The organism is Flavobacterium sp. RSP46, from assembly GCF_003984825.1.
Classification (GTDB): domain Bacteria; phylum Bacteroidota; class Bacteroidia; order Flavobacteriales; family Flavobacteriaceae; genus Flavobacterium.
In genome coordinates, this window is the sequence record NZ_RYDM01000001.1 from 1 (window position 1) to 57,671 (window position 57,671).

Sequence of the window (57,671 nt, forward strand, 5' to 3'; positions counted from 1 at the left end):
TGAAAAAGTAAGTAGTTTTTAATGCTCAATTTTACCCCAAAATTAGGTGGTCAATTTGAACTGGAATAGGGTGGTCAGTTTACTCCGGAACTGGTGGTCAATTTGCACTGGAATTGGGTGGTCAATTTGACCGGTTTTTCCAGCTTAAAACATATAATCTAATTAAATCATGCTTAAATTGGTTCGATAACACAATATCTAGGGGAGCTTTTTAAAAAGACTTTACAGCAATGTAAGGTCTTTTTTGTTTTAAAGCGGTAGTGAAAACGGGACTTTACGGCGATTCAGTAGAGAATAGAGATTTTTTGACTTCTACCAACTTGCCAACTTATTTTGCAAAAAAAGGCACACTATTCGGTACCCATTAAAAATCTCGAGGTACCCATTTTATATTCTGACTTGTCATGCCAATTGTTTAACTCTAAAAAACGGAAACATGAATCAAGAAAAAACTACAATTCTAATGGTGCCTTTTGCCAAAAACCCACCTCCTTTTTTTAAAGAATCCTATCCTGCCTTTACCATAATATTACGCTAATAGTACATTAATTGTATATCTTTGAATTTCGATCACATGACTTATTATTTACAAATAGGTTCGGGAATAAATAAAGACACTTAATGCTGTTTGAACTTGCGGATTTTAATATCTTTTCTTTCGAATATACATCCAACACCTTTTGTTTATAGTTGCTTCGATTAAGTAAATAGTGTAAAAACGAACTAGAACTGACCTAAAAAAAACCAATACATAACCCTAAATTTAGATTTAATGAAGAAAATTCTTTTCCTCTCTCTCTTTTTTATACTGGCTTGTAAGCCAACTCAAAAAACAGTTATTCCGGCATGGGCCCCTTATGACGAAACCGAAGAACTAGCAAAAAATGCTACCAACGCATCAACAAAAATGCAATACAAATTGATCCAGTCAAAAATTCTGGATAAAAACACTATTTGGGAAAACATAGCACAACAGATAGGTGCTTTTTCGGAGGACGATTATCAAAGACTAAAACCTTTAATCTTAGAACAAAACATTCCCACCATTCAATCCCATATTCAATCTGGCAGCCTTAGCTATGAAACACTGACGCAGTGGTATTTATACAGAATTGTCAAATATGAAAATGATAAAGATAAGATGCTAAATGCAATTGTAGCTATTAACCCTGAAGCAGTTAATGAAGCACGAAAGAGAGATAAAAACAAATCCAATCACGACCATCCAATTTACGGCATACCAATACTTGTAAAAGACAATACAAACGTAAAGGGCATGCCTACCACCGCAGGAACACATTTGTTACGAAACAATACCGCTGCAGATGCATTTATAATTACCCAAATAAAAGATAAAGGTGCTATTGTTTTAGGTAAAACAAACTTAAGCGAATGGGCTAATTTCCTTTTCCTGACTGGTCCTAATGGCTATAGTGCAGTAGGAGGGCAAACGCTTAATCCCTATGGACGGAAAATATTTGACACTGGTGGTTCGAGCTCAGGAAGTGGTGCTGCGGTAGCCGCCAATTATGCAGCGGCAGCAGTGGGAACTGAAACTTCAGGTTCTATTCTTTCTCCTTCGTGGCAAAATTCAATTATTGGTCTAAAACCAACTACTGGTTTATTGAGCCGAACGGGTATTATTCCAATCTCAAGTACATTAGACACGCCTGGGCCAATGACAAAAAATGTTACTGATAGTGGAATCCTTCTTTCGGCTATGAGTGGAGAAGACAATAATGATCCTGCAACCAAGAACAATCCAAAAAACATAAAGTACCTCGATGATCTAAAGTCGGGAACGCTGCAAGGATTACGATTTGGTGCCATTAAAAACTTTTTAGGAGATTCAATTTATAAGCAGAGTATCAATACCATAATTAAGTTAGGTGGTATAGTCGTTGAATATGATCCAGAACCAATGAACTTCGACGGTTTTGGCACCATACTTAGTGCCGACATGAAAGTTGATCTTCCTAATTATTTGAATAAATATGCATCAAATGAACTTACTATCCGCTCTATTGCTGACATTATAGCGTACAATAAAAATGATTCGATACTAAAAATTCCCTACGGACAAGGACGTTTTGAACAAATGCTAGCCGAAAACACTACTGAAGCAGAATTACTGCAAATAAAGGCCAAAATCAAAAAAGAAGGAGTCAATTTTTTTGAAAAACCGATGGTAAAATACCAACTCGACGCTATCTTATCCATAAACAATAATAACGCCGGTCATGCCGCTGCGGCCAACTACCCTTGCCTTACTATTCCTATGGGCTACAAAACAACGGGAGAGCCATGGGGTCTTACATTTATAGCCAGACCGTATCATGAAGACAGCCTTTTAAAAATGGGATTTGCCTTTGAAAAAGCAACAAAAATTCGAAAATTACCGCAAGACTATAAATAGATTTAAAAGATTAAAATTAAAAATACCCGCATCTATTAAATCACTTGTACGTTGGTTACAACTTTAATTTAAAGCAAGAAGATGCAAAACAAAATTGATATTGAAAACCTAATACAGAATCCTCAAATTTCAATGAGATTACTTGAAAACCTATAAAAAGTTAATCATCGAATAAATCACCCGAACTAGCCTCAATAGCTATCGGTAGAACCTTTTTAAAAAAGACTTTACAGCAATGTAAGGTCTTTTTTGTTTTAAATTCACAATGAAATTAAGACATTACCTAGTTCAAAGATAGAAATAGGAAAATTTGTTGATAACCATTTTAACTTGGTTACAAATCTGTGCTTCCATGCAACGCCGTTTAACAACTACAATTACTACTAAATTAATTCTTATATTTGATAAATAACTAGGTATGTGTTTTTCCAATATGCAGTGTTTAAAACTAAAAATGGCAAATCCTTATTGAAGTTTAAAATTTAACAACCACTAACCAATCTATTAAAACCTATGAACCAAACTTATTTTAAAAGAATTAACTTTAGTATCGTTCTTGTCTTTTTTATAACACTTTCCACTAGCTTAGGCTATGCTCAAAAAAAGAATGTAAAAAACAAAACAACTTCAAATTTTGTCTCAGATAGCGTATTTAATGCGCTTAAATGGAGAAATATCGGACCTTTTCGATCGGGAAGATCACTTGCGGTAGCAGGACATGCCAACCATCCTTTGACGTATTATTTTGGTTCAACAGGAGGTGGCGTTTGGAAAACAATTGATGGAGGAAATGAATGGTTTCCTATTTCTGATAGTATTTTTAAATCATCTGCTGTAGGTGCAATTACAGTTGCTCCATCTGATGCGAATGTAGTATATGTAGGAATGGGCGAAGCGGATATGCGATCCAATATCTCTTTTGGTGACGGAATGTATAAATCTGTAAACGGCGGAAAAACTTGGTCAAAATCTGGCCTCGATAAAGCGGATGCAATTGCTAATATTGAAGTACACCCTTCTGATGCTAACATCGTTTTTGTTGCAGCAATGGGAAATCCTTTTAAATCTAATCCGGAACGCGGTGTTTACCGATCAAAAGATGGTGGAAAAACATGGCAATTAGTTCTTTCTAAAGATGAAAAAACAGGCGCTATGTGTGTTCGTATCGATCCTACCAATCCTAGAATTGTTTACGCAACGCTTTGGGAAGGATATCGTAACGGTCATTCTATGTCATCAGGAGGAAAAGGATCTGGAATGTACAAATCTATTGATGGCGGTGATACTTGGAAATCGCTTAACGAAAAACCAGGAATGCCAATTGGAATCCTCGGAAAAATGGGAATCGCTGTGTCTCCAATAAATTCGAATCGCTTGTATGCTTTGATCGAAAATACAAAAGGCGGACTGTATCGATCTGACGATGCAGGCGAGCACTGGGAATTGATTAATGAAGATAAAAATCTTTGGCAAAGACCATGGTATTACATGAATTTACAAACCGATCCTAAAAACGAAAATGGATTAATTGTATTAAATGTAGATGCTTGGAAAACTAGCGATGGCGGTAAAAGCTTTAAAAAAATAAATGTCCGACACGGAGATACGCATGATGTATGGATTAATCCTTTAAACCCAGATAACTTTATCATTGGTGATGATGGTGGTGGAGAAGTTACCTTTAATGGTGGGGAAACCTTCACGGAACTAGATACGCCAACCGCTCAATTTTATCATGTATCAGTAGACAATGAATTTCCGTATAATATCTATGGAGCTCAGCAGGACAATTCTTCCATTCGGATTGCTTCTAGAACTAGTGGCAATAGTATAGGTCCTGAATCTTGGTACGCCGTTGCGGGTGGCGAAGCAGGATACATCGAGGCAGATCCAACGAATGCTGACATTACATACGGTGGCGAGTACGACGGTCAATTGAGTTCTTACAACAAAAAAACAGGCCAAGGAAAAGATATCTCTCCGTATCCAGAATCGAATATTGGGGCTCCTTCAAGTGCTAAAAAATACCGTTTTCAATGGACGTACCCAATTGTTTTTTCGCCTCACAACCCAAAAAGAATGTATGTTACCTCTCAGGTAGTACACGTGACGGAAGATCAAGGTCATTCATTTGAAATTATAAGTCCTGATTTATCTCGAAATGATCCAAAAACTACAGGAGAAACGGGCGGACCAATAACTAAGGATCAAACAGGAGCGGAAGTATACGCTACTATATTCACCCTCTCAGAATCACCGCTAGAAAAAGGGGTAATTTGGACCGGATCTGATGACGGTTTAGTACATATCACTAAAAACAATGGAGCAAAATGGGAGAATATCTCATTACCAACAACAGTATTGCCTGACTTTTCTTTGATTAGTATGATTCACACTTCAGAACACGAAAAAGGAAAAGCATATTTAACAGCCAATAAATACATGTACGGCGATCGTACACCGTATATGTTCAAAACGGTTGATTATGGAAAAAGTTGGACTAAAATAACCAATGGAATTCCATCTGATGAATATTGCAGAGTATTGCGTGAAGATCCTAACAAACCTGGATTACTGTTTGCTGGAACTGAGCGAGGCGTTTATGTTTCTTTCAACGATGGAGATTCTTGGCAAAAACTAAACTTGAATTTACCGGTTACTCCTATCCGAGATTTAAGAATTCAAAAAAGAGAAAAGGATTTAATCGTTGCAACCCACGGCCGATCTTTTTGGGTATTAGATGATATTACACCGCTTTATGAAATAAAAGACAAAACAGCAAAAGGAGACAAACACCTTTTCAAACCGCGTCCTGCTTATAGAATGCAAGGCGGACAAAGCGATGACATGAGTTCAGGAACTAATGCCCCAAATGGAGTAATTGTACGTTACTTTTTCAAAAAGAAACCTTCAACTGAGATAAAATTACAGTTTCTAACACTCAAAGGAGATACGATAAATACCTACTCTTCAACCAAAGACATGAAGGGTGAACCGATGAAAATTTCCAAGGAATTTTATCAAGATCCAAAAAAAGAGCAAGCGGGTTTCATCACCGCAAAAGCAGGTATGAACTCCTTTGTATGGAATATGCGCTATCCTAATGCCACTGCAGTTGACGGAACTAATGTAATGTGGGCAGGGTCAGGTGTAGGTGCAAAAGTAGTACCGGGATCTTATATTGTTCGGTTAATTGAAGACAAAACCATTATTGCAGAGGCAGCTGTTGAAATCAAACTTGATCCTCGAATGACCGCGAGTGATGCTGATTTAAAAGAGCAATTTGACTTGCACCAAAAAGTAAATAAAAAAGTCAATGAAGCTCATCTCGCGATTAACCAATTGCGAAAAATACGCACGCAAATTAATGGATACATAGCTACTGTAAAAGATACTGTGGCAGTCAATCAAATGAAAAAAATGACGAAATCGACTCTGGAAAATTTGGATAAAATTGAGTCATCATTAATGCAGCCAAAAGCTAAAGCACCACAAGATGTGTTAGCTTTCCCAATTCAATTGAACGATAAAATGGCTGGATTAGGATCCAATATTTCGTCATCGGAATCAAAACCAACCCGAAATGCTTATGTTGTTTATGAAGATTTAGCTATGAAAATAGATGCCGAACTCCAGAAAATAAAAGATATCGTGGATAACGATGTCAAGAAATTTAATGCTTTTGTAATGAAACAGCAAATTCCTGCCATTATTTTAGATAAGGAAATAAAATAATTAGATCGTATCAATCTTGTCAAATGGAGCGCAGTCGAGATTTAACTGCTAATCTGTCCCGAGGGGCGAGCCCAAGAGAGGAGCTTTTTAAAAAGACTTTACAGCAATGTAAGGTCTTTTTTGTTTTAAGGCTTTAGTGAAAGCCGGGCTTCATGGTGATTAATGAGAAAAACTATCTTGTTTTGCAAAAACCGTTCTGTTTCAGAAACAGCAGTCATTCTCCTTTTAAAATTTGAGATAAATAGTGATCCTATTCTATTTTTAATTTAGATATTTACATTTAAAATTAATCAGATGATACGAAGACAGTTTATTGGTTCGGCAGCTTTAGTAGGTATTGCAGGTGCTTTTGGATTCACAAAACACTCCAATGAAAAAAATTTAATACACCATGTGTTTTTTTGGTTAAAGAACCCCCAATCGGAAGAAGATAAACAGCAATTGATTTCCGGCTTGAAAACTTTAGCAGCAATTCCAACGGTTCGCCAATTTCATTTGGGTATATTAGCTTCTACGGAAAAACGGGAAGTAGTAGACACTTCTTGGGACGTTTCAGAGCTGTTGTTTTTTGATGATGAAGCGGGTCAAAAAATATATCAGGACCACCCTATTCATCAGGATTTTGTAAAAAACTGTTCCCATCTTTGGGAGAAAGTTTTGGTTTATGATGCAATAGACTTATAGGCCTTGAATCTTGAGATATTAGATCAAATACTTTTACCATAATTAAGAGATTCTAAACAAAAATTAATGAATTCTTATTTTTTTCAGCCATTACAATTTTCTACTTTACCATTTTTGCAATAATCTTTTTTGCTTGATTTGAATTACCCCAGCTTGCGATTTCGTGCAAAACAGGCATTAAGCTTTTCACTTTAGCAAATGAAAATGTAATTCCAGATTTAGATATTGGAAATTATTTGAATAACATTCGTCGGGAAAAATTATTTATTGTTGAGCAAAAACTTGTTGATGGCAAAATTTTTGAAATAGAAAGATCATATTATTTAGCAGAAGTAGAAATTGGAAATAAAGTATCTATAAACAATGAGGTTATTAAAGACGGCTCATATCAAATAAGCAACGAAAAAAAAATATATGAAGTCAAAAACAATACAATAATACAGATTTTTACAGTTAACATTTACAAAACTTCTTCTGAAACAGAAATTACAGTACATCAAAAAAATTACTGGGAGATATCAAAAGATGATAGCGTTTTTATAAACTCTGAAATTGCAGAAAGTCAATCATTAAAACTTACGAAAGGGACAGTTTTATTAGTTCATGATGGTAAAATTAACCAAATAAAATGGAAAACAATTTTTCATAATTTACTGTATTTATTTCTGCATTAAATTCTTACTAAGCTTCAGAGTAAATTGGGCATTTAATCGCAATAATACTTATGTCATGGGGTGATTATGTTTTTAAAGTTTCAATATAAAAACATGAGACAAATATTAAATGCCAACTGTAGAATTTGCAATTTTGAAACTGATTTTAAATATGGTGGCGGTCAGTTTAATTACCATGAAAACCACCCTGTTCCTGCTATAAATAAAGAAACTGGACAATTTGAAACCGTGAACTATTATTTCACTTCCTTAATTGCACTGCTCTCTATCCAGCCTTCGGTTCCATCCGTTAGTTGCACTTTTTTCCATTTTTCGATGACTTCCTTCACATAAACTTTAGTTCCTTCATGCAGCACAAAAATAGATTTACCGCCATTTCTGGGTTCGCTTTTCACATTCGCCATTTCGGCAAAAACAATGGCTGGTTTTTCGGTATCAAAATGACTTTTCTCAATAATAGCTGCGACCAGCGTCATTAGTAAAAGAAAAACAGCCAGAAACATTCCAAAAAAGAAAATCCGTTTAGGAAGTGTTCTTTGTAAAAAATAGTACCCGATAAAAAACAACAAAAAAGCGGCAGCCAATCCTACAGAAACCCATCCCCAGGTATTATAATGATAAATTCCCGTGAAATCACGAACTAATTTTGCAAAACCTACTTTTGGGATTACTTTAATTTCATCAATTGTTCTTTTTTGAGCGAATTTCAGGTTGTTTATACTTCCTTGATCGTTTGGATTGAGCACTAATGCTTTTTCATAATTGTAGATCGAAGGCGCAACCTGATTCAATTTATAATAGGCATTTCCTAAATTAAAATACAATTCCGAAGAGTACTGCTGGGCTTTCAAAACACTTTCATAGGCAGCCACGGCTTCAGTGTACTTTGCCTTTTCATAATACGCATTCCCTTTTTCAAAGCCGTTTTGGGCAAAGAAAAACTGAGTTGAAAGTAAAAGTATGTATAGTATATTTTTCATCATTATCTTTTTTTGCAACGAGGGCACAAAGGCTCAAAGTGTATTTACTCAAAAATTAATTTTAGTACTTTTATTAAGCAATCTGTTTTTCCAACGCAGCGATGATATAAACTGCTTTATCAAAATCCTGTTGTATTGTAACACTGGATGAAGGTGCATAACGAGCCACTTCACAATTTTCAGTAAGCGCAATAAAATCGTTTACAGCTTCTGGTTTTGCATTTCGGGACAACAATAATTCCTGAATATTATTCTTGCTCATTTCAGAGGTTTCAATGTGTAATTTTGCCTTCAGGAAATTATGCATCGCTTTCTCCAGTGCAATGTAAAACAGTTCTTTGTTATTGATTTGTTTCTTGGCCACTGATAAATATTTCTTGGCCAGTCTATTATTCATTCGGATTCTGTTTCCGGAAATATCGCCATCCATAGCTTCCTTTTTCTTTTTGAATAACACAATTATTGGAACCAATAAAAAAGGCAGTACTAACAATCCAATAAACAAATTCGATCCAAAGAAATCCTCTTTATCAATGGTAACCAGATTGGTTTTTGACTTGATCGTTTTAAATTCTTCAACCGCTGCAATTTTATTTTTATTTCCAGCTGTAGCAGAAGAATCTGCCGGAGAAGGGCCATCAAGAATATGGATCATAATCTCTGGAGAACGGAGTGTTTTATACGTACGGGAATCCAAATCAAAATAAGAAAACAGCATTGGTTTTACCGGATAATTTCCTCTGTATTGCGGAATTATAGTATAACTGTCTGACATTTTTCCGCTCATACCGGAAAGTGGTGTACTGATGTCTTCGCTGTGAACGGCATCATACATTTCCAGGGCATTTGGCACAACTGGTTTTGGCAAACTGAACAATTTTAGATTCCCTTTTCCGGTTACGCTGACAACAAGATCCAGACTTTCTCCGTTTTTTAAATCGGTTTTAGACGGTGTGACTTTGAAGTCGAAACTTCCAACCGCTCCGGTAAAATTTTCTGGTTTTCCAGACTCGGGTAGTGGTTTAACGGTAATGGTTTTGGCTCCGGCCGAAACTCTTTGGGTCGTTTCCGTTAGTACCATTCGACCAAACATATCCCTTTGGTTCGTTGGTAACTGTACATCAACTGCTAATGATAAGGGTTCGATCTTAAGTTTTCCTGATTTTTGCGGATATAGCACTACTTTTTTTAGCACGATATAGCGATAATTTTGGCCTTTAAACATCCCCTCTTCGGCAGCAAGCTGTTTTATTTCAATATTTTGACTCCAAAAATCATTGTATTTTGGCTTGGTCAGTTCTCCTAAATTTGAGATGCCAATATTTGCAAAATACAATTTGTACACGACCGTAATGGGTTCGTTGATGTACGGATTTGTTTTAGACACATCGGCAACAAGATATAAGTTTTCATCCGCAGACACTTGTGAATCGTTTGGATCTCTGGGTTGTTGCGTAGCCTCAGTAACATTGATTTTTACTGGTGCTGTCTTATAAATTTGACCATTAAACTCTATGGCTGCCTGCTTGATAACCAAGGTTCCTTTTTGATTTGGCAAAAGAATATATGAATAGACTTTCTCAAAAGAACTTCTCCCGTTTACCCAGGACTGACTTACTTGCTGGCTGGGCCCGGCAACAATTCTAAATCCTTCAAATGAAGGCTTCACAAAATTATCCCCATCTACATTCATCATAAAATCAATACGCAACCTCTCATTTAAGCCCAACGTACTTTTGCTGACTTTGGCCTCAAACTGAACCTGAGCATTAAGGGAGCTGCACACCAATAAAACGATTGCTGCTATATATTTTTTCATTTTCAAACTGTCTAATTGAATTACCAATCCTTCTCTGTTTTAACTGGTTTTCCTTTTACTTTCTGGGCATTCACCTTATCCTGAACCTTCTTTTCTTCTCTATTTACAGCATCTAGTAAATTTTCCAGACGTTGTTTGGAGATACCCCCAGGTGCTGGTTTTGGCTCCCCATTTTCATTGGGTTTTGGCTCATTTTTATCTTTGTCCTGATCGCCTTTATCGTCTTTTTTATCGTCCTCTTTTTTGTCTTTCTTCTCGTCCTTTTTATCGTCTTTCTTGTCTTTATCTTTCTTGTCGTCTTTTTTCTTGTCATCCTTTGGCGGATTGTCTTTCAGCATTTTTTTGGCCAAAGCAAAATTATAACGGGTTTCCTCATCGGTTGGGTCATTTCGCAAGGCGTTTTTATACGCTTCTACCGCCTGAGTATAATCCTTTTCATTCATGAATACGTTTCCCAAATTATGCAGGGCTCTGTGTTTTTGAGGTCTCGTTTTTGAATTTTTAAATGCTTTGGCGTACGCAAATTTGGCTTCTCCAGACTGCTTTTGCTTGTAAATACTATTTCCAAGATTGAAGGACGCAGCGGTACTATTAGGGAATTTTGAATCCGAAATTCTGTAATTAGCCTCTGCCTCTGCGAATTTGTTTTCCGCATATTCTGCATTTGCTTTAGGCAAAATTCGGTCTTTTTGTTGTGCGTACAAACCGGCCGTTCCGCAGAAAGCAATCATTAAAAAAGCAATTATGATAATTTTAAATCTTTTCATTTATTGTATCTATAAATCCAGAAGGCTAAGAACCTTTAGGAAATAATTATTTATTTTCGTTAAATAAATTCAATTTCTTAACCCAGTTTGTTTTTCTCTCCAACAGAAAGACATCTACAAATAACAGCAAGAAGGCAAACCCCAAAAACCATTGAAATTGCGATTGAAAATCCGCCATTTCCGTCGCTTCAAATTCGGTTTTTTGAATATTATTCAATGCATTTTTTACATATTCAAGCACTTCTTTGGTATTATTTCCGTTTACATAACCCCCTTTTGTGGCTTTAGCAATCGCTGTCAGACTTTCTGGAACCAACTTCGTTATAACCACTTGGTTGTTATTGTCTTTCTTGAAACCTTCAATAATTCCATTTCTTTTCAATGGGATTGTACCTCCTTTTTCAGTTCCAACACCAATTGTAATAATTTTAATTCCCAACTTATTGGCTTCTTCAGCCGCTTCTTCAGCACCTTCATTATGGTCTTCACCATCCGAAATCATGATCAATAACTTACTCGTTTTTTTATCATCAAAATAGGTTGACGATAATTTGATTGCCTCGTTGAACGATGTTCCTACGGAGGAAACCATATCAGTATTCATGCTTTGCAAAAACATTTTTGCAACGCTGTAATCCGTAGTGATGGGCAATACCGGAAAAGCACTTCCGGCATACGCCACAATACCTATTCTATCGCTTCCTAGCTGGTTGATGATTTGTGAGACAATTTGCTTGCTTTTGTCCAATCGATTGGGCGCAACATCTTCGGCCAGCATACTTTTAGAAACATCCATTGCAAAAACAATGTCAATCCCTTCCCGTTTTACGGTTTCCATCTTGGTGCCAATCTTTGGGTTTACCAAAGCAAAAATCAGCCCAAGAAAAGCTAAAATCAGCACGACTATTTTTAATACTGGCTTAAAAACGGAACTTTCCGGACTTAATTTTTTTACCATTTCTAAATCTCCAAACTCGCGCTGTTTCTTTCTTTTCCAATATAAATTGGCCAGAAAAACCAACACTAAAAGAGGCAGTATAAAAAGAAGGTATAAATATTTTTTTTCGTCTAATTCCATTTTTAATTTTAGATTTATGAATTTTGATCTTAGATTTTTACCCTAAATCAAAATTCTAAACTTGGTCATTCTAATTCCAATATTCTAGTTCGTGCTCCCTTCCCTTCGGGGAGGGCTGGGGTGGGGATTTTATATAAAGCTTTTAAAAACTGTATTCCTTAGTCCTACTTCCAGCAACAACAAAAAACCGGCAAACCATATAAAAGGCCTGAATTTTTCATCGTAATCATAGAATTTTAATTCTTCTATTTCTGTAGTTTCCAGTTTATTGATGGAGGCATAAATTTCGGCCAGCTTGCTATTGCTGGTGGCTCTAAAATATTTTCCGTCCGTTTTTCTGGCAATACTTTTCATTAATTGTTCGTCGATTTCCACTTTCATCATTTGGAATAAAAACGTTCCATTAGGTGCTATTTTATAGGGAAACATGGCCATTCCGTTAGTTCCAATTCCTACTGTGTATACTTTTATTCCATATTGCTTGGCGATGTCTGAGGCTGTTTCCGGCTCAATGAATCCAGCATTATTCACACCATCTGTCAAAAGAATAATGACTTTACTTTTGGCTTTACTGTCTTTTAATCGGTTTACGGCAGTGGCTAATCCCATCCCGATTCCGGTTCCGTCCTGCAAAACAGTATCGTATTTTATACTGCTAATCGCATTCAGGATTACTGCTTTATCGCTGGTCACCGGTGTTTTTGTGTACGCTTCCGAGGCATACACCACTAATCCTATTCTGTCATTTGGTCGTTCTTCAACAAAATCAGCTGCGACTCTTTTCAATGCTTCCATTCGGTTTGGTTTCAAATCTTTGGCCAGCATACTTCCAGAAACATCTATTGCCATAACAATATCAATTCCTTTAGTTGTTTTTGTTCTACTGCTTACATCCACCGTTCTTGGCCTGGCCATGGCAACAATTAAAGAACACAATGCTAAAACCCGTAATACATTCAACAGTGGCTTTAACTTTGTCAAATACGACTCTGCGCCTTTAAATCCTGCTATAGAACTAATTTTTAATGTTGCGATCTGTTCGTTTTTTGTCCAAAGCAACCAGGCAATCACAACTGGAATCAGTAGAAACAGCCAAAAAAATTCTGGGTTCAAAAAAGTTATTTTATCCATTATTTACTTGCTTGTTTTAATTCGACCGAGTTCAAAACTCGTTCTGAGATTTCATTGCCATAGGTATCTCCTTCTTCATGAAAAAGTAAAATTTGTTGTAATCCACCTTCCTGACTGAACAATACTGCTTCATAGTACATTTTTACACCTGTCGCATCACCGCCATCAACTTGGGAAAAAGTGCCGTAGGCTTTAATACCTTTGACCCCTTCTTTGGTTTCAAATTCTTCTTGTTTAACAATCATATTTTGAGCTCCTTGGGATTCTAATGATTGCAATATCCCGTCCATCGATTTAGCCAAATCAATTTGCGTTTCTGCTTTGAATTTTAACGTAGAAACCATCACATAAAAACGATCTAAAACACTACCATACACAAACGATTGCATCTCTTTGATCAATGCCATTCCATTTTTAGGAAGCGTTTTTGTCAGATCTATTCTCTTGAGTACTTTTGGTGTTTCTATGATAATTCCTGGATTTCCATATTCACTTTTTACCCATTCGCCTTCTAACAATTCTTTTGTAGGATGACCAATGATATTGTCTTTCACATAACTAAACCCTTTGGTAACAATAAAAAAAATGGTGGTCGCCGCCAATAAAAAAAGTACAATAGCGCTGGCCGTAAGAATCCGTTTATTTCTTTGTTTGCGCAACTGAATTTGAATTTGTTTTTGTCTTTGTGCTTCATTCAACAGTGTCTCTTCTGCTTCTGGAACTTCCAGCGGAATGGAGCTGTCCAGGGTTAAAATTGCTTTTTGAATTTTATTTCGGTCTTCGGTTATTTCAAAATCCAATGGTTTCGATTTGGCAAATTTCACTAAATCGGCTTGTTTCAAAACACGCTCCAGATTTTCGATAATTTCCTTCGAAAGCGTCATTTTCTTTTTGACAGAAGCCGCTCTAAGTCCAAGAATCAGCTCTGATGTAGTACTTTCCATGGCTGGAATTTCTATGGCTTCTTCAATATAATTTCGGGCAATATCAGTCAATTCGCTGTAATAGGCTTTGACTTCTCCTTTTTGCCAAAGTTCTTTTTTCTCCAAAGAATCCAGCAAACTAGTCGCTCTTTCTATAGGCGTTTTATAAATTTCTTTGTGTAGTTTTTTCTCTTGTCGTTTTTTAATAAACCAATAAATACACGCTCCTATACCACCAATCAAAGCAACAATCAGCAGGTATTTCCACCAATCTCCAATTGAATTATCCGCAGGAGCAATGTCCTTGATGTCGTACATTTTTTGTTTCAAAGTATCCACTTGAACGTTCGCTACCTCAACCAAAAGCGAATCCGTAAAAAACGGTTTGCTGTTGATAAAAATCTTAATACTTGGAACCACATATCTGCCAGAATCAAATTGGGTCAACCCGTATTTCTTGATTAATTCATAACGGCCATCCATTTTGACCGTATCAATAGGATACGACTGAATCACCTCTAAAGCGCCAAGGTTTTTTAAGTTTGGAAAAATGACCTTAGACGAAGTATCAACAGTAGTTTTTATAGATAATTTAAATTCGGCACCAATTTTATTTTTAATTGTATCAATACTTGTGACTACTTGCTTTTGTTGTGCAAAAACAGCCGTAGAAAGCAGCAATAGTAGGTATAATTGTTTTTTCATCTTTTATTATTGAACCCTTATCTCGATTTAAAATAACTCAGCAATTTAGTCACATAACTTTCATCAACTCTTGTGTTTACCACACCTGAACCTGATTTACTGAATGTTTCTTTAAAATAGGTTACTTTATTATGGTACTGTTTTTCATAATTCATTCGCACTGCTTTCGAGCTGGTATTTATCAATTCAATTGCTCCGGTTTCGGCATCAAGCATAGAAACCATCCCTAAATTTGGCATTTTTTCTTCCCGAATGTCGTACACTCGAATCCCAGTTATATCGTGTTTTTTAGAGGCTATTTTTAATGTATGTTCATACTCTTCCGACATGAAATCAGAAATTACAAACACAATAGCTTTCTTTTTCTGGGTTCCCGATAAAAATTTTAAGGCTTGGTCAAGATCTGTTTTACGGCTTTTAGGCTGAAATTCGATCAATTCCCTGATGATGCGCAATACATGCGATCTTCCCTTTTTTGGCGGAATATACAATTCGATTGCGTCAGAAAACAAAATTAAACCTATTTTATCATTGTTTTGTGTGGCTGAAAAAGCCATTGTTGCCGCAATCTCCGTAACAATATCTTTCTTGAATTGATTTTTCGAACCAAAACTTTCTGATCCTGATATATCCACCATCAACATCATGGTCAATTCCCGTTCTTCCTCAAACACTTTTACGTGCGCTTCATTATATCGCGCCGTAACATTCCAATCAATAGCACGAATATCATCTCCAAACTGGTATTGACGCACCTCGCTGAACGTCATTCCGCGCCCTTTAAAAGATGTGTGGTATTCCCCCGAAAAGATGTGATCGCTCAATCTTCGGGTTTTGATTTCTATTTTTCGTACTTTTTTTAAGAGGTCTTTTGTATCCATTTCTTTGGTAATTAGTGAGAAGTGAGTGGTGAGTAGCAACCAAAAAAGGCTAATTACTATTCACTTTTTACTATTCACTTTTATGGTACTTCTATTTCGTTTACAATTTTGTTAATAATATCAACCGAAGTAATGTTTTCGGCTTCTGCTTCGTAGGTAACACCAATTCTGTGACGCAATACATCATGCACTACCGCCCGAACATCTTCTGGAATTACATAACCGCGACGTTTGATAAAAGCGTAACATTTTGCAGCATTTGCTAAATTGATGCTTCCTCGAGGAGATGCTCCAAAACTGATTAACGGTTTCAAATCAGCCAATTTGTATTTCTCCGGGTACCGTGTGGCAAAAACGATATCCAGAATGTATTTCTCTATTTTTTCATCCATGTATACTTCCCGAACGGCTTCCTGTGCGCGCAAGATTTGCTCTACTGAAACTACTGGATTAACTTTTTCATAACTCCCTTTCAGGTTCTGGCGAACAATCAAACGTTCGTCTTCCATTTTTGGGTAATCAATAACCGTTTTCAACATAAAACGATCCACCTGGGCTTCAGGCAATTGGTACGTTCCTTCTTGTTCAATAGGATTTTGAGTAGCCAAAACCAAGAATGGACGGTCTAGTTTGAAAGTAGTGTCTCCAATAGTTACTTGCTTTTCCTGCATGGCTTCCAGTAAGGCGGATTGTACTTTGGCAGGTGCACGATTTATCTCATCCGCAAGGACGAAATTAGCAAAAATTGGTCCTTTTTTTATCGAAAACTCATTTTGTTTAATATTGTAAATCATTGTTCCCACAACATCCGCAGGCAATAAATCCGGCGTAAATTGTATTCTGCTGAAAGAACCATGTACGGCTTGTGAAAGCGTATTGATCGCTAATGTTTTTGCTAATCCGGGAACTCCTTCTAATAAAATATGACCCTGACCCAAAAGTCCAATCAACAAACGCTCCACCATGTGCTTTTGACCTACAATAACCTTGTTCATTTCCATTGTGAGAAGGTCTATAAAAGCACTCTCTCTTTCAATTTTTTCATTGATTGCTCTGATGTCTAAAGCCGCTGTATTTTCTTCCATTTTATTATTTTTAAAACCTTGAATTTAATGTCGTCGTTTTGAAGGTGCAAATTGAATTTTTTTTTAGAAGTAAGATGTTAAAAAATGGTTAAAACTTCGACAAAAGACTTAATTTTAAGGCCGAATTATGATACAATTTTTATATTTTTAAGAACTTTGAAAAATATATTTCGAATTTGAAGATTTACGCATTTTAATAAAAAATAAAAAACATGAATAAAACTAAATTATCACCCATTGTAGCAGGCGTCATGAACTGGGGGATTTGGGATAAAAATCTCAATACCAAAGAAATGGAAAACATGATTAATGTGTGTTTAGAAAATAAAATCACCACTTTTGACCATGCTGATATCTACGGAGATTACACCACCGAGTCTGATTTTGGAAAAGCATTCGCAGCCAGCAGTATTGACCGGGAAAAAATGCAATTGATATCCAAATGCGGGATCCAAATGGTGACCGAAAACCGGAACAATACGATCAAACATTATGAATATTCAAAAGAGTACATCATCTGGTCCGTTGAAAACTCCTTAAAAAACCTGCATACCGATTATTTAGACGTGCTTTTACTACACAGACCCAGTCCTTTGATGCAGCCGGATGAAATTGCCGAAGCCGTTTTGAAGCTAAAATCAGAAGGGAAGATCATCGATTTTGGAGTTTCTAATTTCACTTCTACACAAACCGAATTAATTGGTCAAAAAACAGAAGTCTTGTACAATCAAGTCCAATTTTCGGCCACTAATTTCGAACCTATGGTGGATGGAAGTTTTGATTATATGCAGGCCAATAACATTCGGCCTATGTCTTGGAATCCACTTGGATCTGTTTTCAGAAAAGATATTCCGCAAACCCATCGCTTAAAAAAATTATTGGCGACCTTAGTTTCAAAATACCATTTGGGCTCCGACTCGATTTTGCTGTCCTGGATTTTAAAACACCCTGCTCAAGTAATTCCTATTGCCGGAACGGTAAATGTAGCCCGAATCCAATCCTTGATGAAAGCTGTTGAGTTAGAATTAGACAAAGAAGATTGGTTTGCAATTTGGGCAGCAAGTATGGGAACAAATGTAGCCTAGAATCCCTATTCAACTCAACAACTTTAGAATCAAAAAAGAAAAAAATTTCATGACTAAAACAGCCTTAGTGACCGGAGCCACCAGCGGAATTGGTAAAGCAACAGCACAAATATTAGCTAAAAATAACTATCAGATTATTCTTTGCGGACGTCGTGAGGACCGATTGACTGAACTCAAAAAGGAGCTTTCAGCATTTACCAAAGTGCATACGTTGTCTTTTGACGTTCGAGATAAAAAAGCGGTTTTCGAAAGCATCAATTCTATTCCGGAAGTCTTTGCTACAATTGATGTTTTGATTAATAATGCCGGAAATGCACATGGTTTAGACCCCATTCAAAAAGGAGATTTAGACGACTGGGATGCCATGATTGATATCAATGTAAAAGGACTTTTGTATGTCTCAAAAGCCATAATCCCACAAATGATCGAACGAAAATCAGGTCATATTATCAACATTGGGTCCATAGCCGGAAAAGAAGTATATCCAAACGGAAACGTCTATTGTGCTTCCAAACATGCTGTTGATGCCTTAAACCAAGCTATGCGAATGGACTTGAATCCTTATGGAATCCGGGTGGGAGCCATTCATCCCGGTGCCGTGGAAACAGAATTCAGTGAAGTGCGTTTCAAAGGCGATACAGACAGAGCCGCCAATGTATACAAAGGTTTTGAGCCATTACATCCTGAAGACATTGCTGACATTATTCACTTTGTAGTTTCCAGACCGTACCATGTAAATATTGCCGATTTGATGGTGTTGCCAACCGCACAAGCCGCTGCTACTATTTTAAAAAGGAATTGATTATCCCCATTATTTATTATAAAACACTACAATACATCGAGTTATCATTATATTTATAAAAGGGAATAAACAAAAAATGCAACAGGTAAAAATGCAACCGCTAATTCGCAGATTTTCTAATTAATTTTAAAATCTGCGAATTAGCGGTAGTTTATTAAAATATTCTGATAGAAAAGGATCAAAATAGGATCAACAAATATGTCTTTACAACACTGAAAAAAAAAATACATAATAAACAGTACCAATGATCAACAAACGCATTCTTATTAAAAACCTGCTTGCTCACAATGATGAAAGTAGTTTTTATGACAAAAAGCGCCAGTTAAATTTGCATACACGGGAAGGAAAAGCCAAGTTTCTCAAACACATTTGCGCGCTGTCCAATTCAAACCCTATGAATAACTCCTATATTGTAGTGGGGGTTGAAGACCAAGACAATACTATTGTGGGGGATGATTTTTTTGATGACAGTCGGATTCAGAATTTAGTGAATGCCTATCTGGAGAATCCACCCAAAATTCAATATGAAAATATACCTTTTCCAAATCTACCAAAGGACAAGGTTATCGGACTGGTAACAATCAAGCCAAAAAGCAACACCTCCTATTTCAAAAAAGGAATTCACACGATTCCTGCCAACAGTATTTTTATCCGAAGAGGCAGCAACACGACACCGGTTGAAGGCGAAATTGAAAAGAATTATCAGAATACGGAAACCGTAATTGGCATTGAAAACAACTCCCGAAACAGCATTGAATACACACTTGATGGCGTGATTGATTTTATGAATTTACGTCACAAAGACATGTCGCCAAAGTATAAAGTATTCAAGGAGTTATTTGTGATTTGCTGGGCAGGAATTGCAAAAAAATCCCGTGATAAAACGTATTTATCCCGCGTGGATATTGAATTGATCAACGAACAAATCAAGCTGTTTTATTCGGCTCAGGATGTGGTCGAAATCACTTTTGACGAAGATACTTTTACCATTATTGAGTATGTTCCTTTGGGTCTGAATGATAAAACGAGTTATTATCCTTTAGAAAAACAAACGATTCATTTTCACGACAATGGCTATTATAAAATTGAGAGAGAGATGCTTTTTCAACCACCGGAATTCAACAAGAAAATGCTGTTCCATATTTATAATGCCAATATTACTTTGCTGAACAAACTCCAAAAAGGACTTTCATTAAGCAAACGAGAAGAAAAAGATTTAGAGAATTTACCCTCAACATTTATGATTTGCTACCTCAACGGTTTTGAAGAAGCCAAACAAAAGCTAATAGATGCCAAAGTACTGTTGAAACCTTTCAACCACGTGTATTTATCGTTCAAGGAAGCGTTGCGAATTTTGAGAAAGATGAAATATGATGTGCAGTAATTTTTTGTTGATTTATTTATTTTTAAAATGTCCTGAAAAGTAAAATAAGCCCGTAAAGCAGTGATATTTCAAGTTTTACTTTAAAATGAGATTTGAGGAATTTAGCCCTGTTATTTGCTATAAAAATCAGAATTTTTAAAAAAGAGCTCCTTTAACTTTAGTTAAAAAAATAAGTTAAAAAGTAGTACTTCACCACTCTTTTACTTAATTTTATACCTTGAAAGACAGCTCGTATTTCTTGCTGTTTTTAGACTAATAAATGAACAACCCGTACATGAGAACACTTGTTATAGGCGATATCCACGGTGGTTTGCGAGCATTACACCAAATTATGGAAAGAGCCAACGTTACTAAAAACGACACCCTGATTTTTCTGGGAGATTACGTCGATGGCTGGAGTCAATCTCCTCAGGTACTTGATTTTATCATTGATTTAAAAACCAAACAAAACTGCATTTGCATCCGCGGAAACCATGATGATTTATTGCTGGAATGGCTCGGCGAAAGCAAAGACAATCTGCTTTGGCACAAACATGGTGGAGAAGCAACTGTTTTAGCCTACGAAACGGTTGGCTTAGAAACCAAGAAAAAACACATTGAATTCCTGAAATCATTAGAAAATTTTCATCTGGACGAGCAACAACGGCTTTTTGTCCATGCCGGTTTTACGAATATGAATGGTGTTGACTTTGAATATTTTCCCGGGCTTTTCTATTGGGACAGAACCTTATGGGAAACGGCCTTGGCATTAGACACGACAATGAAAACCGACCATGCGTTTTACCCAAAACGCTTTACTTTATATAATGAAATCTATATTGGTCACACGCCTGTCACCCGAATAGGTGAAACGACTCCCGTTCAAAAGGCAAATGTTTGGAATGTGGATACCGGAGCAGCCTTCAAAGGACCATTGACTATTATGGATGTTGACACCAAGGAGTTTTGGCAAAGTGAACCTTTGAACCAATTGTATTTTGACGAAAAAGGAAGAAATTAGATATCCTATTTTTTTAAACCTGTGTTTAAAAGTGATCTATTACTGCCACATTAACACTTGCACAAGCTTTAAAAAACAAAAAAAAATCGTCTAAGTCAAATATATTTGTCTGGGCACTTTGGATTTTATTATTGCTGTAGAAAAGGGTTTGTTTTTTTCGATGTGTATGACGGGTTAGATTACATCACAAAGATTATTGTGCGTGTTTTTAATAAGTTTACAAGGAATTTGTAATACTAAAAAAGGCAATTTGAAATATTCAAATTGCCTTTTTTAGTTAATTCTATTTTGGGGTTACAAATCAAATTTTATTCCTTGTGCCAATGGCAATTGGGTTCCGTAATTGATAGTATTAGTTTGTCTTCTCATGTAGGCTTTCCATGCATCAGAACCCGATTCACGTCCGCCGCCAGTTTCTTTTTCCCCTCCAAAAGCACCACCAATTTCAGCTCCTGAAGTACCAATATTTACGTTGGCAATTCCACAATCGGAACCCGATTGAGAAAGGAACAATTCCATTTCTCTCATGCTGTTTGTAAAAATCGAAGAAGAAAGTCCTTGTGGAACTCCGTTTTGCAACGCAATCGCTTCTTCAATCGTGCTGTATTTCATTACATATAAAATAGGAGCAAAAGTTTCTGTTTGCACAATGTTAAAATGGTTTTCAGCTTCAATGATACATGGTCTTACATAACAACCACTTTCATATCCTTCGCCTTCAACCAAACCACCTTCAACAATAATTTTTCCACCTTCTTTTTTAGCGCTTTCAATCGCATTCAAATATTCCTGAACAGCACCTTTATCGATCAGCGGTCCTACGTGATTATTCTCATCCAATGGATTTCCTATTTGCAATTGTCCGTACGCATTTTTCAACACGCTGATCGTTTTGTCATATACACTTTCGTGAATGATTAAACGTCTGGTTGAGGTACAACGCTGTCCTGCTGTTCCTACCGCTCCAAAAACCGCTCCGACTAATACCATACTGATATCCGCGTGTTCCGAAACGATAATAGCATTGTTCCCTCCTAATTCAAGGATAGTATTTCCAAAACGTTCGGCAACAGTTTTTGATACGTGACGACCTATTCTAGTTGAACCTGTAAAAGAAACCAGCGAAATTCTCTTATCATTATTGATTAAGTCTCCGGATTCATTTCCTGTTACTAAACAACTAACGCCTTCAGGAACGTTATTCCTTTTTAACACTGTTTTAATGATGTTCTGACAAGCAATTCCACATAAAGGTACTTTTGAACTTGGCTTCCAGATGGCAACATCACCGCAAACCCAAGCAATCATAGCGTTCCAACTCCAAACTGCTACCGGAAAGTTAAACGCTGAAATGATTCCAACCGTTCCTATTGGATGGTATTGCTCATACATCCGGTGCAAAGGTCTTTCAGAGTGCATGGTTAATCCGTACAATTGACGGGATAATCCCACCGCAAAATCACAGATATCAATCATTTCCTGTACTTCGCCATATCCTTCTTGAAGACTTTTTCCCATTTCATAAGAAACTAGTTTTCCTAAAGGCTCTTTGAATTTTCTTAATTCATCTCCCATCTGGCGAACGATATCCCCTCTTTTAGGAGCCGGAACCATACGCCATTCTAAAAATGCTTCCGAAGCTTTTTGCATTGCTTTTTCATAGTCTTCCTTAGAAGACGTTTTTACTTTTCCAATTAAAGTCCCATCTGCTGGTGAATAACTTTCGATGATTTTTCCATTGGCAAAATTAGCTGCTCCTGTTGATGTTCCTTCATTTACCTCCTCAATCCCTAATTGCTTTAGGGCGTCTTTGATTCCGAATTGATCTGCTATTGTTATCATTGTAACTTTTTTATTAAAAATTGTTATATTATTTACAAATATATTGATTTAACGTCAAATACTAAACATTGCTACTTTTATTTTGTTCTTTGGATCCAAAATCTGTTTTTTATAAAACAAACCCTTTTATAGATCTCAGAATTCTATCCAAATGATCTTCTTTTGAGGTTCCTTGTTATCGGTAGGCAAAATAAAATCGGATACACACTATAGTTTTAATCCCCTATAGTTGTAAATCTATTCTATTTTATCTTAAAAACAGAACAATTACTTATCTTAACTTTTATTTCCTGCGACGTTCCGTGAATATATTTGCAAGGGATAGTGGGAAATAGCTCCAAATAAAAATTGGATTGCTTATTTTTGTGCTCAATAAAATAGAATCATGATACAGAATCCAAAAAGATATACAATTACAGCGGCATTACCTTATACGAACGGCCCAATTCACATTGGCCATTTGGCGGGTGTCTACGTACCTTCGGACATATATTCCAGATATTTAAGATTGCAGGGAAGAGACGTTTTGTTTGTTTGCGGAAGTGACGAGCACGGCGTGGCGATTTCGATGAAAGCTAAAAAAGAAGGTATTACACCACAGGAAGTAATCGATAAATATGACGGAATTATACGTAAATCATTCTCTGATTTTGGAATTTCATTTGATAATTATTCCAGAACTTCGGCTAAAATCCATCATGATACGGCTTCGGAATTTTTTAAAAAGCTGTATGATAAAGGTGATTTTATTGAGGAAGTGACCGAGCAATTGTATGATGCAAAAGCGGATCAATTTTTGGCAGACCGTTTTGTGGTGGGAACGTGTCCAAAATGTGGCAACGAAGAAGCCTACGGCGATCAATGCGAAAAATGTGGCTCTACGTTGAATGCTACGGATTTGATTAATCCAAAATCGACCATTACAGGCGAAACGCCAATTATGAAAGCAACGAAACACTGGTTTTTGCCTTTGGATCGTTATGAAGATTTCCTGAAAGAATGGATTCTTGTTGGACATAAAAACGACTGGAAACCGAATGTTTACGGACAAGTAAAATCATGGATTGACGGTGGTTTAGAGCCTCGTGCAGTAACTCGTGACTTGGACTGGGGAATTGACGTTCCTGTTGAAGGTGCCGAAGGAAAAAAATTATACGTGTGGTTTGATGCGCCTATTGGCTACATTTCTTCTACAAAAGAATGGGCTTTGCGCGAAGGAAAAGATTGGGAACCATACTGGAAAGATAAAGACACGAAACTAGTTCATTTTATAGGGAAAGACAATATTGTTTTCCATTGCATTATTTTCCCAGCGATGTTGAAAGCCGAAGGAAGCTATATTTTGCCGGACAATGTGCCTGCAAATGAGTTCTTAAATTTGGAAGGAAATAAATTATCGACTTCAAAAAACTGGGCGGTTTGGCTGCACGAATATTTGGAAGAATTCCCGAATCAGCAAGACGTGTTGCGTTATGCGTTGACCTCAAATGCACCGGAAACAAAAGACAATGATTTTACCTGGAAAGATTTTCAGGCGAGAAACAATAATGAATTGGTGGCGATTTACGGAAATTTCATTAATCGCGTGGTAGTTTTAACCAATAAATATTACAACGGAATTATACCTACTCCAAATGAACTTTCGGAAGTGGACGAAGCTACTTTGACGGAATTGAAAGCGTATCCAGCGGTGATTTCAAGTTCTCTGGAGCGTTACAGATTCCGGGAAGCGTTGAGCGAGTTGATGAATGTGGCTCGTTTAGGAAATAAATATTTAGCCGACGAAGAACCCTGGAAAGTAATCAAAGACAATCCGGAGCGCGTGCAGACACAAATGTACGTTGCGTTGCAAATTGCGGCTGCGTTGAGTTCACTTTGCGAACCCTTCTTGCCGTTTACAGCTACAAAATTATCAAGAATTCTAAAAATAAAAAGTCCTTTGAATTGGAATACTGTTGCTCAAAACTCTGATTTGATTCCAGCTGGTCACCAAATTGGAGAAGCGGAATTATTGTTTGCCAAAATTGAAGACGAGGAAATACAGAAACAAATTGACAAATTAGAGGCGACTAAAACGGCTAACAAAGCAGAGAATAAAGTAGCCGAACCACAGAAAGAAACAATTCAATTTGAGGATTTTGCCAAAATGGATATCCGTACGGGAACAATCTTGGAAGCAGAAAAAATGCCAAAAGCGAACAAGCTTTTGATTTTGAAAATAGATACTGGAATTGACGTGCGCACCATTGTTTCAGGAATTGCGGAGAGTTTTAAGCCCGAAGATATAATAGGGAAAAAAGTTACTGTTTTAGTGAATTTGGCTCCAAGAAACCTTCGTGGCGTAGAAAGTCAGGGCATGATATTGATGACCACTAATGCCGAAGGGAAACTGGTTTTTGTAAATCCGGATACCGATGGCGTTGCCAATGGAGAGACTATAAATTAAGAAAAAACAACCGCAAATTTGCTAATTAATATGTAATCTTAAATATATTAAGTAATAACCATGGTATAATGTCGTATTTTAAAATCAGGATGAAATTATGTAACAATCTGATTTTAAGCTGTTTTACTTAAAGTTAATTCTTTTGACTTTACGACTTTTAAACTTTCGACTTACTTAATTAGCGAATTCGCGGTAAATAAAAAAATATGAGCTTAAAAGTAATTGCCTTCGATGCCGATGATACCTTATGGATCAACGAAACCTATTTTGATGAAACGGAGAAAAAATTCTGCGGTTTGATGGAAGATTATTTATCGCATCAGGGAATTTCTAAAGAACTTTTCAAGGTCGAAATTGACAATCTGAAATTATACGGCTACGGAATCAAAGGCTATATTCTTTCGATGATTGAAGCCGCGATGAATATTTCGAATAATACCATTCCTATTGAAATAATCGAAAAAATTATTCAATATGGAAAAGAATTGCTGGAGAAACCTATCGTTTTATTGGATGGTGTTCAAGAAACTTTAGACGCATTGAACGGAAAATACAAATTGGTTGTAGCTACCAAAGGCGATTTATTAGACCAACGCCGAAAATTGCACAATTCTGGTTTGGGACATTATTTTCACCATATAGAAGTGATGTCAGACAAACAGGAAAAAGATTATTCCGATCTCATCAAACGATTGGAAATACAACCTTCGGAATTTTTTATGATTGGCAATTCCTTAAAATCAGATATACTTCCGGTTTTAGCCATAGGCGGACATGCCGTTCACATTCCGTTTCATACCACTTGGGCACATGAAAAAATTGACCATAAAATAGAACACGAAAATTTCATTGCTTTCAAAAAAATAACAGACGTTTTAAAACGATTGGAATTACGATAAATCCACCAATCCAATTGGCTCAAATTAGAGTATGCGAGTGCATTTGTCGGATCTGTTCTGGCTTAAATTTAGCCCCTCTAAACCTCTTTTTTAAGTAAAAAAGATACAAATTCAGCATATAAATACCTATTTTGAGGCATCAAAAATGCTTTAAAACATTTAAAAAACGCCCATTTTAGTACATTGTTTATTACAATTGGAACGAATCCTTATATAATTTACTCTTTACCGGCTATCCTCCATTTTTGTACTGTAGGTTTGTAAAAACTTTAAATTTTTATATGATGAAAAAAATCATACTTACGTTAGTTTTTGCTTCAGCGATTACAACTTTAAGCGCTCAAACAGAACCTCAGAAAAATACTGAAAACGATTACAACAAATGGTCTGTTGAATTAGCAGGTGGTGTTAATAAAACACAAAGACCAATGACTGCTGGTTATTTCACCTCTACACCTAGTCCTTTTGTTGCTGATCTTGGAGTTCGATATATGTTCAACAACAAATTTGGTTTAAAGGCTGACATTGGATACAACAGCTTCCAAGGCAAAAACAATTCAATTGATTTTGACACTAAATATTACAGAGCAGATATTCAAGCCGTCGCTAATTTAGGAAGAATCATGAATTTTGAAACATGGACAAACACTCTCGGTTTATTGGGTCATGCAGGTTTTGGTTTAGCACAATTAGAAGACCAAAATTCGGCGTTGAAAGACAGAATGGGTAACTTTATGGCCGGTGTTACAGGTCAAATTAAACTATCAAACAGAATTGCTCTAACGGGAGATTTCACAACTATTCTTAATGCTGCGCAAGATGCCGCTTTTGATGGTGCAAGTACTCGTGATGCCAGAGGTTTCTCAGGAATTCTTTTTAATGGTACAGTAGGTTTAACAGTTTACTTAGGTAAAAACGAAAAACATGCGGACTGGGTTATCGATCACGAAGGTAAATTTGATGCAATTGATACAAGATTTATGGCTATCGAAAATAAAATGCTGGATACGGATGGAGATGGCGTAGCTAATTATTTAGATCAAGAAGAAAATACTCCTGCAGGAGCAATGGTGGATACTAAAGGAAGATCAATTGACAAAAACAACAACAATGTTCCTGATGCTACAGAAGCTTACGTCCTAGAGAATTATGCTAGCAAAACCCCCGATAGTAACGTTGTATATGATAACGAACTAATCAAAAGTTTAATTAATGGTGGTTATGTTGCTGTTTATTTTAACTTTGATCAATCAAGACCAACTGACGTATCTACAGAAGCTACTAGTTTTATTTTAACATACTTGAGAGACAATCCTTCTGCTTCAGTAGACATTATTGGTCATGCTGATGAATTAGGAGGATCTGCTTACAATGATAAATTATCTACAGCAAGAGCTAACCATGTTAAAACTACATTGGTAAAAGCTAACATTGATGCATCAAGATTGAATGTTGTTGCAAACGGTGAAGATACCTCTGTAGATAAAAATTCAGTAAATGCAAGAAAATTAGTTAGAAGAGTTACGTTCTCCGTAAAATAAGCTTCATACTTACTTATAAAAAAGCCCTAAAGGAAAATTTCTTTAGGGCTTTTTTTAGAACTACACCTTATCTAACTGTTCCATTTTAGAATAGAGAATCAACTAACTCCTAACTATTCACAAAGAATAGCTGTACTTTTGAACTTTAAATAAAATCCCTTCATTTTGAGAACCCTTTTAGATATAGAAAATTGGCCCAGAAAAGAACATTTTCATTTTTTTAGACAATTTGAAGAACCTTTTTTTGGAGCCACAGTCAAAATTGATTGTACGAAAGCTTATGCAGCTGCAAAATCACTAAATTCTTCTTTTTTTAATTATTATTTACACCAAACATTAGTAGCGGTAAATACCATTGAATCTTTTAAGTATCGAGTTTCAGAGGACCAAATATATATTTGTAACCAAATTAATGCTTCAGCTACAATTGGTCGGGAGGACGGCACTTTCGGATTTTCTTTAATCGAATACAATGCTGATTTTACTGTTTTCAAAACGACCTCCGCTACAGAGATTGCCCGCATTCAAACCACAACAGGACTTTTTACCCGAACCTTTGAGGAGGATAACGTGATCCATTTTTCAGCAATTCCGTGGCTGGATTTTTCCTCTTTATCCCATGCTAGAAGTTTTTCCTTTCCGGACAGCTGTCCAAAAATATCTTTTGGCAAAATGAAAGTCTCCCCTAGTGGCAAAAGAACCATGCCCTTGTCTGTTCATGTACATCATGGATTAATGGACGGTTTTCATCTGGGACAATTTGTGGATTGTTTTCAGGAATTGATGAATCAGTAGTGACTTATTTTTTTTAACTTTACTAAAAACTAAAATTATGCTATCTAAAAATATTGAAATTGCCCTAAACAAACAGATTCGCATTGAAGCAGAATCCTCGCAAACCTACCTTTCTATGGCGTGTTGGGCTGAAGTGAGCGGACTGGAAGGAATTGCTCAATTCATGTTTGCCCAATCTGACGAAGAGCGCCTGCACATGCTCAAATTAATCAAGTATGTAAATGAACGTGGTAGCCATGCAAAAATAACGGACTTAAAAGCCCCAAAAACTACTTATGAAACCTTCAAAGATATGTTTGAGGAACTTTATAAACATGAAATTTTTGTTTCGGATTCGATAAATGAGTTGGTACACATCACTTTCTCTGAAAAAGATTATGCCACACATAACTTTCTGCAATGGTATGTTGCCGAGCAAATTGAGGAAGAAGCGACCGCAAAATCTATTTTGGACAAAATCAACTTAATAGGAGATGACAAAGGCGGTTTATACTTATTTGACAGAGACTTACAACAAGTGGCGCTTGTCAAACCTGCTATTTAAATGTTAAAATTTATTTAGAACAGATAAAAATAACATACATTTGCCTTAGTTTTTAATTCTTTATAAAAATTGGAAAAGAAAAAAAAGGAAAAGAAAAAAAATCAAAAAGAAATCCTTAAAACCATTAAGATTGCAGAAAACTGCAAATCTAAATGTTGCAAAAAATTCAAAAAAGGGGAAGACAATCGCTGTAAGCGGTGTCCGTTGTTTGATTTATTAAAAAAAGTATCCTGATTCAAAACATAAATGCCCTCTGATACAGAGGGCATTATTTTATTGCTTAGTCTTGAAAAACCTATTTCCCTAAAAGCAAAACATCATCAACGACAACTTCAGTGATGTAACGTTTTTCTCCATTTTTATCGTCATAACTTCTATGGGTTAATTTTCCTTCAATGGCAATTTCTTTTCCTTTGGTAACATATTTCTCTATGATTTCAGCCGTTTTTCCCCAAGCAACGAGTTTGTGCCATTGGGTTTCTTCTACTTTTTCTCCTTTGTCGTTTTTGTAGCTTTCATTTGTAGCTAAGGAAAAATTAGCTAGTTTTTTTCCTCCGTCAAATGATTTGATTTCCGGATCATTTCCTACATGTCCAATTAACTGTACTTTGTTTCTTAATGTGCTCATGGCGTATACTATTTAAATGTTAGTGTATGTTTGTTGAATTGGTCTTTCAAATCAACAGGGCAAAGATGCGATCATTGCTAAAAGGTAATCGGTTGTTAACTATTTACTTTCGGTTGTAACTATTTGTAACCGTTTGTAATTGGTAAATTTTAGCTATATTTGATAAAATCATTATTTCATGCAAGCCAAAATAAACAAAGTAGAGTTACGAAATCTAGCGATTGAAGACTATAAAGAGCTCAAAAAATCAATGGTAGAATCGTATCCGGAAATGGTTGGTTCCTATTGGAGAGAACATCATATTGAAAAATTATTGAGCATTTTTCCGGAAGGCCAACTCGTAATCTTAGTAGACGGCAAAGTTGTAGGCTCTGCATTATCGCTAATTGTGGATGAAAGCTTAGTAGACAAAAACCATAATTATTCTGATATAACAGGAAAATATACCTTTTCGACCCACAATCCACAAGGGGATGTCTTGTATGGAATAGATGTGTTTATTCATCCAAGCTACAGAGGACTCCGCTTGGGAAGACGTTTGTATGACGCCCGTAAAGAACTATGTGAACAATTGAATTTGAAAGCAATTGTTTTTGCCGGCAGGATTCCAAATTATGGGCAACACGCCAAAACCCTCACTCCTAAAAATTATATCGAAAAAGTAAAAAGAAAAGAGCTACACGACCCTGTGCTTTCTTTTCAGCTGAGCAATGATTTTCACGTAATCCGGGTCATGAAAAACTATCTGGAAGGCGATACCGATTCTAAAGAATTTGCCGTTTTACTAGAATGGAATAATATTTATTACGACGAAAGCCCTAAATTAATAAACCTCAAGAAAAGTGTCATCCGCCTGGGACTCGTTCAGTGGCAGATGCGCCAACTGAACAATCTGGAAGCTTTATTTGAACAATGTGAATTTTTTGTTGATGTCGTTTCCGGGTATGGCAGTGATTTTGCACTATTTCCAGAACTCTTTACCGCTCCGTTGATGGCGGATTACAATCATTTGTCCGAGGCAGAAGCCATACGGGAATTAGCCAAACATTCAGAGCCTGTTCGCAAACGCTTTCAGGAGCTAGCCATTTCGTACAACATCAACATTATTACAGGAAGTATGCCTCATTTAGAAAACGGCACGCTTTACAATGTGGGTTTTTTATGCAAGAGAGACGGAACTTCAGAAATGTATGCCAAAATTCATGTTACTCCAAACGAAGTACAGCACTGGGGGATGACCGGAGGATCACAAATTAAGACCTTTGATACCGATTGTGGTAAAATAGGCATCATGATTTGTTATGATGTTGAATTTCCGGAGCTCTCCAGATTAATGGCAGATGAAGGCATGAATATTTTATTTGTCCCGTTCTTGACAGATACTCAAAACGCCTATACCAGAGTCAAACATTGCGCACAAGCCAGAGCGATTGAAAACGAATGTTATGTAGCCATAGCAGGATGTGTAGGAAATCTTCCAAAGGTAAACAACATGGATATTCAATATGCGCAATCAGCAGTATTTACACCTTCTGATTTTGCTTTTCCAAGTAATGGAATCAAAGCCGAAGCAACCCCAAATACCGAGATGACACTCATTGTAGACGTAGATTTAGATTTACTGAAAGAGCTTCACGAGCACGGTAGCGTACGCATTCTAAAAGACCGTAGAACTGATTTATACGATATCAAAAAAATAAATCCATGACAAAAACCTGCTTAGAATGTGAAGAGAAAATTGTAGGCCGTGAAGATAAAAAGTTTTGCAGTGACGGATGTCGCAACGCCTACAACAATAAAATGAACAAAGACAGCACTAATTTTATGCGCAACATCAACAATAAGTTGCGTAAAAATTACCGCATTCTAATTGAACTTAATCCCGATGGAAAATCAAAAACCACCCGCGCAAAATTATTAAGCAAAGGTTTTGATTTTGAATTTTTTACTAATATTCTGCGAACCAAAACAGGGAATACTTACTATTTCCTGTACGATCAGGGGTATTTAGTTTTAGACAATGAGTATTACATGCTAGTCAAAAAAGACATTTAACACCGCATCCAAATCCACTTACTTACCATGAAAAAAGATTATTTCTCCATTTTTGCCGGTTTGTTTATTTCAGTAACCCTAGCGTTAATCTACTTTACGATGATGCCGCAATGGACTTCCAATGATCAAGGGTCCCTTACTGAGTTTTCGACCCAAAGGGCTTTGAATCACATCAAATCCATTTCAAAAAAACCTCATTATGTAGGATCTGACAATCATGATGTGGTCGCAAATTACCTCCTGAAAGAGCTAAAAAAGTTAGGACTGCAGACTTCTGTTCAAACCGGCTATACGCTAAGTGACTGGGGAAATCTTGTACAATCAAAAAACATCTTGGCTCGTATCAAAGGTTCTAATAGTTCCAAAGCCTTGTTGTTGCTTTCACACTATGACAGCGCACCCCATTCCTACTCGCCTGGAGCTAGTGATGCGGGTTCCGGTGTAGCTACAATTCTGGAAAGTGTTCGGGCTTTTTTATACAATAAAACCCCGCATAAAAACGATATTATTATTCTGTTTTCGGATGCAGAAGAGTTAGGACTTAATGGTGCTGCACTTTTTGTAACCCAACATCAATGGGCAAAACAAGTGGGACTGGTACTCAACTTTGAAGCCCGTGGTTCTTCCGGCCCCAGCTACATGCTGATGGAAACTAACAATGGAAATGCAGGATTAGTAAAAGAGTTTGCTGCTGCAAAAGCGACTTTTCCAGTATCTAATTCCTTGATGTACAGTATTTATAAAATGTTACCCAACGACACTGATTTGACCGTTTTTAGGGAACAAGGCGATATTCAGGGCTATAACTTTGCATTTATTGACGACCATTTTAACTACCATACCGCTCAGGATGACATCCAGCATTTAAACAAAAATACGCTGGCTCATCAGGGTTCTTATTTGATACCGTTGTTAAATTATTTTTCCAGTACGGATTTAAATGCGATACAATCCAGTGAAGAGTATGTCTATTTTACCATTCCATACACTTTTATAAGCTATCCTTTCAGTTGGGTTTTGCCTATGGTTCTACTCGCTTTAGCGTTGTTTCTTTCGCTATTATTTATAGGAAGAGCCAAACGCCTTATATCAGCCCGAGAAATTGTAAAAGGATTCATTCCGCTGTTTGGTTCCCTGACGGCAACGGGAATAATTACCTTTTTTGGATGGAAAGGATTGCTGCTCGTCTATCCTCAATACACGGATTTGCTGAACGGATTTACCTATAACGGACATGCTTACATAGCTGCTTTCGTACTGCTGGCTTTAGCAATAAGCATGGTCTTTTATCATTTATTTTCATGTCGTAAAGTCAACATCAATCATTATGTAGCGCCATTATTTATTTGGATTGTGATTAATGCCATCATAGCTTTTATGTTACCGGGAGCTGGATTCTTGATTATTCCGGTGTACTTTGGTCTATTCCTTTTTGGGGTTTTCATTGTGACTCAAAAATCAAGCGAAACATTAAATCTTATTTTTAGCATTCCTGCTTTGATCATTATAGCTCCTTTTATCCAAATGTTTCCTATCGGTTTGGGACTAAAGGTATTGTTTGGAAGTGCCCTTCTTACCGTATTGCTATTCGGATTATTGCTGCCTATTTTTGGGGCTTTCGCCAAAAAGGGAATCTGGTCTATACTCCTGCTTTTGCTTTCCATTGGCTTTTTTGCGAAAGCGCATTTAGAGTCGGGATACAAACCCGGAAAAGCGAAGTCAAATAGTTTATTATACCTCTATAATGCGGACACAGATCAAGCCAATTGGGCCACGTATGACACTAATCTCGATTCCTGGACCACAGGCTATTTGGGTGTAAACCCGAAAAAGGCAACCAATTTGAACGAAATTCCGTTGTTTAGCAAATACAATTCTGGTTTTACCTATGCTGCCAAAGCACCTAAAAAAGCGATTCCGAAACCAACTATCGCATTTCTGGAAGACCGAATTATAGGAAATCAAAGACATGTCAAAATAAAAATTTCCCCGAACAGAAACGTTAATCGCTATGACATTTTTGCCAATGAAAAAATGATACTTCATAATTTAAAAGCGAATGGCGTGACTACACTAGGTCGGAAAAATTCAATTTACCAGCGAAAAGGAAAGAAGATATTGAGTTATTATGTGGTAGGAAACGCCCCTTTAGAATTGCAGTTTAGTTTTAATGCTGCAACTGCGTTCAACATGGAACTGTTAGAAAGTTCTTTTGACCTACTTTCCAATCCTTTATTTGAAATCACGAAAAGAGAAAACTGGATGATGCCAACCCCTTTTGTTTTGAACGATGCGGTTGTCATTAGGCAAAAAATAAAAGCGAGTCCGGTTGTTGAGAATACTTTGAATACTACTGTAACAAATCCTGTTGTAAAAGATAGTTTAGCAGTAGTGAAAGACAGTTTGAAAAAATTATGATGGAATTTCTTTAAGGTCACATTTTATGACCTTGAAGAAATTTAAATTTATGAGAATGCACGGCCACCAATTGTAACCGCATATAAATTTAAAAATTACGATTGATTACAAAAAACGAAAATGACAAAAATTAGTGTTCTGGGTTGCGGATGGCTGGGTTTGCCTTTGGCGAAAGCCTTCCTTTCAAAAGGATTTTCCGTGAAGGGCTCGACGACTTCTACAGCGAAATTAGACGTATTGAAAAATGCCGGAATCGCTCCTTTCTTAATTGCGCTTTCAGAAAATAAAACCAAAGGAAACCTTTCTGATTTTCTGGAAAATTCTAAAATTTTAATCATTGATGTCCCACCAAAACTTCGTGGTTTAGCGCAAGAAAACTTTGTTGCCAAGATTAGAAATATGATTCCATCTATCGAAAAATCTTCTGTTGAAAACGTACTTTTCATCAGTTCGACATCTGTTTATAATGATGAAGCTATTTTTGTTACTGAAGAAACTATCCCAAAACCGGATACGGAAAGCGGCAAACAATTACTGGAAACAGAACAGCTTTTGCTAAACAACAGTCATTTTAAAACGACGGTATTGCGTTTTGGCGGATTAATTGGCCAGGACCGCCATCCTGTAAAATTCTTGGCCGGCAGAGAAAATCTTGACAACCCTAATGCAACCATTAACTTAATTCATCAAGACGATTGTATTGGAATCATTGAAAAAATTATTGAAACGGATTCATGGAATGAAACCTTCAATGCAGTGGCTCCATTTCATCCTTCTCGAGAACAGTACTACACCCAAAAAGCGAAGGATCTGGATTTAGCTTTGCCAAAATTTAATTCTGAAGAAAATTCAACTGGAAAAATAATTTTGAGTGCTCGCATAGAAACGGTTTTAAAGTATACTTTTACGAAACCAAATTTGTAATGTGAGAACTAAAATTAAGAATGCCGTTTCGTCCAAAATAGACACTATTGGACTGCCAATTTTGGCTTTGTGTTGGGTCAGTTTTTTTTGGGGAACTACCTGGATTGCTTCTAAAGAGGGCGTGAAACACATGCCCGCCTTACAACTTGTCGCCATCAGACAATTTTTAGGAGGATTCCTGTATATTTCCTATTTTTTATTTAAAAAGGCGCCTTGGCCAAAGGGAAAACAATGGAAAACGATCATCATTCTAAGCATTCTTAATTTTGTTTTAAGCAACGGATTAAGCACTTGGGGCGTCAAGTATATCAGTAGTGGTCTAGGCGCAATTATTGGCGCTTGTGTCCCTTTATGGATTGTGATCATTACTTTTTTTAGAGGCGAACGATTATCCAGAGTATCAGTTGTGGGTTTGATTATCAGTTTCAGTGGGGTTTGTGTGATTTTTTACGACCACCTGAGTGATTTTTTGATTCCTAGTTTCAGATTTGGAATAATCATTTCCATAATTTCTACTTTAACTTGGGCTTTTGGCACCTTGTACACGAAGAAAAAAGCAGCCACTTTTAATCCGTATTTTAGTTTGGGACTGCAAATGTTTATTTCTAGTATTTTAGTTTTCGCCTACACTGGCGCAACTGGAATTTCCGTCAAATTAAGTGAAATTCCTGCTGCTTCCTGGTGGTCTATCGCTTATTTAGTTGTTTTTGGTTCCATACTTACTTTCATTGCCTTTATTTATGCTCTTCAAAATCTTCCTGCGGAGATCAGTAGTGTGTATTCCTATATCAACCCAATTATTGCCGTGATTTTAGGCGCAATAATCTTTGGGGAAACCCTCAATACTGCCATAGCCGTAGGAGGTGGCGTCACCTTATTTGGCTTGTATCTGGTGAATTATTCGCTGAGAAGAACCCGAAAAAACAGTATCAAAACAGAATAAAAAAAGTCCAATTTGCTTGAGCAAATTGGACTTTTTTATACTACAAGATAATTTTTATACCTGTATTTTTTTCTGGACTGAAGCTACGTCTCTGTGTCATTCGACTAAGGAGAAATCACATCAGGATCATACTCTGGTGAATAATTTCTACCAGATTTTCACTCTCTTTTCTGGAGCAATGTACATTCCATCATTTTCTTTAATATCAAAGGCTTGATAAAACGTATCAATATTTTGCAAAGGCACATACGCACGGTACATTCCTGGAGAATGCGGATCTGTTTTTACTTGATTTTTCAAGGCTTCATCACGCATTTTTGAACGCCATATCGTTGACCAGGAAATAAAGAAACGTTGTTCCGGAGTATATCCATCGATTAATCCCGGGTTTCCGTTTGCTTTCAGGTACAATTGCAAACCATCATAAGCGGCATTTACGCCTCCTAAATCTCCAATGTTTTCACCAAGCGTGAATTTACCATCTACAAAAGTTCCTGGAATAGGTTGCAAAGCGCTGTATTGAGCTGCAAGCGCTCCTGTTAAAGCAGAGAATTGTTTCAAATCTTCAGCGGTCCACCAATCTACTAAGTTTCCGTCAGCATTGTAACGCGATCCCGAATCATCAAACCCATGTGAAATTTCATGCCCGATAACGGCTCCAATTCCACCATAATTTACGGCTTCATCTGCTTGATAATTGTAAAAAGGCGGTTGCAAAATAGCTGCTGGAAATACAATTTCATTATTTGAGGGGTTGAAATAGGCGTTCACAGTTTGTGGAGACATGCCCCATTTTTCTTTATCGACTGGCTTGTTCAATTCAGCTATGTTTTCTTCAAAACGCCATTTTGCCAAGTTTTTAACATTATCAAAATACGTTCCGCCTTCTTTTGGACTTTTAATGGTCAAGGCTGAATAATCTTTCCATTTGTCTGGATATCCAATTTTTATTCTTGATTTATGCAGTTTAGCAAGTGCACTTACCTTAGTTTCTGTAGACATCCAAGGCAAATTATTGATTCGGTTTTCGAAAGCAAGAAATATATTTTTGATCATTTTTTCCGCTTTGGCTTTGGCTTCAGCCGGAAACATTTTCTCTACATATAATTTTCCTAACGCTTCTCCAACCGTTCCGTTGATGGTTTGAAGTGCTCTTTCGTCACGTGGTCTTTGACTTACAGCGCCCGTCAGGGTTTTTCCGTAAAACTCCCAGTTTGCGTCTTCAATAGTAGTTGACAATTGACTTGATGCTCTGTTTAATAAAGTCCAACGCATGTATGCTTTCCAGTCTTCTACTTTATTTTCTTTGAAAATTGTTTCTAAAGCAGTCATATATTTAGGCTGAAACACTATCAAGGAATCCACTTTAGGCAATCCTATTTTTGTGAAATAATTATCCCAGTTGATTGAAGGCGTCAGTTTTTGTAAATCTTTAACCGTCATTGGGTTGTATGATTTACGACGGTCTCTTCTTTCTACTCTATCCAATCTTGGTTTAGACATGGCGATTTCAAGTGCCAGGATTTTTTCGGCATTCGCTTTAGCAACTACCGGAGTATCACCAAGGTACTGTAACATTTTAGCAACGTGAAGCACGTATTTAGCTCGTTTTTCTTTAGAGTCGGCATCTTCAGAAACATAATAATCTCTGTCTGGCAAACCTACGCTACCCAATCCTACATTAATTACATTTCTATTGCTGTTCTTTGCATCAGTGCCTACACTGGCTCCCACAAATCCAATACCGCCAATTGGCTCCATTTCAATTAATAATGCCTCTAGGTCTTTCGCATTTTTAACTGCGTTTATTTTTGTCAAATACGGCTTTAAAGGCGCTATCCCAAGCTTATTTCTTCCTATGGTATCTAATATCGACTGGTATAAATTAACGGCTTTCCCTTGATCAGTATTTGATTTATAACTCGGATTCTTAGTGGCTTCCTTCAAGATTGCCAAAGCATCGGCATCTGTTTTTTGACGCAATTCATCAAAACTTCCCCAACGGGTTCTATCAGCTGGAATTTCTGTATTATCCAACCATGTTCCATTCACATAGCGAAAAAAATCATTGTTGGGTTGTACATTCTTGTCCATGTGGTTCACATTGATTCCTGGCTCTTTCGCCACGGCTGTGTTCTGGGCTTGACTTACCGTAAAACCCATGATTGCAGGAATCACAAAAAGCAACTGCTTATTGATGTTCTTTTTCATTTTTAATATATATTTAGTTAGTTTTACAAAGCTATCAATAAAACTTTTAACTTCTTGTTAAATTTTATCCCAATAAGATTGTGTTAATTTGAATTAAAAACAAATTTCGTTTTCGTATTTTTGTATTAAAATAACATTATGTTACGAATTTTAAAAAAATACCGAATCTTTTTAGGGGTCTTCCTGGTTTTTTCTGCAGTCGTTTTATCCTTATTTTATTCGGCCTTAAAGCCAAAAAAAACACTTCCTATTTTTAATCCTTCTGATGTAAATCCGGAATTAGTAGACAGTACGATTCAGTATAAAAGTAAATACCATACCATTGCTGATTTTTCGTTTGTCAACCAAAACGGAAAAACCATCACCCAAAAAGACTATGAAGGAAAAATATATGTGGCTGATTTTTTCTTTACCACTTGCGGCTCCATTTGTCCAAAAATGACCACCAATTTATCGGATATCCAGAAAGTTTTTGCCAATGACCCCAAGGTGAAGTTATTGTCGCATACTGTTTTTCCGGAGACGGACAGCGTTCCGGTTTTGAAGGCTTACGCCAAAAAATATAAGGTAGATGCTTCAAAATGGAATTTAGTCACCGGCGATAAAAAAGAAATTTATGAGATGGCCAGAAAATCGTATTTGGCCGTTAAACTGGGAGAACCAAGCGAATTATACGACATGGTACACACGGAAAATTTTGTATTGGTAGATACTAAAAAAAGAGTACGTGGGTTTTATGACGGCACTAACAAAGAAGACATGAAACGATTAATCGACGACATTCGTTTTTTGAGTGCCGAATAAGATTAATTGACCTTTAATTTCTTCGCCTTTTCTGATAAATCCCATCCCAATCCATGCATTTTTTTTGTCTTAATTAAGGTTTAAATGTGATATTTATCATTTTTATTTGTATTAAAATGTGTATTTTTGCAATCTTAATTCAATCTAAATAAGATTTGCAAACAACGATAAATTCTCTCAAAAAAGGCGAAAAGGCCATTATAAAAGACTTTGACATTGATACAGTTCCATTAAAATTATTGGAAATGGGTTGCTTACCGGGCAATCTGGTAGAATTACTTCAAATTGCTCCTTTTGGCGATCCTTTATATTTAAACATCAATGGTTCACACGTTGCTATCCGATTGGAAACTGCCCGTGAGATTGAAGTTGAAATACTAAAAACCAATTTATAATGACCAATCAAAATATCAATGTTGCTTTAATTGGAAATCCTAACACCGGAAAAACCTCTGTTTTTAATCAATTGACGGGTTTGAATCAACAAGTAGGGAATTACCCTGGAATTACCGTTGAAAAAAAGATGGGTTTTTGCAAATTACCCAATAACATCAAGGCTAATATCTTGGATTTACCGGGAACCTACAGCCTAAATGCCAGTTCGATTGATGAAAACGTTGTCATTGAATTATTACTGAATAAAAACGATAAATTATACCCTGATGTAGCCCTTGTAGTTACGGATGTGGAGAATCTAAAACGAAATTTATTACTTTTTACCCAAATAAAAGACCTTGAAATTCCAACCATATTAGTCATCAACATGGCCGATAGAATGAAATTCAAAGGAATTACGCTGGATATTCCGTATCTTGAAGCGCACTTAAAAACAAAAATTGCGCTGATCAGTTCGAGAAAAGGTTTTGGAATTGATGAACTAAAAAAATTGATAGTCAACTACAAATCCCTTTCGAATGAACCCTGCTTGAATGCCTCAAGCATTGATCCGGAATATTTTAATACTTTAAGAAAAACATTTCCCAACCAGCTCTTGTATAAATTATGGCTGGTCATTACTCAAGACGTCAATTTCCTGAATTTAGACCGAAATGAAATCCGAAATTCATTTACTAAATCGCATTCGGATCTAAAGCGTTTGCAACAAAAAGAAACCATAAAACGCTACCAATTCATCAATGACGTCTTGAAAACAGGATTAAAAGTCGATGAGACAATTGCTAAAGATTTTCGCAGCAAACTGGATCGCGTCCTGACTCACAAGATTTGGGGTTATGTGATTTTCTTCATGATTTTGTTTGTTATTTTTCAATCTATTTTCGAATGGTCTAAAATTCCAATGGATTTCATTGACGGTACCTTTGCTACAATAAGCGCTCTTGCTGCCGAGCAATTACCGGCCGGCGTTTTAACCAATCTAATTTCGCAGGGAATAATTCCTGGAATTGGAGGTATTTTGATCTTCATCCCTCAAATTGCTTTCCTATTTATGTTTATTTCAATTCTTGAAGAAAGCGGTTACATGAGCCGAGTTGTTTTCCTGATGGATAAAATTATGCGTAAATTTGGATTATCAGGGAAAAGTGTAGTCCCACTTATTTCCGGTACGGCCTGTGCGATTCCGGCAATTATGGCAACCCGAAACATTGAAAACTGGAAAGAACGATTGATCACCATCCTGGTCACCCCATTCACGACCTGCTCCGCCAGATTACCTGTTTATGCCATAATCATTGCTCTGGTAATTCCGGATACTCGTGTTTTGGGTTTTCTGAACATGCAAGGAATGACCTTGATGCTGTTGTATCTTTTGGGTTTTGGAACGGCTATTTTTTCAGCGTACATTTTGAATAAAATCCTTAAAATAAAAGGAAAAACATACTTTGTGGTAGAAATGCCCAATTATAAATTACCGCTTTTCAAAAACGTAGGTATTAATGTGATCGAAAAAACAAAAGCCTTTGTTTTTGGTGCCGGAAAAATCATACTGGCTATTTCTATAGTTTTATGGTTCTTAGCTTCGTACGGACCAGGAGAAAAATTCAATGATGCAGAAACCATTGTCACTGAAAACACCAAAAATAATCCGTTGCCTGAAGCTGAATTTGAGAATGCAGTGGCCTCCCAAAAACTGGAAAACTCTTATATCGGAATCATGGGAAAAGCCATTGAACCTGCTATTTCTCCTCTGGGTTACGACTGGAAAATAGGAATTGCCATCATCAGTTCCTTTGCCGCCAGGGAGGTTTTTGTGGGAACATTAGCCACTATTTACAGTGTGGGTGGTAGCGATAATGAAGTCACTATTAAAAATAAAATGGCTGCCGAGATTAATCCGGTTACCGGAGAAAAGGTTTTTAATTTTGCTTCCGGAATATCACTATTACTTTTTTATGCTTTTGCTTTGCAATGCGCCAGTACACTCGCCGTTACTAAAAAAGAAACCAATTCCTGGAAATGGCCGGCAGGACAATTGATCTTTATGTCCGGATTTGCGTATGTTGTTGCTTTAATTGCATACCAAATTTTAAAGTAATCACACACAACAATGGTTTTAAAATCACTCGTATGAGTGTGAGTGAAAAAAGCTAAAATTTAAAAAAATTAAAATGCAGATCTTAGCCTTTTACCGTGCGATTTGATTACTTATTAAATAACTCCAAGTTGGATAAACAATTTGCGAATTAGCAGCAAAAGAAATTAAGAAGATCAAGCAAAATAAGATAAAGCACTTGGTTATACATGCTTTTAAGACTCATAAATTTAATTCCTTTATGAGAACTAAGTAATAGGAACGATATATTGTCACATATTATAATGTCAAACCTTCAATAAAGACTGAGGTTGAGTTAAAAACAAATACGACATTATTTTAATCTCATTACTTATATGTCAACAAAAGTTAAAATGTCAAATTTTTATTATTTTTAATTTGTCTAAATAAGATTTAGGTTCTACATTTGCAGTGTAGAATTAATCTAAATAAAAATGAAGAATATTATAATTATCGGCTCGCTATTAATTACGTCCGTTTTGTTTGCACAAGAAAAGGAACTTACAAAAACTCAAAAAGATAGTATTGAAAGTTTAAACGAAGTTATTATTACCACCGATGCGATCATTGGAAGTAAATTTAAAGCCAAAAATAAAGCCGGATCAACATATTTTATCTCTCCAAAAGAATTAAAAACCTTTAATTATGATGATGTTTCCAGGATTCTAAGAACCGTTCCCGGCATCAATATTCAGGAAGAAGAAGGGTTTGGACTCCGCCCAAATATTGGTATGAGAGGAACCAGCCCAGATCGTTCGAGTAAAATTACACTAATGGAGGATGGCGTTCTAATAGCACCTGCTCCTTATGCCGCTCCTGCCGCGTATTATTTCCCAACAGTAAACAGAATGCAGTCTTTCGAAATTGTAAAAGGAGGAAGTCAAATACAATACGGTCCTTATACTACCGGCGGCGCCATCAATATGGTTTCTACTCAAATCCCAAATCGTTTCAAAGCCCGAGTTGTAGCCAGCATTGGTAGTTTCAATACCAAAAAAACATACGTAAATATTGGAGATGAACGCAAAAATTTTGGTTACGTTTTAGAATACAACAACCGAAATTCAGACGGATTTAAAAAAATAGACAACAGTTCTAAAAACACCGGTTTTCAGGGAAATGATTATGTTGCTAAATTTAGAATTAATACGGATCTCGATGCCAAAATCTTTCAATCCTTAACCGCTAAAGTCCAGTTTGGCGAAGATTTTGCCAATGAAACTTACCTTGGTTTGACCGAAGACGATTACAACAAGAGTCCTTACAGAAGGTATGCCGGATCAAATGAAGATTATCTTGATACGGAGCACAAACAAATCATGTTGACCCATTTTATTCAACCGTCTAAAAATTTCAACATCACCACAAAAGCGTACAAAAATGATTTTTCAAGAAATTGGTATAAACTTGATGCCTTAAAACTTGGAACTACAAAAGTAGGAATCAATTCTATATTAATTGATCCAATAAAGTATAATGCGGAATATTTAGCTTTAACAGGAGCTAATAACACTGCTGATAATGCTTTATTAGTTAAAGCCAACAATAGGATGTACGAGGCCAAAGGAATCCAATCAGTAGCCAATTATAATTTTGCAACAGGAGCGCTGAAACACGATTTTGATTTTGGATTTCGCTACCACGAAGATTATGAAGATCGCTTTCAATGGGTTGACGGATACGCCATACAAAATGGAGTGATGAATAGAACCTCAAACGGAACTCCAGGCACAGATGCAAATAGGATTACCTACGCCGAAGCAATTGCCGCTCATGTGCTTTATACGATTACCTATGACAAATTTACGTTCTCGCCAGGAGTCCGATATGAAAATATCAATTTAGAATCGATTAATTACGGGAGCAACGATATTACAAGAACCGGTACAAATATCGTAAATGCAAATAACCGTTCTGATGTTTGGATACCGGGAATGGGAATTCTGTATAAAATAAATGAAGATTACAATGTGTTTACGAGTGTTCACAAAGGGTTTTCTCCTCCGGGCGCTAAAGTTGGAGAAGATGCCGAAAACAGTATCAACTCAGAACTGGGTTTTCGCTTTCAAAAAAATGCCTTTTACGGAGAATTGATTGGCTATTACAATGATTTTTCTAATTTACAAGGTTCGGATAACATGTCCGGTGGCGGAACTGGAACTGGAGATTTATTCAATGCAGGTGCTGCAATCGTAAAGGGAATTGAATTTTTGGCCACGTATGAAATCCTGAAAAATTCAGAAAAAGGATATAAACTACCGCTTAGCTTTTCCTATACTCTGACGGATACGAAATTAAATAGTAACTTTAACAGCCCAATATGGGGAAATGTAACACGTGGAGATGAGATTCCGTACATCGCCAAAAATCAATTTGCTCTGACTGCCGCTTTCGAAACAGAAAAATTCAATTTGGCCATCAGTGGAAAATATGTAGATGCGTTTAGAACATTGGCAGGAACGGGAACTATTCCGTCCCAAAACAAAGTAAACAATAATTTTATTGTAGATTTCTCAGCAAGATACCACCTTAGTCAAAAAGTGAGCCTGATGTCGAATATCATTAATTTAATGAATGAAAAGTATGCCGTTTCAAGAGTTCCAGCAGGATTAAGACCTGGAATGCCTTTTAACATCAATTTTGGAATTATGGCACAGTTGTAAAAAACTTTCTCATTAGTTTAACTCAAAAAAGCAACCTCTTTTGGTTGCTTTTTCTTATTTTTACAATATGGATATTCAAGAAATTTTAGCTTTTTTTGCCCTTGGAATAGCACTTGCTTTTTTGATTAAAAAATTCTTCCTCAAAAAGAAAAAATCAGATAAAAATTGTGGCAGTGGTGGTGATTGCGGCTGCCATTAAAATTTTATTTCGTATTTAAACGTTAAAAAAGAGCCCATGTAAAATGTTTGGTAGTAGTCTGAACTATCTTAAAAAACAATAAGTCTGTGCTTTCTTTAAAATATAAAAAAAGTACGATACTTTAATAGAATGAATTTTTAGACTCAATATCAACTGTTTACGTTTGTATGTTTTAGAAAATGTTTTCAAATTTGAACTTGTATCTAATTTGACTTTGAACATGATTTTAGTTTTATCCCTACAAAAATTGAAATTATGGTACTATTATGAATTAGTAATCCGTATGCGATTAGACCATCATAATTTTAACAAAAATCTGATATATAAGTTATATATATTTAATCCCAATGAAAATATTTTTCATTTTGTTATAGTGATATGCAGTCATTCAGTAGTGATATAAAAAGTTATTTTAAATACCCAATTTTTACATAGTATTCACTCGGGTTGATTTTGACACCTTCTTTTGGATACGGAAGAACACTATAGTTTTTTATGTTTTTTTGCTTTTTAGGCAAATATTTAGAAAACCACTCTTTATTTTCTTTTTCGTTTTTCATCGAAAAAACCAATATCTTGTTTTCAATTAATTTTGAATCTTTGTAAACAGAAACGACTCCCGAAACTTCCCCTTCCCAAATACAAGTAACCCCTTCCGGACAACGGGAATCAGAAGAAATCGATTTTAGAACCAACTGAAAACCTTTTTGATTGTGGCATATTTTCTGATGTATTGTACTGTATTTGACCTTTTGGGATTTTGGGATTTGCGCCAAAACTGCACTGCTCATAATCATACAAAGGAATACTACTGACTTTTTCATAAACGCGGTTTAAAAGATAAAGCTACGCTTCTTTTTAATAACAAATGGCAAAAATTAAAAAACCTATCCCAAAGCCACATCCAGAACCATCATCACTATAAATCCGCCAACAAACCCCAGTGTGGCAATATCGGTATTTTTATCCTGTTGCGTTTCCGGTATCACTTCTTCCACAACTACAAAAATCATTGCGCCTGCGGCAAAAGCCAAAGCGTACGGTAAAATTGGGGTAAAAAATGTGACAGCAAAAGCGCCTAAAACAGCAGCGACAGGTTCTACCAAAGCTGATGATTGTCCGTACATAAAGCTTTTTCTTCTACTCATTCCCATACGCCGCAACGGCATGGCCACGGCAATACCTTCGGGGAAATTCTGAATTCCAATACCAATGGCCAAGGTAACAGCTCCCGCAATGGAAGCCTCCGGAATCCCGGCAGCCACTCCCCCAAAAAGAACCCCTACGGCCAATCCTTCAGGTATATTGTGCAGTGTAATTGCCGAAACCAGTAATGTAGTACGCTGCCAAGGCGATTTAATTCCCTCCGTAACTTTAAAATTAATGTGAAGATGTGGCAATACTTTATCAATCCCAAAAATGAACAAGGCACCAAGAAAAAAACCAAAAGCTGCGGGAATCACTTTTTGAAAACCTTCGCCGCCGGTCATTTCTATAGCTGGAGCCAATAAACTCCAAAAACTTGCAGCAACCATTACGCCCCCGGTAAATCCGAGCATTCCGTCCAGTACCGTCCGGTTCATGGTTTTAAACAAAAAAACAAACGAGGCTCCTAAAGCCGTAAGAAACCAAGTGAATAAACTCGCATACAAAGCGGCTAATATTGGGTCGATACTCGTAAAATAATCTACTACAGATTGAAACATAATTATTTGATGTATATATTACTGGCTATTTTATTTGAAACCGTTATTTCTTTTGTTCCAACCCGAATTCTCAAAGAGGAATCAAAACTTTCCTTTTCGATAATTTCAATTTGGGAACCCAAAGCGATTTCTTGTTTGTCTAAATATTTTAAAAAATCAGAAGATGTATCTTTGACACCCACACAAATCCCGATTTGGTTTTTCTCGAATTCAGAAAGCAGTTGTTTGTCTACTTTTATAATTCTTCCGTTAGCATCCGGAATCGGATCTCCATGTGGATCTTCAGTGGGATTTCCCAGAAAATCATCTAACTTATTGATGAGTTTTTCAGATTTGATGTGTTCCAATTGTTCCGCAAGATCATGCACTTCATCCCATGAAAAATCTAATTTTTCAACTAAAAAAGTTTCCCAAAGCCGGTGCTTTCGAACAATCATTTTAGCGGCTAATTGTCCCTGATCAGTAAGGGAAACACCTTGGTATTTGATGTAGTTGACTAACTCTTTTTCGGCGAGTTTCTTGAGCATATCGGTAACGGATGACGCCTTGATTTCTATTTTTTCGGCAATCGCATTGGTGCTGATATCCACCTCTGAAACAGCCGTAAGGTGGTAAATGGTCTTGAGATAATTTTCTTCTGAAAAGGTCATGCTATGTTTTTTGAATACTCTTTTTAAATTTTAATACAAATCAATTTATTGATTTCTTCTTGAAGACTTCTCACTAAACCAATTAAGTTATTGACACAAATGTAATTAAAAAATTGGTTTTGCAAAATATAATTTTTAGTTTTGCCTAAATTTAATTTAAGCATTGTGAAAAAATTATGTTCATTATTAGTTTTCCTTATGTTTCACTTTGGCTACAGCCAAGAAAAAACAAATCTTTCTGGATTTATTTCATCAGAAAAAAAAGGGGTTTCGGAGGCTCGAGTTTTTTTAATTGGAACAAAATACGCCACCCAAACGGATAGTTTAGGAAATTACAGTATAGCGAATATTGCTGAAGGGAATTACAAAATACAAATTGTTGCAGAAGGTTTTCAAACTTTAAAAAAGAATATAACGGTCAAAATTAATGAAAACACTATTCTGGATTTGGAACTTTCAAATAATGAAAACCAACTTAACGAAGTTGTGGTTTCCGGAACTTTAAAACCCGTAAAAAGACTGGAAAGTCCCGTTCCTGTCGAGGTTTATTCCCCAATATTTTTCAAGAAAAATCCAACGGCCAGTATTTATGAAGCCTTACAAAATGTAAATGGCGTACGACCGCAACTCAATTGTGGCGTTTGCAATACGGGCGATATTCATATTAATGGGCTTGAAGGTCCGTATACTTTGGTTCTAATTGACGGAATGCCCATCGTGAGCAGTTTATCGACGGTGTACGGATTATCTGGAATTCCGAATTCACTGGTGGAACGAATCGAAATCGTAAAAGGTCCCGCTTCGTCTTTATACGGTAGTGAGGCGGTTGGAGGTTTGATTAATATTATTACCAAAAATCCAACAAACGCTCCCCTATTCTCCGCAGATGTGTTTTCTACTTCTTGGTTGGAAACCAACCTTGATTTAGGAGTAAAACTCAATGTTGGACAGAAAGCTACGGCACTTCTAGGTTTAAATTATTTTAGCTACAATCAAAAAATAGACAACGATGGCGACAATTTTACTGATGTGACACTTTCTGACCGAATTTCCCTTTTTCAAAAATGGACTTTCAACAGAAAAGAAAACCGTTTGTTCACCATCGCGGCACGTGGCGTTTATGAAGACCGTTTTGGCGGCGATGTGCGTTGGGAGAAAAAACACCGTGGCGGAGACGAGATTTACGGCGAAAGCATTTATACCAAACGAGCCGAATTAATAGGAAGTTACCAATTGCCTTTTCAGGAAAAACTGATGCTATCCTTTTCAGGAAATGTGCATTTTCAAGACAGTCGCTACGGGACAACCAGTTATATTGCCAATCAAAAAATTGGTTTTCTACAATTGACTTGGGATAAAAAAATAGGAAAAAATGATTTGCTTACCGGAATTGCCACGCGGTATAATTATTACGATGACAATACACCGGCAACATTAAAACAGGGAAATAACAATCCCGAGAAAACCTGGCTGCCGGGAATTTTTGTTCAGGACGAAATCACATTTACCGAAAAACACAAGATACTCTTGGGACTGCGTTACGATTACAACTCCTTTCACGGAAGTATCTTGACGCCAAGAATTGCCTATAAATGGAAATTGAACGATAATAATATTATTCGACTGAACGCCGGAACAGGTTTTAGAGTGGTAAATTTATTTACCGAAGATCATGCTGCCTTGACTGGCGCTCGTGAAATTGTAATCGTAAATAATTTGAAGCCGGAACAATCCATCAATGCTAATTTGAATTATATTAAGAAAATAAATTTTGATAACGGAACCTTTATTGGCATTGAAACTTCCCTTTTTCATACCAGATTTAGCAATAAAATTGTTTCGGATTATGTTACTGATCCCAACCAAATCATCTACGACAACATTAATGGTTATGCGATAAGTCAAGGAATCAGTATGAATGTCGATTTCAATTTTCCTAATGGATTAAAAATTATCACCGGCGCTTCTTTGTTAGACAACAAAAACGTTCAAAATGGCCTAAAAGAAACACCTTTTCTAACCGAAAAATTTACAGCAACTTGGAGTGTTTCCTATAAAATTCAAGCTATCGATTTAAATATTGATTACACCGGAAATCTATACAGCCCCATGCAACTGCCTCTTTTAAGCACTTTAGATCCTCGTGCTCCAGAATCGCCTTGGTACAGTTTACAAAACATTCAATTCACGTATTCTGGTTTACAAAACTTTGAATTTTATGCCGGAATTAAAAACCTGTTGAACTTTTTGCCTAAACAAAATAATCCGTTTTTAATTGCAAGAACAAATGATCCATTTGATAAAAATGTAACGTACGACTCGAACGGACAAGTATTAACAACGCCTGAAAACCCGTATGGGTTGACATTTGACACGACGTACGTATATGGACCCAATCAAGGAATCAGAAGTTTTTTCGGACTTCGATATACCTTAAGATAATGAAAAAGATTTTTTATTCACTGTTGTTATTATGCTGCGGGATTCCCGCTGGATTCGCGCAGTTGCACTCCGTTTCATTCGAACAAATAGACAGTTTGCAAACGATCGAAAAGAGAAATACGATTGTTTTTACTCAAACCGATTGGTGCTCGTTTTGCCATGTGATGAAAAACACCACTTTTAAAAACGAGGAAATCATCAAGGAGCTTAACGCTGCTTTTTATTTCATTGATTTTAACGCAGAAGAAAAACGAACGATAATTTTGAACAAAACCACTTTTCAATTTAAACCCACGGGAAATACTTCAGGAACACATGAACTGGCCATCGCATTAGGAACAATAAATAAGCAATTGAACTTTCCTGTTTTATGTGTTTTGAATAGTGAAAACGAGATTATTTTTCAGCACAGCGGCTACTTAAAACCAAAAGAATTAAAGCTGATTTTAGAGAAACTAAAAGAATAAAATTGTCTATTTTTGGAGAAATGTCAAATTCCCAAATGAAACACTACGATTATATTTTTACCGGCGCAGGATTATCGGCTTTGATGACCGTGTATAAAATGGTCCAATCTGGTAAATTCCGAGATAAAAGTATTTTGTTATTGGATGAAAATACCAAAAAAACAAACGACAGAACCTGGTGTTTTTGGAAAACTAACGATTCACTTTGGGAACAATCTATTTCAAAGAAATGGGATTCGGCATTGTTTGCCAATTCAGATTTTCGACGAGATTTAGACTTGAAACCCTACCGCTACAATATGGTGAAAGGGTTGGATTTCTATAATCAGGTATTTGATTTGCTTTCAAAACAAGAAAACATCACGTTCATCAACCAGAAAGTTTTGGAAATCGAAGAATCCGAAACCATAATTATGGTACAAACCGAAAGCGAATCCTTTTCCTGCTCCAAGTTGTTCAACAGCATTTACAACAACAAAAAAGCAGAAAACCAGACAAAATATCCTGTTTTACAACAGCATTTTATAGGTTGGTTTATCAAAAGTGAGCAAGCTGTATTCAATCCCGAACAAGCTACTTTCATGGATTTTTCGGTGGAGCAAAAAGGAAATACCCGTTTTATGTATGTGTTACCTACTTCCAAAACTGAAGCTTTGCTGGAATACACGTTGTTTTCGCACAAACATTTAAAAACCGAGGAATACGAAAACGAAATCCAGAAATATATCGAAAAACTTGGGATTACAAACTATGAAATCGTCGAAAAAGAGCAAGGCAGCATTCCCATGACGTGTTATCCTTTTTGGAAAGAAAATACGAAAAACGCAATCAACATAGGAACTGCCGGTGGTTGGACGAAAGCTAGTACGGGCTATACTTTCAAAAATTCGGATAAAAAATCAACAGAATTGGTTGCCTTTCTACAAAGGGAAACCGACTTTACTAAGTTTCATAAAAGCACTAAATTCTGGTTTTACGATTTACTTCTGTTAGACATCTTAGACCGAAAAAATGAATTGGGTTCTTCTATCTTTTCTTCGATGTTCAAAAAAGGAAATCCAACTTTGATTTTTAAATTTCTGGATGAGGAAACTTCTTTTATTGAGGACATTACTGTTATCCTAAAATGCCCAAAAATGCTATTTATAAAAGCTATTTTTCATGTGGCTTCAAGAGCAATGAAATAGAAATCAAACTATAACAAAACTTTATAATTCAACTTCTATACTTGATTGTAAACTTTGTAACTTTGCAACTTGAAATTAGTATTTATTTAAAATAAAAAAGATATGTATCCAGAAGAAATGGTAAAACCAATGCAAGAGGAATTAACCGCTGCAGGTTTTCAAGATTTACATAGTGCAGAAGCAGTAGAGAACGCAATGAAATTAGAAGGAACAACACTTGTAGTTGTAAATTCGGTTTGTGGTTGTGCTGCCAGAAACGCACGTCCGGGAGCAAAAATGAGTTTGGATGGCGCTAAAAAACCAGACCATTTAATCACTGTTTTTGCAGGAGTTGACAAAGATGCAGTTGATGCCGCAAGACAACACATGTTTCCTTTTCCTCCATCATCGCCAAGTATGGCTTTGTTCAAAAACGGAGAATTAGTGCACATGTTAGAGCGTCACCACATTGAAGGTCGCCCAGCAGAACTAATTGCTGAAAACTTGAAAGACGCTTTCAACGAATATTGCTAAAAGTTCTATTATACAATACATTAACCCTTTCAGAGTTCTAAACCCTGGGAGGGTTTTTTATTTATAAACAACGTAAACTTTGTATAATTTTTTTATTTGGAGCTTTTTCCAGCTATTAGTTACAATCTTTTTTTCCGCTAAAAAGCGGATAAAAAAGGATTTTTACTACTATCTGGGCTAGAAAAATTTAGGATAAAAAAAGATGTGTATCTTTGATAAGATTAAATAGTTAGGCCAATGTTAATCAATAATATTAAAAAACAACAAAAAATAAATTATGAAATATTACAGACAGCTATTCTTAATTTTCACTATTCTCTTACTTTTGACAAATAATGCATTTTCTCAAACAAGAAAAATAGTTAAAATTGACTCTCTAATGAAATGGTCAAACCAAATTGGAGTTTTTAATGGAAATGTACTTGTTTCAAAAAATAATAAAATATTATACAACGCTTCATTCGGATTTACTGATGCAACAAAAACCAATAAATTAACTACCAATTATAGATTCAATATTGGCTCTATCACAAAAGAATTTAGTGCAGTTGCTTTACTGCAGTTACAACAACAAGGCAAATTAAAATTGACCGATAAGATTTCTAAATTCATTCCGGAATTACAAAAATGGGCAAATGAAGTTTCAATTATAGATTTATTGCAATATACAAGTGGGATACCTAATGTCAAATGGGCGGGGATTAAAAATGATAAAGATATTTTTGATGGTTTAAAATTAATCAACTCACTTGACTTTAAACCAGGAACAAATTACGATTATAACAACAATAATATTTTTTTAAGACACTTTATTGTTGAACGATTAACTGGAATGTCTTATAAAACTTATGTAGAAAAATTCATCTTCAAACCTTGTAAAATGAATTTTTCTATTATGACACCTTTTGAAAATGTAGAAAACATAGCTAAAGGATTTAATAATAATTTAGTTTCGGACAAAACCGACTTACCAATAACCGGTGGTATTTACTTAACAACCTTTGATTTACTGAAATGGGCAAATTGTCTTCATTCAAAAAAAATAATCAATAAAAAATCACTTTACGAAATAGGTCAACAATTTGATTTGCATGAAACTCAATCCGCTTTGGGACAAGCAAAATTTAAAGGCGGAAATTTAATTGAGCATTTACATGATGGAAGATCTGGAAATTATGAAGCAATTTTAGTTTCTGATATTGATGAGAAATTTACAATAATTCTATTAAACAACAATTTTAACGGAAAAGTTTCTGAAATATCAGATGCGATTACAGCAATATTAAAAGACCAAAGATAAAGCCTTCCAAAAAATTAATTAAAAAACAATCGATTCCCCTCTTCCGCACCATTCCTTTTATCCGGTTCGAAACAACAAATACGACTTTAAAAAACTAAAAATTCTATTTACAACAATTACCCTAGCCCAGATTATAGCGGCATCCTCTTGATGTAGCGATAGCGAAAACAAGAGATATAGCGAAAAGCTGGAAATAGCTCCTAAAAAATTAAACCATTAAGCGTTCAGGTAAATTAAGCATGCCTTGTTATTGATTATGAACCTTAGTCCCTTCAAAACTTTGCCTCTCTGAACCTTTTTACATACTTTTGCAAAAAATATATTTCTCAACTTTAAACTGTTTATAGCATGCAACTGTATAACACATTAAGCGCAGAGGAAAGAGCCATCATGATTGATGATGCCGGAAAACAACGTCTTACGCTGTCTTTCTATGCTTATGCGCAAATCTCAAATCCAACACAATTTCGTAACGAATTATTTCTGGCGTGGAACTCACTTGAAGTTTTGGGTCGGATTTATGTAGCCAGTGAGGGAATCAACGCCCAATTATCATTGCCTGCCGATAATTTTTATGCATTCAAAGATTCCATCGAGGTCTATGATTTCATGAAAGGAATCCGATTAAATATTGCCGTAGAACAAGACGATCACTCGTTTTTGAAACTGACTGTAAAAGTACGTGATAAGATTGTGGCTGATGGTTTGGTTGATGAAACTTTTGATGTAACGAATATTGGAATTCACCTAAAAGCCAAAGAATTCAATGAACTTCTAGAAGATCCAAACACGATTGTAGTCGATATGCGAAATCATTACGAAAGTGAAATTGGACATTTCACCAAAGCTATCAAACCAGATGTGGATACTTTTCGGGAATCATTACCCATTATCGAAGAGCAGCTTACGGAACACAAACAAGACAAAAAACTATTGATGTATTGCACCGGAGGAATTCGCTGCGAAAAAGCCAGTGCTTATTTCAAACACAAAGGTTTTGAAAACGTGTACCAACTGGAAGGCGGAATTATTGAATACACACGTCAGGTAAAAGCCGAAGGTTTAGAAAGTAAATTTATTGGTAAAAACTTCGTATTTGATCATCGCTTGGGCGAAAGAATCACAGACGATATTGTTTCGCAATGCCATCAATGTGGCGCACCTTGTGATGTACATACGAATTGCGTGAACGAAGGTTGTCATTTACTTTTTATTCAATGTGACTCGTGCAAGGAAAAAATGGAAGGTTGCTGTTCTACGGAATGTGTAACTGTGATTCATTTGCCGGAAGAAGAACAAAAAGCCATCCGCAGAGGAATTAAAAACGGAAATAAGATTTTCAAAAAAGGGAAATCAGACGTTTTGACTTTCAAAAATAATCAAGATCCATTAGCAGGAGTTCCGAATCTTAGTGAATTGGCTGAGTCAAAAATTGCTCGCAGAGTAGCTACCGTTCTCAAAAAAGAAATAAAGATCAAAAAACAATACATTGGAAAAGGAACTCACTTTTATCCAAAACCAAGTATTGGTCAGTTTCTAATTGAAGAAAACGAAATCAAAATTGGTGATACGATTCTGATTAAAGGCCTTACAACAGGCGAGCAAAAACTGGTAATCGAAGAAATGCTGGTGAACGATTTTGCACAAGAAAAAGCAGTTTCTGGAGACACTTGTACTTTTAAATTGCCATTCCGGATTCGATTGTCAGATAAATTATATAAAGTTGTAGATTAGTGGAAATTTAAAACTAATTGTATGCCACATTCTTTTAATAAATTATGGATTCATGCTGTTTGGGCAACCAAAAACAGAGGTGAATTAATTGACTTTTCAATAGAGAAACAAGTATACGACTATATCAGACAAGAATTAATTGAATTGGGATGTCCCGTACGAATCATTAATGGAATGCCAGATCATATTCACGCCTTATTTTTATTAAATCCACAAAAATCAATTGCAGACGTAATAAAACAAATTAAAGGGAGCTCGTCACATTATATAAATGGAGAAAATTTAATGATTGAAAAATTTGTTTGGCAAACAGGTTATGCCGCTTATTCCGTTAGTGAATCTCAATTAGAATCCGTTTATAATTACATAAAGAATCAAAAGCAACATCATTTAAAGAAAAATTCTCAAGATGAATTTGACGAATTTATAAAATTACATGGGTTAAGCCAAATTTGAAACCGTGGCTATCTTCAAAACACACACAACCATTAAACTATAGCCAACCGTTTCAACGGTTGGAGAAATTCATGAGACAATCTTTGAAAAATAATGTGTTATTCTTTACGTTGCCAACGGTTGAAACCGTGGGCTATATTCTAAACACACACAACCATTAAACTATAACCAACCGTTTCAACGGTTGGAGAAATTCATGAGAAAACCTTTGAAAAATATTGTATTGTTCTTTACGTTGCTAACGGTTGAAACCGTGGGCTATGNNNAACGGTTGGAGAAATTCATGAGAAAACCTTTGAAAAATATTGTATTGTTCTTTACGTTGCTAACGGTTGAAACCGTGGGCTATGTTCTAAACACACACAACCATTAAAATATAGCCAACCGTTTCAACGGTTGGAGAAATTCATGAGAAAACCTTTGAAAAATATTGTATTGTTCTTTACGTTGCTAACGGTTGAAACCGTGGGCTATATTCTAAACACACACAGCCATTAAACTATAGCCAAACGTTTCAACGGTTGGAGACATTCATGAGAAAATCTTTGAAAAATATTGTATTGTTCTTTACGTTGCTAACGGTTGAAACCGTGGGCTATCTTCAAAACACACACAACCATTAAACTATAGCCAACCGTTTCAACGGTTGGAGACATTCATGAGAAAACCTTTGAAAAATAATGTATTGTTCTTTACGTTGCCAACGGTTGAAACCGTGGGCTATATTCTAAAAACACACAACCATTAAACTATAGCCAACCGTTTCAACGGTTGGAGAAATTCATGGAGCAATCTTTGAAATCAAAATAGATATAAAACACATCATATCTTTATAAGAAGGGATTCAAAACTAACCCATTACAAACTAATTTGTAATGGGTTTTTTTATTGAAAATTTATGAGGCATTCGTGCTTTTATGCGTTGTGACGTAAAATTAAAAAATACTATCTTTACACATTAAACGTTTTAAAAACATAAGTTGTGCTCGTCGCAACACTATATATAAAATTATGGCATGTACAAGTTGTTCAACTTCTGATGGTGGATCACCTAAAGGTTGTAAAAATAATGGGACTTGCGGCACCGACAGCTGCAATAAATTGACGGTTTTTGATTGGCTTTCTAATATGAGTCTGCCTAATGGTGACGCCCCTTTTGACTGTGTGGAAGTACGCTTCAAAAACGGCAGAAAAGAATTTTACCGCAATACAGAGAAATTAACGTTAAGCATGGGCGATATCGTGGCTACTGTTGCTTCTCCAGGACACGACATAGGAATTGTTACTTTGACAGGAGAATTAGTTAAAATTCAAATGAAGAAAAAAGGAGCCAATCACCTGGGCAACGAAATTCCGAAAATTTATAGAAAAGCATCCCAAAAAGATATTGATATTTGGTCTGCGGCACGGGAAAAAGAAGAGCCAATGAAGGTGCGCGCACGGGAACTGGCGATTGCGCAAAAACTGGAAATGAAGATTTCAGATATTGAATTTCAAGGGGACGGATCAAAAGCTACGTTTTATTACACAGCAAATGACCGAATTGATTTTCGAGCATTAATTAAAGATTTTGCTAAAGAATTCAGTACCCGAATAGAAATGAAACAAGTAGGTTTCCGTCAGGAAGCAGCTCGTTTAGGCGGAATAGGTTCTTGCGGAAGAGAATTGTGTTGTTCGACTTGGTTGACGGATTTTAGAAGTGTAAATACCTCAGCGGCACGGTACCAACAACTATCTTTGAATCCACAAAAACTAGCCGGACAATGCGGAAAATTGAAATGCTGTTTGAATTATGAACTGGATACGTACATGGATGCTTTGAAAGACTTCCCGGATTTTGAAACAAAATTGGTAACGGAAAAAGGAGATGCCATTTGCCAGAAACAAGATATTTTCAAAGGATTAATGTGGTTTGCCTACACCAATAATTTTGCAAATTGGCACGTATTGAAAATTGATCAAGTCCGAGAAATCATCGCTGAAAACAAACTGAAAAATAAAGTTTCTTCGCTAGAAGATTTTGCAATAGAAATCATTGCAGAACCAGAGAAAAACTTCAATAATGCAATGGGACAAGAAAGTTTAACTCGTTTTGATCAACCCAAAACGAAGAAAAAACCAAATAAAAAACGAAAACCGGGCGGTGAAAATGCAATTGTAGCAAACAGCAACAAACCTGCAAACAATACCCGTCAAACTCCAAATGACAAAAAGCCTGTAGAGCCAAGAAAACCTATAATTATTACTAAAAATGTGGATAAAAAATAGCGCTTTACTTCTTTTGGTAGTAATTCTATTCTGGTCGTGTGATAAAAAAAGGGTTTTTGATGACTATCAATCTGTGGGTAGTGCGTGGCATAAAGACAGCATTGTAACGTTCCATTTACCAGAACTAGATTCCACAAAACGCTATAATTTGTTTGTGAATTTGAGAGCGAATAATGCGTATCAATACAACAATTTGTTCTTAATTGTAGCTTTAGAACTACCTAATGGTTTTACAAAAGTAGACACGCTCGAATACCAAATGGCTGATCCGGAGGGATTACTATTAGGGAATGGATTTTCAGACATAAAAGAAAGCAAACTTTTTTATAAGGAAAATGTACGGTTTCGATCCAAATACACCGTTCATATTAAGCA

Annotated in this window: 46 protein-coding genes (1 of these 46 running past the window's edge); 32 read left to right on the forward strand and 14 right to left on the reverse strand. The window is 36.1% G+C overall.

What is annotated here, in order from left to right:
- The first annotated feature begins 772 nt into the window (after positions 1-772).
- From EKM01_RS00005 to EKM01_RS00020, 4 genes are all read left to right on the forward strand, one after another.
- Positions 773-2,416 carry an amidase family protein gene (locus EKM01_RS00005; protein WP_126766053.1) on the forward strand — a complete coding sequence of 548 codons (1,644 nt, stop codon included), beginning with the start codon at positions 773-775 and terminating at the stop codon, positions 2,414-2,416.
- 513 nt (positions 2,417-2,929) lie between these two features.
- Positions 2,930-6,151: a glycosyl hydrolase gene (locus tag EKM01_RS00010; protein WP_126766058.1), complete on the forward strand. Its 3,222-nt coding sequence runs from the start codon at positions 2,930-2,932 to the stop codon at positions 6,149-6,151.
- Positions 6,152-6,445: 294 nt separating this feature from the next.
- Positions 6,446-6,835: a Dabb family protein gene (locus EKM01_RS00015; RefSeq protein WP_126561412.1), complete on the forward strand. Its 390-nt coding sequence runs from the start codon at positions 6,446-6,448 to the stop codon at positions 6,833-6,835.
- Positions 6,836-7,071: 236 nt separating this feature from the next.
- Positions 7,072-7,509 carry a hypothetical protein gene (locus EKM01_RS00020; protein ID WP_126457674.1) on the forward strand — a complete coding sequence of 146 codons (438 nt, stop codon included), beginning with the start codon at positions 7,072-7,074 and terminating at the stop codon, positions 7,507-7,509.
- Between the two features lie 236 nt (positions 7,510-7,745).
- On the opposite strand, the gene EKM01_RS00025 is transcribed toward EKM01_RS00020, so the two are convergent.
- From EKM01_RS00025 to EKM01_RS00060, 8 genes are all read right to left on the reverse strand, one after another.
- Entirely contained in the window at positions 7,746-8,489 is a 744-nt protein-coding gene (locus tag EKM01_RS00025; RefSeq protein WP_126766063.1) for a tetratricopeptide repeat protein, read from the reverse strand.
- A gap of 73 nt (positions 8,490-8,562) precedes the next feature.
- Positions 8,563-10,308 (reverse strand): BatD family protein, encoded by a 1,746-nt coding sequence (locus EKM01_RS00030; protein ID WP_126452129.1) that lies wholly within the window; start codon positions 10,306-10,308, stop codon positions 8,563-8,565.
- Positions 10,309-10,328: 20 nt separating this feature from the next.
- Entirely contained in the window at positions 10,329-11,075 is a 747-nt protein-coding gene (locus EKM01_RS00035) for a tetratricopeptide repeat protein (protein WP_126457677.1), read from the reverse strand.
- A 46-nt stretch (positions 11,076-11,121) separates the two neighbouring features.
- Positions 11,122-12,153 carry a VWA domain-containing protein gene (locus EKM01_RS00040; protein ID WP_126457678.1) on the reverse strand — a complete coding sequence of 344 codons (1,032 nt, stop codon included), beginning with the start codon at positions 12,151-12,153 and terminating at the stop codon, positions 11,122-11,124.
- A 129-nt stretch (positions 12,154-12,282) separates the two neighbouring features.
- Positions 12,283-13,284, reverse strand: coding sequence for a VWA domain-containing protein (locus EKM01_RS00045; protein ID WP_126766066.1), 1,002 nt, complete (start codon positions 13,282-13,284; stop codon positions 12,283-12,285).
- Positions 13,284-14,912: a hypothetical protein gene (locus tag EKM01_RS00050; protein WP_126766070.1), complete on the reverse strand. Its 1,629-nt coding sequence runs from the start codon at positions 14,910-14,912 to the stop codon at positions 13,284-13,286. Before EKM01_RS00050 ends, EKM01_RS00045 begins: the two co-directional genes overlap by 1 nt.
- Positions 14,913-14,929: 17 nt before the next feature.
- Complete coding sequence (locus EKM01_RS00055) at positions 14,930-15,793, reverse strand: DUF58 domain-containing protein (protein ID WP_126766074.1); 864 nt, start codon at positions 15,791-15,793, stop codon at positions 14,930-14,932.
- An 80-nt stretch (positions 15,794-15,873) separates the two neighbouring features.
- Entirely contained in the window at positions 15,874-16,878 is a 1,005-nt protein-coding gene (locus EKM01_RS00060) for a MoxR family ATPase (RefSeq protein WP_126452140.1), read from the reverse strand.
- Positions 16,879-17,090: 212 nt separating this feature from the next.
- On the opposite strand from EKM01_RS00060, the gene EKM01_RS00065 reads away from it, so the two are divergent.
- The 4 genes from EKM01_RS00065 (at position 17,091) to EKM01_RS00080 (ending at position 21,149) form a co-directional block, all read left to right on the forward strand.
- Positions 17,091-17,963: an aldo/keto reductase family oxidoreductase gene (locus EKM01_RS00065; RefSeq protein ID WP_126452142.1), complete on the forward strand. Its 873-nt coding sequence runs from the start codon at positions 17,091-17,093 to the stop codon at positions 17,961-17,963.
- Positions 17,964-18,012: 49 nt separating this feature from the next.
- On the forward strand, positions 18,013-18,765 hold the full coding sequence (locus tag EKM01_RS00070; protein WP_126457682.1) for an SDR family NAD(P)-dependent oxidoreductase: 753 nt from the start codon (positions 18,013-18,015) through the stop codon (positions 18,763-18,765).
- Between the two features lie 244 nt (positions 18,766-19,009).
- On the forward strand, positions 19,010-20,149 hold the full coding sequence (locus EKM01_RS00075) for an ATP-binding protein (protein ID WP_126457683.1): 1,140 nt from the start codon (positions 19,010-19,012) through the stop codon (positions 20,147-20,149).
- A gap of 274 nt (positions 20,150-20,423) precedes the next feature.
- Positions 20,424-21,149, forward strand: coding sequence for a metallophosphoesterase family protein (locus EKM01_RS00080; RefSeq protein WP_126457684.1), 726 nt, complete (start codon positions 20,424-20,426; stop codon positions 21,147-21,149).
- 294 nt (positions 21,150-21,443) lie between these two features.
- Here the strand turns inward: EKM01_RS00080 and EKM01_RS00085 are convergent, their stop codons facing one another.
- Positions 21,444-22,991, reverse strand: coding sequence for an aldehyde dehydrogenase family protein (locus EKM01_RS00085; protein ID WP_126452148.1), 1,548 nt, complete (start codon positions 22,989-22,991; stop codon positions 21,444-21,446).
- Positions 22,992-23,376: 385 nt separating this feature from the next.
- On the opposite strand from EKM01_RS00085, the gene metG reads away from it, so the two are divergent.
- From metG to EKM01_RS00110, 5 genes are all read left to right on the forward strand, one after another.
- Entirely contained in the window at positions 23,377-25,437 is a 2,061-nt protein-coding gene (gene metG / locus EKM01_RS00090; RefSeq protein ID WP_126766079.1) for a methionine--tRNA ligase, read from the forward strand.
- Positions 25,438-25,643: 206 nt separating this feature from the next.
- Complete coding sequence (locus EKM01_RS00095) at positions 25,644-26,336, forward strand: HAD family hydrolase (protein ID WP_126457686.1); 693 nt, start codon at positions 25,644-25,646, stop codon at positions 26,334-26,336.
- A gap of 284 nt (positions 26,337-26,620) precedes the next feature.
- Entirely contained in the window at positions 26,621-27,877 is a 1,257-nt protein-coding gene (locus EKM01_RS00100) for an OmpA family protein (protein ID WP_126766083.1), read from the forward strand.
- A gap of 165 nt (positions 27,878-28,042) precedes the next feature.
- Positions 28,043-28,672: a chloramphenicol acetyltransferase gene (locus EKM01_RS00105; protein ID WP_126766087.1), complete on the forward strand. Its 630-nt coding sequence runs from the start codon at positions 28,043-28,045 to the stop codon at positions 28,670-28,672.
- A gap of 37 nt (positions 28,673-28,709) precedes the next feature.
- Positions 28,710-29,216 (forward strand): ferritin, encoded by a 507-nt coding sequence (locus tag EKM01_RS00110; RefSeq protein ID WP_126457689.1) that lies wholly within the window; start codon positions 28,710-28,712, stop codon positions 29,214-29,216.
- A gap of 295 nt (positions 29,217-29,511) precedes the next feature.
- On the opposite strand, the gene EKM01_RS00115 is transcribed toward EKM01_RS00110, so the two are convergent.
- Positions 29,512-29,844, reverse strand: coding sequence for a single-stranded DNA-binding protein (locus tag EKM01_RS00115; RefSeq protein ID WP_126452160.1), 333 nt, complete (start codon positions 29,842-29,844; stop codon positions 29,512-29,514).
- Positions 29,845-30,022: 178 nt separating this feature from the next.
- Between EKM01_RS00115 and EKM01_RS00120 the strand changes: the two genes are divergently transcribed.
- From EKM01_RS00120 to EKM01_RS00140, 5 genes are all read left to right on the forward strand, one after another.
- Positions 30,023-31,552: a bifunctional GNAT family N-acetyltransferase/carbon-nitrogen hydrolase family protein gene (locus tag EKM01_RS00120; protein WP_126452162.1), complete on the forward strand. Its 1,530-nt coding sequence runs from the start codon at positions 30,023-30,025 to the stop codon at positions 31,550-31,552.
- Positions 31,549-31,899 carry a hypothetical protein gene (locus EKM01_RS00125; RefSeq protein ID WP_126452170.1) on the forward strand — a complete coding sequence of 117 codons (351 nt, stop codon included), beginning with the start codon at positions 31,549-31,551 and terminating at the stop codon, positions 31,897-31,899. The genes EKM01_RS00120 and EKM01_RS00125 overlap by 4 nt, the downstream gene beginning before the upstream one ends.
- 99 nt (positions 31,900-31,998) lie before the next feature.
- Positions 31,999-34,317, forward strand: a complete 2,319-nt coding sequence (locus EKM01_RS00130; RefSeq protein ID WP_126767031.1) for a M28 family peptidase — start codon at positions 31,999-32,001, stop codon at positions 34,315-34,317.
- A gap of 120 nt (positions 34,318-34,437) precedes the next feature.
- Complete coding sequence (locus EKM01_RS00135; protein WP_126766091.1) at positions 34,438-35,241, forward strand: SDR family NAD(P)-dependent oxidoreductase; 804 nt, start codon at positions 34,438-34,440, stop codon at positions 35,239-35,241.
- A 1-nt stretch (position 35,242) separates the two neighbouring features.
- Positions 35,243-36,184, forward strand: a complete 942-nt coding sequence (locus EKM01_RS00140; RefSeq protein ID WP_233579252.1) for a DMT family transporter — start codon at positions 35,243-35,245, stop codon at positions 36,182-36,184.
- A 147-nt stretch (positions 36,185-36,331) separates the two neighbouring features.
- Here the strand turns inward: EKM01_RS00140 and EKM01_RS00145 are convergent, their stop codons facing one another.
- Positions 36,332-38,395 (reverse strand): M13 family metallopeptidase, encoded by a 2,064-nt coding sequence (locus EKM01_RS00145; RefSeq protein ID WP_126766095.1) that lies wholly within the window; start codon positions 38,393-38,395, stop codon positions 36,332-36,334.
- Positions 38,396-38,533: 138 nt separating this feature from the next.
- Between EKM01_RS00145 and EKM01_RS00150 the strand changes: the two genes are divergently transcribed.
- The 5 genes from EKM01_RS00150 (at position 38,534) to EKM01_RS00170 (ending at position 44,573) form a co-directional block, all read left to right on the forward strand.
- On the forward strand, positions 38,534-39,199 hold the full coding sequence (locus EKM01_RS00150; RefSeq protein WP_126552763.1) for an SCO family protein: 666 nt from the start codon (positions 38,534-38,536) through the stop codon (positions 39,197-39,199).
- A gap of 155 nt (positions 39,200-39,354) precedes the next feature.
- The gene (locus tag EKM01_RS00155; protein ID WP_126457695.1) at positions 39,355-39,594 is read left to right on the forward strand and encodes a FeoA family protein; all 240 of its coding nucleotides are present in this window, start codon (positions 39,355-39,357) and stop codon (positions 39,592-39,594) included.
- Positions 39,594-41,693 carry a ferrous iron transport protein B gene (gene feoB / locus EKM01_RS00160; RefSeq protein WP_126457696.1) on the forward strand — a complete coding sequence of 700 codons (2,100 nt, stop codon included), beginning with the start codon at positions 39,594-39,596 and terminating at the stop codon, positions 41,691-41,693. Before EKM01_RS00155 ends, feoB begins: the two co-directional genes overlap by 1 nt.
- Positions 41,694-42,145: 452 nt before the next feature.
- Entirely contained in the window at positions 42,146-44,374 is a 2,229-nt protein-coding gene (locus EKM01_RS00165; protein WP_126766099.1) for a TonB-dependent receptor domain-containing protein, read from the forward strand.
- A 67-nt stretch (positions 44,375-44,441) separates the two neighbouring features.
- Positions 44,442-44,573 carry a FeoB-associated Cys-rich membrane protein gene (locus tag EKM01_RS00170; protein ID WP_126457698.1) on the forward strand — a complete coding sequence of 44 codons (132 nt, stop codon included), beginning with the start codon at positions 44,442-44,444 and terminating at the stop codon, positions 44,571-44,573.
- A gap of 407 nt (positions 44,574-44,980) precedes the next feature.
- Here the strand turns inward: EKM01_RS00170 and EKM01_RS00175 are convergent, their stop codons facing one another.
- From EKM01_RS00175 to EKM01_RS00185, 3 genes are all read right to left on the reverse strand, one after another.
- The gene (locus EKM01_RS00175; protein ID WP_126766103.1) at positions 44,981-45,397 is read right to left on the reverse strand and encodes a hypothetical protein; all 417 of its coding nucleotides are present in this window, start codon (positions 45,395-45,397) and stop codon (positions 44,981-44,983) included.
- Positions 45,398-45,460: 63 nt separating this feature from the next.
- Positions 45,461-46,279: a ZIP family metal transporter gene (locus tag EKM01_RS00180; protein WP_126457700.1), complete on the reverse strand. Its 819-nt coding sequence runs from the start codon at positions 46,277-46,279 to the stop codon at positions 45,461-45,463.
- A gap of 2 nt (positions 46,280-46,281) precedes the next feature.
- Entirely contained in the window at positions 46,282-46,929 is a 648-nt protein-coding gene (locus EKM01_RS00185) for a metal-dependent transcriptional regulator (protein WP_126457701.1), read from the reverse strand.
- A 198-nt stretch (positions 46,930-47,127) separates the two neighbouring features.
- Here EKM01_RS00185 and EKM01_RS00190 point away from each other — a divergent pair, with 198 nt between their 5' ends.
- The 9 genes from EKM01_RS00190 to EKM01_RS00230 all read left to right on the forward strand — a co-directional run.
- Positions 47,128-49,371, forward strand: a complete 2,244-nt coding sequence (locus EKM01_RS00190; RefSeq protein ID WP_126767034.1) for a TonB-dependent receptor — start codon at positions 47,128-47,130, stop codon at positions 49,369-49,371.
- On the forward strand, positions 49,371-49,838 hold the full coding sequence (locus tag EKM01_RS00195; protein ID WP_126766108.1) for a thioredoxin family protein: 468 nt from the start codon (positions 49,371-49,373) through the stop codon (positions 49,836-49,838). Before EKM01_RS00190 ends, EKM01_RS00195 begins: the two co-directional genes overlap by 1 nt.
- A gap of 20 nt (positions 49,839-49,858) precedes the next feature.
- Entirely contained in the window at positions 49,859-51,025 is a 1,167-nt protein-coding gene (locus EKM01_RS00200; protein ID WP_233589278.1) for a lycopene cyclase family protein, read from the forward strand.
- Between the two features lie 102 nt (positions 51,026-51,127).
- Positions 51,128-51,538 (forward strand): BrxA/BrxB family bacilliredoxin, encoded by a 411-nt coding sequence (locus tag EKM01_RS00205; protein WP_126552775.1) that lies wholly within the window; start codon positions 51,128-51,130, stop codon positions 51,536-51,538.
- A gap of 379 nt (positions 51,539-51,917) precedes the next feature.
- Positions 51,918-52,838, forward strand: coding sequence for a serine hydrolase (locus tag EKM01_RS00210; protein ID WP_233589279.1), 921 nt, complete (start codon positions 51,918-51,920; stop codon positions 52,836-52,838).
- Between the two features lie 348 nt (positions 52,839-53,186).
- Positions 53,187-54,572, forward strand: coding sequence for a rhodanese-related sulfurtransferase (locus EKM01_RS00215; protein WP_126766118.1), 1,386 nt, complete (start codon positions 53,187-53,189; stop codon positions 54,570-54,572).
- Between the two features lie 21 nt (positions 54,573-54,593).
- Positions 54,594-55,028, forward strand: coding sequence for an IS200/IS605 family transposase (gene tnpA / locus EKM01_RS00220; RefSeq protein WP_126552779.1), 435 nt, complete (start codon positions 54,594-54,596; stop codon positions 55,026-55,028).
- Positions 55,029-56,039: 1,011 nt separating this feature from the next.
- A complete protein-coding gene (locus EKM01_RS00225) occupies positions 56,040-57,296 on the forward strand; it encodes a regulatory iron-sulfur-containing complex subunit RicT (RefSeq protein ID WP_126457706.1) in 1,257 nt (418 codons plus the stop codon).
- Positions 57,280-57,671, forward strand: the 5' portion of a protein-coding gene (locus EKM01_RS00230) for a gliding motility lipoprotein GldH (protein ID WP_126457707.1). 88 nt of this gene lie beyond the right edge of the window; only the first 392 of its 480 coding nucleotides appear in the window; its start codon is at positions 57,280-57,282; its stop codon lies beyond the right edge, outside the window. Before EKM01_RS00225 ends, EKM01_RS00230 begins: the two co-directional genes overlap by 17 nt.

What these genes read in the sequence shown, in the direction of transcription:
- EKM01_RS00080 (WP_126457684.1), top strand. Translation starts at nt 20,424, where the DNA reads ATGAGAACACTTGTTATAGGCGATATCCACGGTGGTTTGCGAGCATTA.
- EKM01_RS00070 (WP_126457682.1), top strand. Translation starts at nt 18,013, where the DNA reads ATGACTAAAACAGCCTTAGTGACCGGAGCCACCAGCGGAATTGGTAAA.
- EKM01_RS00225 (WP_126457706.1), top strand. Translation starts at nt 56,040, where the DNA reads ATGGCATGTACAAGTTGTTCAACTTCTGATGGTGGATCACCTAAAGGT.
- EKM01_RS00210 (WP_233589279.1), top strand. Translation starts at nt 51,918, where the DNA reads ATGAAATGGTCAAACCAAATTGGAGTTTTTAATGGAAATGTACTTGTT.
- EKM01_RS00135 (WP_126766091.1), top strand. Translation starts at nt 34,438, where the DNA reads ATGACAAAAATTAGTGTTCTGGGTTGCGGATGGCTGGGTTTGCCTTTG.
- EKM01_RS00205 (WP_126552775.1), top strand. Translation starts at nt 51,128, where the DNA reads ATGTATCCAGAAGAAATGGTAAAACCAATGCAAGAGGAATTAACCGCT.
- EKM01_RS00040 (WP_126457678.1), bottom strand. Translation starts at nt 12,153, where the DNA reads ATGGAATTAGACGAAAAAAAATATTTATACCTTCTTTTTATACTGCCT.
- EKM01_RS00010 (WP_126766058.1), top strand. Translation starts at nt 2,930, where the DNA reads ATGAACCAAACTTATTTTAAAAGAATTAACTTTAGTATCGTTCTTGTC.
- EKM01_RS00190 (WP_126767034.1), top strand. Translation starts at nt 47,128, where the DNA reads ATGTTTCACTTTGGCTACAGCCAAGAAAAAACAAATCTTTCTGGATTT.
- EKM01_RS00075 (WP_126457683.1), top strand. Translation starts at nt 19,010, where the DNA reads ATGATCAACAAACGCATTCTTATTAAAAACCTGCTTGCTCACAATGAT.
- metG (WP_126766079.1), top strand. Translation starts at nt 23,377, where the DNA reads ATGATACAGAATCCAAAAAGATATACAATTACAGCGGCATTACCTTAT.
- EKM01_RS00185 (WP_126457701.1), bottom strand. Translation starts at nt 46,929, where the DNA reads ATGACCTTTTCAGAAGAAAATTATCTCAAGACCATTTACCACCTTACG.
- EKM01_RS00050 (WP_126766070.1), bottom strand. Translation starts at nt 14,912, where the DNA reads ATGAAAAAACAATTATACCTACTATTGCTGCTTTCTACGGCTGTTTTT.
- EKM01_RS00085 (WP_126452148.1), bottom strand. Translation starts at nt 22,991, where the DNA reads ATGATAACAATAGCAGATCAATTCGGAATCAAAGACGCCCTAAAGCAA.
- EKM01_RS00095 (WP_126457686.1), top strand. Translation starts at nt 25,644, where the DNA reads ATGAGCTTAAAAGTAATTGCCTTCGATGCCGATGATACCTTATGGATC.
- tnpA (WP_126552779.1), top strand. Translation starts at nt 54,594, where the DNA reads ATGCCACATTCTTTTAATAAATTATGGATTCATGCTGTTTGGGCAACC.
- EKM01_RS00150 (WP_126552763.1), top strand. Translation starts at nt 38,534, where the DNA reads ATGTTACGAATTTTAAAAAAATACCGAATCTTTTTAGGGGTCTTCCTG.
- EKM01_RS00115 (WP_126452160.1), bottom strand. Translation starts at nt 29,844, where the DNA reads ATGAGCACATTAAGAAACAAAGTACAGTTAATTGGACATGTAGGAAAT.
- EKM01_RS00170 (WP_126457698.1), top strand. Translation starts at nt 44,442, where the DNA reads ATGGATATTCAAGAAATTTTAGCTTTTTTTGCCCTTGGAATAGCACTT.
- EKM01_RS00175 (WP_126766103.1), bottom strand. Translation starts at nt 45,397, where the DNA reads ATGAAAAAGTCAGTAGTATTCCTTTGTATGATTATGAGCAGTGCAGTT.
- EKM01_RS00045 (WP_126766066.1), bottom strand. Translation starts at nt 13,284, where the DNA reads ATGGATAAAATAACTTTTTTGAACCCAGAATTTTTTTGGCTGTTTCTA.
- EKM01_RS00055 (WP_126766074.1), bottom strand. Translation starts at nt 15,793, where the DNA reads ATGGATACAAAAGACCTCTTAAAAAAAGTACGAAAAATAGAAATCAAA.
- EKM01_RS00120 (WP_126452162.1), top strand. Translation starts at nt 30,023, where the DNA reads ATGCAAGCCAAAATAAACAAAGTAGAGTTACGAAATCTAGCGATTGAA.
- EKM01_RS00165 (WP_126766099.1), top strand. Translation starts at nt 42,146, where the DNA reads ATGAAGAATATTATAATTATCGGCTCGCTATTAATTACGTCCGTTTTG.
- EKM01_RS00060 (WP_126452140.1), bottom strand. Translation starts at nt 16,878, where the DNA reads ATGGAAGAAAATACAGCGGCTTTAGACATCAGAGCAATCAATGAAAAA.
- EKM01_RS00195 (WP_126766108.1), top strand. Translation starts at nt 49,371, where the DNA reads ATGAAAAAGATTTTTTATTCACTGTTGTTATTATGCTGCGGGATTCCC.
- EKM01_RS00215 (WP_126766118.1), top strand. Translation starts at nt 53,187, where the DNA reads ATGCAACTGTATAACACATTAAGCGCAGAGGAAAGAGCCATCATGATT.
- EKM01_RS00065 (WP_126452142.1), top strand. Translation starts at nt 17,091, where the DNA reads ATGAATAAAACTAAATTATCACCCATTGTAGCAGGCGTCATGAACTGG.
- EKM01_RS00180 (WP_126457700.1), bottom strand. Translation starts at nt 46,279, where the DNA reads ATGTTTCAATCTGTAGTAGATTATTTTACGAGTATCGACCCAATATTA.
- EKM01_RS00145 (WP_126766095.1), bottom strand. Translation starts at nt 38,395, where the DNA reads ATGAAAAAGAACATCAATAAGCAGTTGCTTTTTGTGATTCCTGCAATC.
- EKM01_RS00015 (WP_126561412.1), top strand. Translation starts at nt 6,446, where the DNA reads ATGATACGAAGACAGTTTATTGGTTCGGCAGCTTTAGTAGGTATTGCA.
- EKM01_RS00025 (WP_126766063.1), bottom strand. Translation starts at nt 8,489, where the DNA reads ATGAAAAATATACTATACATACTTTTACTTTCAACTCAGTTTTTCTTT.
- EKM01_RS00200 (WP_233589278.1), top strand. Translation starts at nt 49,859, where the DNA reads ATGTCAAATTCCCAAATGAAACACTACGATTATATTTTTACCGGCGCA.
- EKM01_RS00125 (WP_126452170.1), top strand. Translation starts at nt 31,549, where the DNA reads ATGACAAAAACCTGCTTAGAATGTGAAGAGAAAATTGTAGGCCGTGAA.
- EKM01_RS00030 (WP_126452129.1), bottom strand. Translation starts at nt 10,308, where the DNA reads ATGAAAAAATATATAGCAGCAATCGTTTTATTGGTGTGCAGCTCCCTT.
- EKM01_RS00110 (WP_126457689.1), top strand. Translation starts at nt 28,710, where the DNA reads ATGCTATCTAAAAATATTGAAATTGCCCTAAACAAACAGATTCGCATT.
- EKM01_RS00005 (WP_126766053.1), top strand. Translation starts at nt 773, where the DNA reads ATGAAGAAAATTCTTTTCCTCTCTCTCTTTTTTATACTGGCTTGTAAG.
- EKM01_RS00130 (WP_126767031.1), top strand. Translation starts at nt 31,999, where the DNA reads ATGATGCCGCAATGGACTTCCAATGATCAAGGGTCCCTTACTGAGTTT.
- EKM01_RS00035 (WP_126457677.1), bottom strand. Translation starts at nt 11,075, where the DNA reads ATGAAAAGATTTAAAATTATCATAATTGCTTTTTTAATGATTGCTTTC.
- EKM01_RS00100 (WP_126766083.1), top strand. Translation starts at nt 26,621, where the DNA reads ATGAAAAAAATCATACTTACGTTAGTTTTTGCTTCAGCGATTACAACT.
- feoB (WP_126457696.1), top strand. Translation starts at nt 39,594, where the DNA reads ATGACCAATCAAAATATCAATGTTGCTTTAATTGGAAATCCTAACACC.